This window comes from Jiangella sp. DSM 45060 (assembly GCF_900105175.1).
Lineage (GTDB): Bacteria > Actinomycetota > Actinomycetes > Jiangellales > Jiangellaceae > Jiangella.
Window position 1 is genome coordinate 6973836 of record NZ_LT629771.1, and the last position, 57671, is coordinate 7031506.

The window sequence follows — 57671 nt, forward strand, 5'->3', positions numbered from 1 at the left end:
TCGGCGAGGAACTCCTGGCGCCGTTCCGGGCGGACCCGGATCTCGCCGGACACGCCGATGGACGGCAGTTCCGGCGCGGCCGGGCTACCTGCGAGGCCGGCGATGGTGGCGACGTCGTCCTGCACGTCCTCCATGAGGTCGAGCAGGTAGCCGAGGCTGAGCGCGTCGCGGCTGCGGCGCGGCCCGAGCCGGCCGACCAGCCGCGGCGACAACCAGTACGACCGCGCCGTCGCCTGGTACACGCCCTCGTTGATGCCGCGTACCCGGCGCTCGCTGACGCGCGTGGCCAGGCCGGCGTCGACCAGGCGCTTCACGTGGTAGTAGACCCACTGCGGCGTCTGGCCGAGCGCCTTCGCGACCTCGGTGCACGAGTGCGGCTCGGCGAGCTGACGCAGCACTTCCACGCGCTGCGGCTTCATCAGCGCTTCGGCTCTGTCGACCTCGTCGAGGTACAGCACATCCTTCATGTGAAGAGATTCTTGTATGTAAAGCAGATTTTTGTCAATGGACTTTTCTGGCTAGGCTGACGGCATGGACGATCCGCTCGCAGGGGTGCTCACCCTCACCGGCATCGGCGCGGCGGCCGCGCAGGCGCGCAGCTCCGTCGACGCCCTGCTCCGGCATCCCGTCATGCGCCGCGACGCCGGACGGGTGGCGGCGCTGTCGGCGCTGCACGGTGCCCAGGCGTCGGCCGCGCTCGACGGCGGCGATCCCGACGCCGTCGACGATCCGGTGCTGCAGGGTGCGCTGCGGGTCACGGCCGAGGTGCCCGAGCTCGCGCAGGTGTGGGGACGGTCGCCGCGGCAGGCGCTGGCGCGGCTGCACATGCTGGCGGCGCGCGATCTCGTCACCGACGCGTCGCAGCTGGGCCGGCCGCGCGCGAGCGTCGACGCGGCACGGCTGGACCAGCTGCTGCGGCTCGCCACGGCGCCGACGGAGGCGCCCGGCGTCGTGGTGGCGGCGCTGGTGCACGGCGAGCTGCTCGCGCTGCGTCCGTTCGGTGTCGCGGACGGCGTGGTCGCGCGCGCCGCCGAACGCGTCGTCCTGGTCTCACTGGGCGTCGACACCAAGGCCGTCAGCGTGCCCGAGGCCGGGCATCGCGCGCTGGAGCGGGCGTACGAGCCGGTGGCCCAGGCCTACGCGAGCGGCGCGCCCGACGGCGTCGGCGCCTGGATCCGTCAGTGTGCCGACGCCTATGCGCGGGGCGCCGAGGTGGGGCTCACGCTGGCCGAACGGGTGCGGACTGCGGTGTCCGAAACGGGCTGAGCTGGGTGGTGGCGGCGGTGGCGCGGCCTTGGCGACGTCGGGCCGGGCGGGGCAGCGCCGGACTCGGGGCGGCGTCAGGCTGGCGGGGCGGCGTCAGGCGTTCCGGGCCGGCTTCGGCCCGGGCGGGGCGGCGTCACGCACATGCGAGCGGCGCCCCGCGTGAGGTAGGGCGCCGCCGCTGACACGGCTGAGACGGGTTACCAGTGCGTGCATCTCGTCCGTCGCCCCGGCATACCCGGGAACGACTGCCCGTACATGGGTGGATCGCCGCGTGGGTTCCCTCCGCCGTGCTATGGACCTTGCGGTCCGTACTTTGTTTCTAGGACATCACGGGGGCGGAGCGAAAGGGCAACGAGTAGATCTTTACGTTTCGCAGACCCTGACGGCCAGGCGAACGAGCTCGATCAGGGTCGGATTCCCCAGTGGCTGCGAGACGCGGGTGTCCATGGTGTCGTTGTGGATGTTGACGGCGACGGTCGCCTCCGCGAACTGGGCGGCGCGGTCGCAGTCGGTCACCGTCCACGCGGTTTCGACCTGCACCGTCTCTCCGGCGCCGATGTCGATCGGCAGCGGATCGGTGGTCATCGTGAAGCCGGGGGTCGTGGTCTCCATCGCCGTGACGGTGAGCGGCTCCTCGCTGCTGTTGGACACCGGCAGGACGATGTGCGCGCCGCTCGCGTCGGCCGAGACGGTCCGGGTCTCGCCGACCAGGACGCCGGTGCCGCCGGCCGTTTCGCAGCCGCCCTGCCAGGCCCAGATCAGCTGGTCGTCGCCGGGCTGCCCGGTCACGACGACCGTCTGCTCGCCGGAGGCGGTGCGGACGCGGACCTGCAGCGTTCCGGGCGGACGGGTGCCGCAGTCGGCCTCGACGATCGCGCCGACGCGGACCCACTCGCCCGGCGCCGCGGTGACGGACCCGGCGTCGGGGTCGTCCAGCGACCTGAATCCCTCGACGTCGACGGAGAGGATCTCCAGCTCACGCGGGCCGGTGTTGATCAGGTTGACGTACAGACGCTGCGAGTTCGACGACAGCGGCGAGCCGTACTCGGTGTCCACAGAGCCGCGGACGAGGTCGACCTCGGCGTACTCGGCGGCGTCGTTGCGCGCGTTGTTCGCCACGATGCCCACGACGGCGCCGACGATCAGCGCCGCGCCGAGCCCGCCCCACAGCTTCCACCGCGGCGTCGGGCGGTCCGTTTCCGTGGCGTCGTCGACGGACGTCGGACCGACGGTGCCCAGCTCAAGTGGCACGTCGCGCTCGTCGTCGGTCTCCATGGATCGATTGTGGCCCGCTACCTGCTCGTCGGGACATCACACGGCGGTCACGGTTCGTTCCGTTTGCGAGGTCTGCTCATCGAGGCCATGATCGGAAACCATGGTGAACCGGGGGAACCGGCTCAGATACGTCATGTGGTTCGTACTGGCCGGCGTCGTAGTGCTGCTCGCTGCCCTGATCGTGGCGATCGCCATGGACGTCGAGATCTCCACAGCCGCGTCGGCGACGATCCTCGCGGTCTGTGGAGTCGTCTCCGCGGCGCTCGTGGTCGGGTCGCGGGCACTGGCCCAGCAGCCGGTGGTCGGTACGGACCAGACGGTCGACTCCGCGCAGGTCAACGACCCGTCCGCCGGCAACATCTCCAACTGGATGTTCCTTGCCGACTCCTACGTGGAGCGGCAGGAGTTCGACTCCGCGGAACGGTTCTACCGCCGTGCCGCCGACGCCGGCCACGGTCCCGCCATGGCCCGGCTCAGCGAGGTCCTCTACGAACTCGGCCGCGACGACGAGGCGGCGTACTACCGCGAGAAGGGCCGCGAAGTCGGCGGGTGAGGGGTGGGTGCGGCGAACTTGCGGCCGTGGTGCACGTCCGTTCCCTGGTGCGTCCGTTGCCTGGAGGTCCGGCACGCTGAGGACCCGGTCGGGACGCCGCGGCCACGGAGGACGGTCGCACGGCTGTCGTCTCGCTCGAGGGGCAGCAAGCTCCCAGCCGATCCCGTCAATCCAGAGGTCTCAGGAGCGGCGCCGCCGGACGGCGTACCAGGCCAGCCCCGCGGCCGCCGCCCCCGCACTGATCGCCGCCGCCGCGATGGCCGGCTTCGGCGCGTCGCGGATCGACGCCCGCTGGCGCAGCGCGACCGGCTTCGAGAACACCAGCACCGGCCAGCCGTTGTCGGCGGCGGACCGGCGCAGCGCGCGGTCGGGGTTGACGGCGTACGGGTGGCCGACCGCCTCCAGCATCGGCAGATCGGTCGCTGAGTCCGTGTACGCGTAGCTGCGGCCGAGGTCGTAGCCCTTGTCCTTGGCCAGCTCGCGGATCGCCTCGGCCTTGTTGTCGCCGTACGCGTAGTAGTCGATCTCGCCGGTGTACTTGCCGTCGTCGCCCACGACCATGCGGGTCGCGATGACGCGGTCGGCCCCCAGCATGTCGCCGATCGGCTCGACCACCTCCGCGCCGCTCGACGACACCACGACGACCTCGCGGCCGGCCAGGTGGTGCTCCTCGATCAGCGTGACCGCCTCGTCGTACACGATCGGGTCGACGATCGTGTGCAGCGTCTCCGCCACGATGTCCTTCACCACCTGTACGTCCCAGCCGGTGACCAGGCCCGAGAGGTACTCGCGCATGCGCTCCATCTGGTCGTGGTCGGCGCCACCCACCAGATAGACGAACTGGGCGTACGCGCTGCGCAGCACAGCTCGACGGTTGATCAGACCGCCCTGGTAGAAGCTCTTGGAGAAGGCCAGCGTGCTCGACTTCGCGATGATCGTCTTATCGAGGTCGAAGAACGCCGCGGTCGCAGGGCGGTCGTCGTTGTCCACGAGTAACGAGGATATCCAGGAGTGCCCGGGGCCGCTGCCCAGGCGGCTCCGTGGCGGGCGCCGGATTAAAAGTCGTCGCGTTGGTTTGGCCCCAGCCGCCGTTGGGGACGATGCGTTCTGGCGGCACCCCCCCGCCGCCTTTTGACCCGGCCCGCCCCCCTGGCCGGGTCCGCACGGCTCCTGCCTCCCACCCGGCAGGGGCCGTGTCTTTTTGTCCGGTACCGGTTCATCGGTGGTGCTGGGCGACGGGGGACCGTTTCCGGTTCGCTGCGATACTCGGCTGGCGGCTGGGTTGGGCGCTGCGGGGTCGGGCTCCGCGGGGTCGGGCTCCGCGGGGTCGGGCTCCGCGGGATCGGGCTCCGCGGGATCGGGCTCCGCGGTGGCCGCGACGGGTGCCGCCGGCGAGCCGCGGCCGGGCCGAGCGTCGATCCGAGGGGTCGGCCCGTGCGTCCGCCCGCATCGCTCCGCAGCTGTCGAGCCGTTCCGTCGACCGCCCGAGTGCCGCACCGTTGGCCGCTGCCCGCTGCCCACCGTTGACCGCTGTTCACCGGGGACCGCTGACGGCCGCCGACCGCTTGAGCGCCGCACCGTTGGCCGCTGCCCGCTGCCCACCGTTGACCGCTGTTCACCGCGGACCCGCTGACGGCCGCCGACCGCCGAGCGTCGACCGTCCGAGCGCCGCACCGCCAACCGTCCGAGCGCCGCACCGCCGACCGCCGCGAGCATCACACGCTCCCGATCGGCGACGGGGCTCCCAGCAGGCAGTTGTCCACAGCCCCAACGGATTCGCCGAGTTGTCCACAATCCGCGAATCGGCGCGCGAACGAAACGTCCGCAGCGGCAAGGGTGGAGGGGAGTCCCGCACCCATCCCCGGAGGTCCCCGTGTCCCGCACCGCCACCCGCCCCAACCGCCGCCCAGCCGGGCCGATCGACGTGCCGCCGCCACCACGGCCGTTGGTCATCACCCACAACGACGCCGTCCTCGACGATCTGCTCCGCATCGCGGCCGCCGCGTCCGTCGAGCTCGAGGTCGTCGATCGCCTCGAATCGGCGCGATCACGCTGGTCCCACGTGCCGCTGGTGGTCGTCGGCGACGATGAGGCCGAGGCGGTCACCGCGATGTCGCTGCCGCGTCGGCCGGGCGTCATCCTGGTCGGCGATCACGATGACGACGCCGGTATCTGGCGTCGCGGCGTCGCCATCGGGGCGGAACAGGTGCTGTTCTTCCCGGAGGGCGAGCCCTGGCTGGCGGGCCGGTTCGCCGATGCGGCCGAGGGCGGCGGCGGGGACGCGCTGGTGGTCGGCGTCATGGGCGGTCGCGGCGGCGCGGGTGCGTCCGTGCTGGCCACAGGTCTGGCGGCGACGGCGAGCCGGCAGGGGATGGCGGTCATCCTGGCCGACCTCGATCCGCTCGGCGGCGGCCTCGACCTCGTCCTCGGCGCCGAGGACGTCACCGGCCTGCGCTGGCCCGACCTCGCCGACAGCAAAGGCCGGCTGGGGGCGCGGGCGCTGCGATCGGAGTTGCCCGGCCGTCACGGGCTGGCCGTCCTGTCCTGGGATCGCGGCGACCTGCTGACGCTCGCACCCGACGCCGCCGACGTGGTCCTCGCCGCGGCCAGACGGGCCGTCGACCTGGTCGTGCTCGATCTGCCGCGATGGCCCGATCCAGCCGCCGAGTACGCCATCGGGCTGTGCGCCTCCGTGCTCCTGGTCGTGCCGGCCGAGGTGCGGGCGGTCGCGTCGGCCACTCGGGTCGCCGCGAGCCTCACCACGCTCGCCGCCGACGTGCGCGTGGTGACACGCGGCCCTTCGTCCTCCGGCCTGCGCGGGCCGGACGTCGCGATGGCGCTCGGACTGCCCTTCGCCCTGCATCTCCCGGCAGAGCCGCGGCTCGGCACGCAGCTCGATCGCGGCGAATCACCCGGTCTCGACAACAAGGGCCCGTTGGTCCAGGGGTGCGGCCGCCTGCTGGAATCGCTCCTCCGCGACCACCGGCTGGTCGGCACATGAAGTTCGACGAGACGCTGCTCGACCGCATCCGGGGCACGCTCGCGCAGAACGCCGAGGCGCCGACGCCCGCCCGGGTCGCCGCGCTGCTGCGCTCCGAGGGCGCCGTCCTCGGCGACGCCGCGGTGCTGGAGGTCACCGAGGCGTTGCGGGCCGAGATCATCGGCGCCGGTCCGCTCGATCCGCTGTTGCGCCGTCCCGGGGTGACGGACGTGCTGGTCAACGCGCCCGACGAGGTCTGGATCGACGACGGTGACGGCTTGCGGCGCGAGCCGGTGCGGTTCCGGGACGAGACCGCGGTGCGACGGCTCGCGGTGCGGCTCGCCGCCTCGGCCGGTCGCCGGCTCGACGACGCGGTTCCGTACGTCGACGCGCGGCTGGCCGGCGGCGTTCGGTTGCACGCCGTCGTGCCGCCGGTCGCGCCGGACGGCACGGTCATCTCGCTGCGGGTCCCTTCCGGGCGTGCGCTGAGTCTCGGCGATCTCGTCGCCGCGGGCACGGTCCCCAGCGCGCTGGAGCCGTGGCTGACGGCGCTCGTGCGGGCTCGGCTGGCGTTCCTGATCACCGGGCGGACGGGCTGCGGCAAGACCACGGTGCTCGAGGCGTTGCTCGGCGTCTGCGATCCACGTGAGCGCATCGTGCTCGTCGAAGACGCCGGCGAACTGCGTCCCGATCACCCGCACGTGGTCCGGCTCGAGGCGCGTGCGGCCAACGTCGAAGGCGCCGGTCGCATCGGACTCGACGTGCTGGTCCGGCAGGCGTTGCGGATGCGGCCCGACCGGATCGTCGTCGGCGAGGTGAGGGGTGCCGAGGTCGTCGATCTGCTGGCTGCGCTGAACACGGGTCACGAGGGTGGCTGCGGGACACTGCACGCCAACTCGACGGCCGACGTGCCGGCGCGACTGGAGGCGCTCGGACTGGCGGCGGGGTTGGGGCGGGCGGCGGTGCACGCTCAGGCACGGGCGGCTCTCGATGCCGTGGTTCACCTCGTTCGGGACGCCGACGGCCGGCGCCGGGTGGTGCAGGTCGACGTGGTCGGCGGCGACGGTGCGGGCGGGGTGCGATCTGGCGGTGGCGGTGGCGGTGACTGCGGTGGGGGCGGCCCGGACGGTCGGGTGGGCGGTGGACTGGCGACGGCGGCGGCGTTCCGGGTCGACGGCGACGGCGTGGTGGCGCGCGGTCCGGGGTTCGGCGTGCTGGCCGATCTGCTCGCGCGGCTGGGGTGGGAACCGTGACGGGGCTGCTGGCGATCGTGCTGGGTGGGTTGGCGGCGGTGGTGTGGGCCGGGCGTCCGTCGTTGCTGGCGACGCGGCTCGGCCGGCCCGCGAGTCGTGCAGCGTTGCGGCGGCTGCCGCCACGAGTCCTGCTCATCGGCGGGTCGGTCGTGGCCGGAGCAGCCGGCCTCACGGTCGCGGGAACGCCCGGACTGGTGGCAGGCCTGCTCGCCGTCCCGCTCGGACGGGTCTGGCGGCGGCGCCGGCGACAACGGCTGGTCCGGCGACGCCGCGAGTCCGATGTCGCGGAAGGCTGCGTCGCGCTCGCGGGTGAGCTCGCGTCCGGCGTGCCGCCTGCCCAGGCACTGAGCGCGGTCGCCGACGAGTGGCCCGAGCTGTTCGGTCCTGCTGCGGGTCGAGCCGCGCTCGGCGGCGACCCCTCGGACGCCCTGCGAGCCACCGGCGCACTGCCGGGAGCCGGGGCGCTGCACGCGGTCGCTGCGGCCTGGGAGGTGTCGGAGCGCACGGGTGCCGCGCCGTCCACCGTGCTCGTCGCCGTGGCCGACTCGGTGCGAGCCGAGGCGACCGTCCGGCGCGAGTCCGATGCCCAGCTCGCGGCGGTCCGGGCGACGGCACGGCTGATGGCCTGCCTGCCGGTGGCGACATTGCTGCTGTTCTCGGCGGGCGACGGCGACGCGCTCGGCTTCCTGACCGGGACGCCGTACGGGCTCGCGTGCCTGGTGCTCGCCGTGCTGTTCGTCGCTGCCGGCCTGTTCTGGGTCGACCGGGTGTCGCGGCAGGCGAGGTCGTCGTGGGAGCCGTGACGAAGCCGCGCTCGGCCCACCTGCTGCCGCGAACCGAGCGTCGAGGTCCCCATGCGCCGGAGGAGAGGCCGGTGCGCTGGCGGTGACGTTGTTGTCCATGCTGTGCGCCGCCCTCGCAGCCGCTGTGGCGTTCGCGCCGCCGCCTGGCGTGGTCCGACTCCGTACCGTTCTGCGCCGCGAGCAGCGCTGGACCAGGTCGCGAGCCGATCCCACGGGACGTGCTCGGCCGCGGCGCCCGCGACCACGTGGCGGGGCGAAGAGCCATGGTCAGATCGATCGTTCCGAAGCTCTTCGCCCGGCAGCGGTCTCCAGTGCCAGTCGTGGACTTGCGGCCGCGACCGCCGGCCTCGCGACGTTCTTGCTGTTCGGCGATGTGGCCGGGTTCGTGCTCGGTGCCGGTGTCGTCGCCGCGGCCTGGTTCGGACTGGGCCGGCTCGAACCAGCAACCCGGAAGCGCGACCGAGAACGGATCGTCGCGATGCTGCCGCTCGCGGCGGACCTCATGACGGCGGCGCTGTCGGCTGGTTGCCCGCCGGCGGCCGCGGCCGAATCCGTCGGAGCGGCGATCGGCGGACCACTCGGCCGGGCGCTCATCGACGCCGCGGCGGCGGCCGGCGTCGGCGTCGAACCGGGCCGAGCCTGGTCCGGCCTCGCGGCCGAGCCGGCGGTCCGACCACTGGCGCGAGCCCTCACCGGGGCGATGACGCGTGGGACGTCACCGTCGCCCGTTCTGGAGCGCGTGGCCGCCGATGCGCGCGACGCCGCCCGATGGGCCGGAGAGGCCCGCGCCCGATCGCTGGGCGCCCGGGCCGCTGCGCCGCTGGGACTGTGCTTCCTGCCTGCGTTCGTGCTGGTCGGGGTCGTGCCGATCATCGCGACGTCGGGTCCGCTGCTGCTCTGATGCCGCACCGGTAGCCTCGACCCGAGGTGATGCGTCGTGCGGCTGGCGCCGGACACATGTAGGCAGCGGATGTCGGCGGCCCGGGTCGCCCATCTGGCCACGACCGGCGCCGACGGCCAGCCGCACCTGGTCCCCGTCACCTTCGCCCTGGTGACGTCGTCCGGCGCCGACCGCGTTGCGATCGCCGTCGACCAGAAGCCGAAGACCACCTTCGCGTTGCGGCGGCTGCGCAACATCGCCGAGAACCCGCTGGTGTCGGTCATGTGCGACCACTACGACGAGGACTGGACGCAGCTCTGGTGGGTCCGCGCCGACGGTCGGGCGATCGTTCTCGACGACGGCAACGGCCGCGACGGCGCTCTCGTCGCGCTGAGCCTGCGTTACGGCCAGTACCGTGCCGACCCGCCGCGCGGGCCGGTCATCCTGATCGAGATCACCGCCTGGTCCGGCTGGTCCTACGCCTGACAGCCTCGCGAAAGGGGCGACGCTGCTCGGCCTCGGTGCCGGACCCGACGCTGCCGGACGGATGCCGCCGCCGCGCCGTTGAAACGCCGCGCGGCCGCCGCCGCTGCGTCTCAGTTGTCCACAGGCCGATCCGATTCCGCTGGTTGTCCCCAAAACCGGATTCGCCGCTGGGATCCGCTCACCCGCCCGAAGAACCTGGTCGCAGGCCCACAGTTCGTGGGTTCCGCGCCGGCCGGTCGCCGGTTTCCAGGGAGGTTCACCATGTCCAAGTTCACCAGCAGGCTCGGTCGGTTGCGCAGCGAGCGCGGCATGACCACCGCCGAGTACGCCGTCGGGACGGTCGCGGCATGCGGCTTCGGCGGCGTCCTTTACAAGCTGCTGACGAGCGAGCCGGTTCAGGCTCTGCTGAACAACGTCATCGAGAAGGCGTTCGGGGTGATCGGCGGATGAGCCGCCGACGATCCACGGCCCGGGGCGATCCGCAGCGCGGCATGGTGACGGCCGAGATCGCAGCCGGATTCCCCGCCCTCGTGCTGGTGTTGCTCATGGCGATCTGGGCGATCACGACCGCCACCGGGCAACTGCGGTGTTCCGACGCGGCTCGTGAGGCGGCCCGGGCGGCAGCTCGTGGCGAGGACCTGGCGGTCGTGCGCGAGGTCGCGGCGGAGTCGGCGCCCTCGGGTGCGGACGTCGTCATCGACGAGGTCGACGGCCTGATCGAGGTGCGGGTCAGCGCACGCATGACCATGCCGGGTCCGCTGGGCGACACGCTGCCGACGACCACGATGTCGGGGAGCTCGGTGGCGTTGGCCGAGGCCGGATGATGCCGGTCCGACGCCGCTCCGGCGAGCGCGGTGCGGGGACGGTGCTGGTCCTTTCGGTGGTACTGACGATCTTGGTCGCGGTGCAGGCCGTGGCGGTCCTGGCGGCGGGTCAGTCGGCCCGTCACCGGGCCGCCGCAGCGGCGGACCTCGCTGCGCTGGCGGGAGCGAATCAGCTGGCGCTGGGCTCTGCCGATCCCTGTGCCGCCGCCGGCCGCATCGCCCACGCCAATGGCGCCACCCTGCGCGACTGCGTCATCGACGGCATGGAGGTCGAGGTCCAGGTGCGGGTGCCGACGACGTCCGTGTTGCCGTGGCTGCCGGATCAGGACCGACGCGCCCGTGCCGGTCCGCCGCGGCCCGGCTGACGTCCAGGCGACGGTGTCGCGGCGCCTGGATCGGCTCGCCGCGGTCGCCGAAACCGTGGCCGGTCCTGCCAGTGCGGTCAGGTCAGGGCTCGGCGCGGCTCGGACGTTGCCGGGTCGCGCCGAGGCAGGCCGCCACGACGAGTCCGATCGCGAGCCACTCCTGGACGTGCAGCACCTCGTTCAGCACGACGAGCCCGACCAGCGCGGCAGCCGCCGGTTCGAGGCTCATCAGGATCCCGAACACCGTCGCGGGCATGCGACGCAACGCTTCCAATTCGAAGGAGTACGGAATCACCGATGAGAGCAGAGCGATCCCAGCAGCCAGCAGCAGCACGTGCGTCTGCCAGAGGTCGGACCCGCCGGTCGTCAGGCCGATCGGCGCCACCGCGGCCGCGCCCACGACGCTGGCGACGGTCAGTCCGGACGAGCCCGGGAAGCGCTGACCGAGCTGCTTGCCGAGCAGGATGTACGACGCCCAGCCGGCGGCCGCCACCAGCGCGAACAGCACGCCCACCGGATCGATGTCGCCCGACCCGCCGCGGGCCAGCAGGACGACACCGGTGCCGGCCAGCAGCACCCAGAGCAGGTCGAGCCGGCGTCGTGACAGCGCGACCGCCACCCCGAGCGGTCCGATGAACTCGATGGTGACGGCGATGCCGAGCGGGATGCGCGAGAAGGACTCGTAGATCGCGATGTTCATCGCGGCCAGCGACAGCCCGAACGTGACCGCGAGCCCCAGGTCACCGCGCGATGCGCGGCGCAGCGCCGCACGGACCGCGCGCTGAGTGATCGCGACCAGCGCTATGGCCGAGAACGCCAGTCGCAGGAACACGACGGCGGTCGGCGGCAGCGTGTCGAACAGGCCCTTCGCGAGTCCGGCGCCGATCTGCAGCGAGAAGATCCCGCCGAGCACCAGCCCGGGCGCGGGAATCGACCCGAGTGGCGACGTCACGCGGTCAGCCTAGGCGCAGGGCGCCACCCGCCTCCGTCGCACGCCGGGGAGTCGTGCGGGGCCGCGATGCGCCTGGGCGGCGCGTCGAGGGGCGCGCTGGGCCGGGCGAGGGTGCGATGCGGGCTGCGGCTCCAGGGAACGTCGAGGGCGGGTACCGGTCGTGCCGGGCGTGGCGTGCGGTGCGGTGCCCGGGAGGCGTGCGGTGCGGGCTGGCGTGGGCCGGTTCGGGCGGGCGTGCTGGCTGGCTGGGCTGGCGTGGGCTGGATCGTGCGGGCGGGCGTGCTGGCTGGCTGGGCTGGCGTGGGCTGGATCGTGCGTGCGGGCGTGCGGTGTGGGCCGGGCTGGCGTGCGCGGGATCGTGCGTGCGGGCGTGCTGGGCTGGCCGGGCTGGCGTGGGCCCGGTTCGTGCGGGCGTGCGGTGTGGGCGGGATCGTGCGGGCGGACTGCCTGGGCTGGCCGGGCTCGGCGTCAGGAGTCGTCGCGGGTGGCCGGTGATCCGGAGTCGGCGCGGGCGGGCTGCTGGCGATCGCCGTCAGCGTCCTTGTCGCGGCCGTCGCCGTCGGCGTGCAGGTCGCCGCCGGTGGAGGTTGGGTGGTCGGCCGCGGGGGAGCCGTGGGGATCGTCGGCGCGGTCGGCACGTCGTTCGAGGTCGCGGATCCGTTTGCGCTGCTTCAGCTCCTTGCGCAGCCCGATCCGCAGCAACCACAAGGCGGCCAGCGTCGCCAGGCCGGTGATCAGGCCGGCGATGTAGAGACCAGAACCCGACGTCGTGACCCCGGAACCGAGCAGGTCAACCGAGAGTGACTCGCCGGCGCCGGCGAGCACACCGATGGTGAGCAACAGTGCGAGCAGGAGAACGATCAGTGCGACAGCGACCACGACGACACCCCTTCATCGATCCCCCGGGGTCCACCGTAGCGATCACCGGCCCGCCCGCGGGCGAATCCGACCCGGGTCAGTCGGTCCCGGAGAGCAGCATGTCCAGCAGCCGCACCGCACCGGCCTTGTCGAGCGGCGCGTTGCCATTACCGCACTTCGGCGACTGCACGCACGACGGGCAGCCGTCGCGGCAGGGACAGGCGGCGATCGTGTCGCGCGTCGCCGTCAGCCAGGACCGCGCCGCGTGGAAGCCGCGCTCCGCGAAGCCCGCGCCGCCGGGATGACCGTCGTGCACGAAGACCGTGAGCATGCCGGTGTCCGGATGCAGCAGAGTCGACAGCCCGCCGATGTCCCAGCGGTCGCAACTGGCCACGAGCGGCAGGATCCCGATCGACGCGTGCTCCGCGGCGTGCGCCGCGCCCGGCGCGTCGGCCATCGACACTCCGGCGGCGGCGATTGCGTCGTCGGGCAGCGTCCACCAGACCGACCGGGTGCGCAGACGGCGTTCGGGCAGGTCGAGCGGCACCTCGCCGAGCACCGCGCCGTTGCGCAGGGCTCGCTTGAGGTATCCGACGACCTGGCTGACCACCTCCACCGTGCCGAAGGTGAGGCGCGCCGCCCCCCACTTCTCCGACGCCGACTCCTCGAGCACCCGCAACGTGCTGACCTCGCGCGCCGTCGTCGTGTAGTCGGGCGCGCCGGGCAGCGCCATCGCGACACCGTCGTCGAGGTCCAGGCTCTCGATGACGTAGGTGTCGCCCTGGTGGACGTAGACGGCGCCCTCGTGGGCGGTCGAGTGCGCTCGGACGCCGTCGACGGTGCCGAGCACGCGGCCGGTGCCGGCCTCCACGAGGCTCACCAGTCCGCCGGAGCCACGCAGATCGGCCAGGTCGGTGGGGCGCTCGCGCTTGGTCCAGTGCCAGGTGGTCTCGTCCTTGACCCTCCGCCGCAGCAGCCGCCGGTGTTCCAGCGTCGCCAGGACGTCGTCGGTCGACGGGCCGAAGATGGCCGCGTCCTGGGAGGTCAGCGGACGCTCGGCCGCGGCGGCGCACAGGTGCGGCGCCAGGACGTACGGGTTGTCCGGGTCCAGCACGGTCTCCTCGACCGGCTGCTCGAAGATCGCCTCGGGGTGCTGGACGAGGTACGAGTCGAGCGGGTTGTCGCTGGCCACCAGGACGGCGAGGCTCTCCTGACCCGCGCGGCCGGCCCGGCCTGCCTGCTGCCACAGCGACGCCCGGGTGCCCGGCCAGCCCGCGATCAGGACGGCGTCCAGCCCGCTGACGTCGACGCCCAGCTCGAGGGCGGTCGTCGCGGCGAGGCCGACCAGCGATCCGTCGTTGAGCGCGGCCTCGAGGGACCGGCGCTCGTAGGCGAGGTATCCGGCCCGGTACGAGGCGACCCGGTTCGGCAGCGACGCGTCGACCTCGGTCAACGCCGACCGCGCCAGCCCGGCGACGGTCTCGGCGGCGCGGCGGGAGCGGACGAACGCGACGGTCCGCGCGTCGGCGATGACGAGATCGGTGAGCAGGTCCGCGGTCTCGGCCAGCACGCTCCGCCGCCGCGCGCTGCCGCCGTCGACGCCCCAGGAACCCGATCCTCTCTCCGGACCGGCGGGGTCGGGTGCGCCGTCGCCGGTGATGGTCGGGGAGCTGACGGCCGGACGGCCGGGGTCGGCGGCGCCGAGATGCGGGTCCCTGGCGACGGGGCCGGCGGCCGTCGTCGTGGCGGGCGGAGCGTCGACGGTGGCGGCGTCGGCGTCGCTGGGGCCGGCGTTCGGGCGGCTGGTGTCCGTGTCGCCGGAGGCGGTGGCCGCGTGGCCGGGGGTGGTGCTCGTGTCGCTGAGGGTGGTGGTCGTGTCGCTGGAGGTGGGGGCCGTATCGCCGGGGGCGGGGGCCGTATCGCCGGGGGCGGGGGCAGTGCCGGCGCTGCGAGCGTCCCGGGTGGCGCCGTCGCCCAGAAGGGGCGGTTCCCAGAGGAGGAACGTCTTCGCGCCGCTGGGCGAGCCGTCCTCGGTCACGGCCTCGATGGGCAGCATGCCGATGAGCAGTTTGGCGGTGCGGGCCGGGTTCGCCGTCGTCGCGGAGGCGAGGACGAACGTCGGCGTCGAGCCGTACATGGCGCAGACGCGCCGCAGCCGCCGTAGGACCTGCGCCACGTGAGAGCCGAAGACGCCGCGGTAGCCGTGGCACTCGTCGACCACGACGAACCGCAGCGACCGGAGGAATCCGGCCCAGCGGTGGTGCGCGGGCAGCATCGCGTGGTGCAGCATGTCCGGGTTCGTCAGCAGGTACGTCGCGTGCGTCCGGGCCACGTCGCGCAGCTCGATCGGGGTGTCGCCGTCGTAAGTGGTGGCCATGACACCGGGGACGCCGAGCTCGTCGAGCGAGCGCAGCTGGTCGGCGGCCAGTGCCTTGGTGGGCGAGATGTACAGCGTCGTGCCGCCGAGGCGCCGGCCGGTGCGGGCCGCCGTCAACGCCGGGAGCTGATAGGCCAGCGACTTGCCCGACGCGGTGCCGGTGGCGATGACGACGTGCCGTCGCGACCAGGCCAGCGCAGCGGCCTGTGCCTGATGGGCCCAGGGCGCTACGATGCCTGCGGTCATGAAGCGATCGCGCACGACGGGGTCCACCCAGAGCGGCCACGCGCCGGGCTTGGCGGCCCGGGCGGGTATCGATTCGATGTGCGTGACACGTCCGGTCCGGTGCGGACCGGTCAGCAGGACATCGAGCAGGTCGTTCGGGCGGGGCACCTCGTGAGTCTCGCATCATGGTTGAATGCGGATGAGCCCGGCACGCGGTGAGCGCTGTGTGTTGACCGATGGAGGCATGGAGGATCTGCGTGGACCTGTCGTTGTCGACCCGTACCGAGAGCGGCCGCAGCGTGGTCGCGGTCGGTGGTGAGATCGACGTCTACACGGCGCCGAGACTGCGCGACCAGCTGGTCGAGCTCGTCGACTCGGGTCACTACCACATCGTCGTCGACATGCGTGAGGTCGAGTTCCTCGACTCGACCGGGCTCGGCGTGCTCGTCGGAGGCCTCAAGCGGGTCGGCCAGCACGACGGTTCCCTCCGCCTCGTCTGCAACCAGGAGCGGATCCTGAAGATCTTCCGGATCACCGGCCTCACGAAGGTGTTCCCGATTCACGAGACGCTCGAGGAGGCCGTGGCCGCCACGGAGACGCCCTGAGAGGGCTCGCGAAGGCGGCACCGTGTGGGTACTTTCACACGGTGAGAACCATGTCGGTAGGTGGACCGACGTGAACTTTGGGTCGGGGGCGCTCTACACTCCGCAGGTCGGACGGATCCTGCCCATCTTGCGGTCCGTCGACACGAACGAGCCGATTCCTGTCAGCGGTCGGTCCAGCGGGCCGGCCGCGGACAGCTGTTTCAACGCCCTGCCCGAGGGCGACGTCAAGGAGGACGAATGACCGGGCTCAACCTCTCCTATGTGGTTGTCGTCGCGTTGATCGCGGTGGCAGCCCTGGCGATGGCGGCGCTGTTTCGCCGAGAAGTTCTCAGTGCGAATGAGGGCACCGAGAACATGAAGACGATCGCGCGCGCCGTGCAGGAGGGCGCCGCGGCCTACCTCAACCGGCAGTTCCGGACGCTCGGCATCTTCGTGGTGCTGGTCTTCGGCCTGCTCTTCCTGCTCCCCGGCGATGCCGGCGTCCGGTTCGGCCGGTCGCTGTTCTTCCTGGTCGGTGCGGCGTTCTCCGCCGCCATCGGCTACCTGGGCATGTGGCTGGCCACGCGCGCGAACGTCCGCGTCGCCGCCGCCGCACGTGACGAGGGCCGCGACCCGGCGATGAAGGTCGCGTTCCGCACGGGCGGTGTGGTCGGCATGGCCACCGTCGGTCTGGGCCTGCTGGGCGCTGCCGTCGTCGTCCTCACCTATCAGGAGGACGCGCCGACGGTGCTCGAGGGCTTCGGCTTCGGCGCCGCACTGCTCGCGATGTTCATGCGTGTCGGCGGCGGCATCTTCACCAAGGCCGCCGACGTCGGCGCCGACCTCGTCGGCAAGGTCGAGCAGGGCATCCCCGAGGACGACCCGCGCAACGCCGCGACCATCGCCGACAACGTGGGCGACAACGTCGGCGACTGCGCCGGCATGGCGGCCGACCTGTTCGAGTCCTACGCCGTCACGCTGGTGGCCGCGCTGATCCTGGGCCAGGTCGCCTTCGGCCAGGAGGGCCTGGTCTTCCCGCTGATCGTCCCGGCGCTCGGTGCGCTGACCGCCGTCCTCGGCATCTACCTGACCCGGCCGCGGCCCGGCGAGAACGGCCTGACCACGATCAACCGGGCGTTCTACATCTCCGCGGTGGTATCGGCGGTGCTGTGTGCCATCGCGGCGTTCGCCTACCTGCCCGACAGCTTCGCTCAGCTCGACGGCGGCCTCGGCGACCACGACGGCGACCCGCGGGTCCTCGCGACCGCCGCGGTGTTCCTCGGCATCGTGCTGGCCGGCGTCATCCTGTGGCTGACCGGCTACTTCACCGGCACCGACAAGAAGCCGACCGAGGACGTCGCCAAGACGTCGCTGACCGGCCCGGCGACGGTCATCTTGTCGGGCATCGCGCTCGGCCTGGAGTCGGCGGTCTACACCGCCCTGGTCATCGGCGGCGCGGTCTACGGCGCGTTCCTGCTGGGCGACGGCTCGGTCGAGCTGTCGCTGTTCCTCATCGCCCTGGCCGGCACCGGCCTGCTGACCACCGTCGGCGTCATCGTCGCGATGGACACCTTCGGCCCGGTCAGCGACAACGCCCAGGGCATCGCGGAGATGTCCGGCGACGTCGACGGCGAGGGCGCACAGATCCTCACCGAGCTGGACGCGGTCGGCAACACCACCAAGGCCATCACCAAGGGCATCGCCATCGCCACGGCGGTGCTGGCGGCGACGGCGCTGTTCGGCTCCTACATGGACGCCATCTCGCGTGAGCTGGCCAACGTCGGTGGCGACATCGCCGGCGAGACCTCGTTCCTCCTCGAGATCGTGTCGCCGAACGTCCTGGTCGGCGTGGTCATCGGCGCCGCGGTCGTGTTCATGTTCTCGGGCCTGGCCATCAACGCGGTCGGCCGGGCGGCCGGCGCGGTCGTGTTCGAGGTGCGCCGCCAGTTCCGCGACGACCCGGGCATCATGGCCGGCACGTCGACCCCGGCCTACGGCCGCGTCGTCGACATCGTCACGAAGGACTCGCTGCGCGAGCTGGCGACGCCGGGCCTGATGGCGGCGCTGGCGCCGATCGCGGTCGGTTTCGGTCTCGGTGTCGGCCCGCTGGCCGGCTACCTGGCCGGCGCCATCGCGACCGGTGTGCTCATGGCCGTGTTCCTGGCCAACTCCGGTGGCGCCTGGGACAACTCGAAGAAGCTGGTCGAGGACGGCAACCACGGCGGCAAGGGCTCCGACGCCCACGACGCGACGGTCATCGGCGACACCGTCGGCGACCCGTTCAAGGACACCGCCGGTCCGGCCATCAACCCGCTGATCAAGGTGATGAACCTGGTCTCCGTGCTGATCGCCCCGGCCATCGTCTCGATGTCGGTGGGCGCGGACGCCAACGACGGTCTGCGCTACACGATCGCCATCGTGGCGGTCGCGATCATCGTGGGGGCCGTCTGGTTCTCGAAGCGGCGCTCGGCCATCATCGGTGAGGACGAGCCGGCCCGGGAGGGCGCGGCGGTCTGACCCGCTGATCCACGGCACGGCGGCCGCTCCCACTGGGGGCGGCCGCCGTTCTGTTTTTTCTTTGACGGCATCGGCTACGGCTGGGTGCCTGGTTGCGGCCGCACGCCCGGAGGGACCGTCGCCGGGAACCGGCCTGCGGCGACCGTCAGCGGAGCGCGGCCACGGAGATCACGGCGCCGGGATGACGCGCGTCGTCCACGTGGGCGGCAGGTACGCCGGACGACCGCAGCTCGCCCGCCAGCGCCGCCGCGTCCGCCGTCGGCGCGAAGGCGTGCACCCCGACCGGCGCGCCGCCGAGCTCGTACCGAGGTGCCAGCCGCGCGGCCAGCAGCGAACGGCGTTCGTCGTAGACGCGGCGTGCGTGGCGGAGGTGGCGGTCCAGCCCGCCGGACTCGATCAGCGCCGCCACGGTCAGCTGCAGCACGACCGAGACGCCGAGGTCGGAGTCCTCGCGCTGCTCCCGCAGCCGGTCGGCCACCGTCGGCGGCGCGACGATCCAGCCGAGCCGCAGCCCCGGCGCCAGCAGCTTCGACAGCGACCCGGTGAACACCACCAGGTCAGGCGCCAGCGCCTGCACCGCCGCCGGCACGACGCCGGGGGCGGCGAGGTGCGAGTCGTAGTCGTCCTCGACCAGCCAGCGGCCGGCCGCGCGGCAGCCGTCGACCAGTGAGCGTCGCCGGGGCGCGGACAGCTGCACGCCGGTCGGGTACTGGTGGCTCGGCGTGATCATCACCGCCCCGACGCGCGAGCCGGAGTCGGAACCGGCGCCGCCGCCCGACCCGTCCAGCAGCGCCGGATCCAGGCCGTCCGCGTCGATCGGCACCTCGACGACCTCGACCGGGCGGCGCACCAGGTGATGCATGGTGCCGGGCGAGCACGGCCGCTCGACCGCCCACGTCGCGACGCCGAGCACCGTCGTCAGCATCCACATCGCGTGCGAGACGCCGTCGGTGACGTGGATCTGGTCGGGCTCGGCGGACACGCCGCGGGTCCGGGCCAGCCAGTCGGCCAGGGCCGCCCGCAGCCGCGGATGACCGGCCGGATCCGGGTACCCGAGGTCCCGGTCGGACAGCCGGGCCAGCGCCTCGCGCGTCGCCGCGGCCCAGGCGCGGTGTGGGAACAGCGCTGCATCGGGCACGCCCGGCGACGGCGGCGGGGCGGCCGAGCTGGGCGGCGCCAGCGCCGGTGCGCCGGGACCCGGTCCGCCCGTGACGACCGGCCGCCGCCGCGGCGCCGAGCGGATGAACCCCTCGTCCTGCAGTTGCGCGTAGACGGCGTCGGTCGTGCCGCGGGCGAGGCCGACGGCCTGGGCGAGGTCGCGGGCTCCGGGCAGCGCCGTGCCCGGCGGCAGCCGTCCGCCGAGGATCGCGTCGATCAGCCGTCCGCGCAGCCAGGCGGCCTTCCCACCCGGCGGCGGCGGACCCCAGGGAGCGACCAGTTCGGCCGCGGCGTCGGACATCACTGGCCTAGTGGACCACGTCGCGTCTGGCCCTGTCCATGGGCCAGTTGCTCGGCGACGATCGGTCCATGACCCGATTCACGTCGCCCGCCGTCGCCGGGGCGCTGGCCTGCACCGTCGGCATGACCGTCGTGGGCGCCTCGATCGCGTTCGGCCCGCTGCTCGCGGACTATCCGGTGCTGGCCGGGCAGGCCTGGCGGTATCTGCTGGCCGGGCTCGTGCTGCTCGCCGTCATGCGGCTGCGCCGGGTGCGGTTCCCGCGGGTGCGTCCGGGCCAGCTCGGCCGGCTCGTGCTGCTGGCGGGTACCGGGCTCGCGGCGTTCAACTGGCTGCTGATCGAGGGCGCGCAGCGCTCCGACCCCGCGTTCATGGCGGCCGTGGTCGGCGCGACGCCGCTGGTGCTCGCGCTGGCCGGGCCGTTGCTCGACGGAGGCCGGGTGCGCGCGCGGACGGTCGCGGGCAGCACGGTCGTCGTCGCCGGCATCCTGATCGTGCAGGGCGCGACGGTCGCCCCGCTCGGCGCGGTGCCGTATGCCGTCGGCTTCCTGCTCTGCGAGGCGGCGTTCACACTGCTCGCCGTCCCGCTGCTGAAGGAGTTCAGCCCGCTGCAGGTGTCGGGCGCGGTGTGCCTGGTCGCGGTCCCGCTGCTGGCCGGGCTCGCGGTGCTGGAGCCGGGCGCCGACCTCGTCGTCCCGACGGTGTCCGAGGCGGCGACGCTCACGTTCCTGGCGGTCTGCACGACGGCGATCGCGTTCCTGCTCTGGTACGGCGGCGTGATCCGCCTCGGCGCCGACCGGGCCGGCCTGTTCGCCGGCGTCATGCCGATCGCCGGGATGGTCGTCGGCGTCGTCGCCGGGACGTCGGTCTGGACCCCGGTCGGGCTGGCCGGCTCGCTGCTCTGCGGCGCCGGCATCGCTCTCGGCCTGCGCCGTTCGCCCGCCCGTCGCCGCGAGCCCGTCGTCGGCGAGACCGTCGGGGACGCGATCGGGGACGCGGTCGCCGAGCCCGTCTGAGTGCGCCGTTCGCGACGGGCGTAGGGCCGGCTGCGGCCGCTACGGCGTGCGGCGTCCGAGAATCGACGGATGACGCAGTGGCTGGACGATCTCGGTGTGGTGACCCTGCCCAGCGGCGCGACGGTGCGCGGACGGCCGCTCGGCGCGGAGGCGAGTCCGGCGGACTTCGCGCTGGTGCTGACCGACGGGACGATGCCGGCGTGGCCGCATCGGCGCGTCCGCTGGCCGGACTTCTGGATCCCGCTCGACCGCGCCGACGCCCTCGACGCGCTGCACGAGGCGTACCGGCGGGCGGCCGGCGGCGAGCGGGTGGAGGTCGCGTGCCGCGGCGGTCGCGGGCGGACGGGGACGGCGCTGGCGGCGCTCGCGATCCTGGACGGCGTTCCGGCGGGCGAGGCGGTCGGCTGGATCCGTTCGCACTACCACCCGAACGCGGTCGAGACGCCCTGGCAGCGCCGCTGGCTGCGCGGCGTGCGCTGACGAGCGGCGTCGGCCGGCGTCGCGGTCAGTCGGTCGCCAGGTACGCCGTCCGCAACGCCTGCCGCGCCCGCGAGGCGAGGCTGGAGACCGCGTTCGGTGTCAGCGAGAGGCCGGGTGCGAGCTCGGCCGGCGAGTACCGGTCGACCTCGACGAGCCACAGAATGCTGCGCCACCGCGGCGGCAGCGACGCCCACGCGGCCGTGACCCGCTCCGTCTGCGCCGCCGGCAGCACGACCTCGGTGTGGCGCTCCCACATGTCCGGGTCGTCGTTGGCGACGGTGCGGCTCTCGGTCTTGCAGTACCGGTACGCCAGGTGCTTCACCGTCGCCAGGACGTAGCCGGCGAAGGAGTCGCGCGGGCCGCGGCCGGACCGGACCGCCCTCAACACGAGATAGAACGTCTCCTGGACGAGGTCGTCGGCGGCGTGTGAGTCGCGCACGATGTTGTGTGCGGCACGCCGGGCCATCGGGGACACCCTGCGGTAGAGAGTTCCGAACGCGGCATCGTCCCCCTGGTACACACGGTCGAGCAACATGGTCGACTCTTCATGATCCCACCCCTTGATCATGGTGAAACATTCGCCGGACCCGGGCCGATACGGCGTCGGGGATGTCCGCATTCGTGTGTTCGGTAAACACGTACGTGGTCCGGAAATTGCCGGAAATAGACGGTTCAAAACCATGGAAACCGGCCCAATGTGGACAAGCGAACCCCATGACTGTGAGGCAGATCACGTTTATCATTCGTGCTGTGGTGTCGACGTGGCGGCTCTTCAGGGGTGAAGCCGCCAGTTGGAGGGGGCGAACGATCCATGGCAGAACGCAGGCGCAAGTACCGGGCCACGCACGCCCAGTTCGGGGCTGGTCCGAGATACCTGACCGTGATGAGCCGCAGCGCCGGAGCGCATCGCGCCCGCGCGCACCGGCCCGGGCTGCGCCAGCGGTTCAGAATCAGATTCGTGGCCCGATCCTGGTGACCGCCCGTTGAGCTCGGCGCCTTTCCCGGCAATGGCCCGTCCGCCCGGAGCCGGGGAAGGCGCCGCGGGGCCCGCGCACGGCGACCCGGCGACGTTGGGGGACGCCGGGAGTCGACGGACGCCGGCCTGGCCGGGCCGAGGCCAGGCCGGCCCGTCCCGCGGCCGCGTCCGTGGCGCCGTGCCCCGCGGTCGTGGCCAGCGGCCCGCGGTCAGCGTCGCGGGAGGATGACGGGCGTGCCGGTGCGGGGATGCGCGATCACCTCGACGTCGTGCTCGTAGACATCGGTGAGCAGCGCGCCGCCGAGCACGTCGCGCGGCGGTCCCGTCGCGACGAGGCGGCCGCCGGCGAGGACGGCGACGCGGTCGGCGTGCGCGGCGGCGAGGTTGAGGTCGTGCAGCACGACGACGACGGCGACCCCGGCGGCGGCGCGGGTCCGGGCGACGCCGAGGACGAGCTCCTGGTGGCGCAGGTCGAGGGCGGCGGTCGGCTCGTCCAGCAGCAGCACGCCGGTGCGCTGCGCGAGCACCCGGGCCAGCGCGACCCGTGCCTGCTCGCCGCCGGACAGCGACGTGAACCGGCGCCCGGCGAACGGCGCGACGTCGGCCTCGGCGAGCGCCGAGCGGACCGCGTCGTCGTCGCCGTCCTCGAGCGGCGTTCCGGCCCACGGCGCCCGGCCCATCTCGACCACCTCGGCGACGGTGAACGGAAACGACAGCCGTACCTGCTGGAGGAGCACGGCGCGGCGCATGGCGGCCTCGGTCGCCGTCCACGCCGTCAGCGGTGCGCCGTCGAGTGTGACCGCCCCCGCCGACACCGCGATGTCGCCGGTGAGGGCGGACAGCAGCGTCGACTTGCCGGCGCCGTTGGGCCCGACCAGCGCCAGCACCTCGCCCGCGCGGACCTCCACGCTGACGTCGTCCAGCACCCGCGCCCCGCCGAGCGTGACGGAGACGCCCGCGGCCGCGGTGGCGACCGACCCGGCGACGGGGGTCGCGGGCAGCCGGTGGCCGCGGCGGACGCCGGCCCAGCGCCGTCGCTCGCCGGCCGCGAGGCGGGTCATGCCCAGCCGCCCTGGCTGGTGCGGGTCCGGCGCAGCAACCAGAAGAACAGCGGGCCGCCGACCAGCGCCGTCAGCATGCCGAGCGGGAGGTCCGCGTACCGGATGGCCGTCCGGGCGACCAGGTCGGCCGACACCAGCAGCAACGCACCACCGAGCGCGCTCGCCGGCAGCAGCACCCGGTGCCCGGGCCCGGCGATCATCCGGATCAGGTGCGGCACGACCAGCCCGACGAAGCCGATGACGCCGGCGAACGCGACTCCGGAGCCAACCAGCATGGCGACCGCGGCGATGGCGACGAGGCGCAGCCGCTCGACGTGGACGCCGAGGTGGCGGGCGGAGCGTTCGCCGAGCGCGAGCATGTCCAGCGACCGCGCCATCGCGAGCGCCAGCGTCAGCCCCACGACCATGAACGGCAGCACGGCGACGACGGCCTGCCAGCGGGCGCCGTTGAGGCTGCCGAGCTGCCAGAACACGATCTGCTCCCGCGCCTCCGGCGACGCGATGAACGTCGCGAACGCGACGATGGCGAACGCGACCGCGGTGACGGCGACGCCGGTGAGCACGAGCGTGACGACCTCCGTCCGTCCGCCCGACCGCGACAACGCGTAGACGAGCAGCGTCGTGACCAGCCCGGTCGCGAACGCCGCCACCGCGACCGTCCACTCGCCGAGGAAGTTCGCGCCGGTGACGAACACGAGGCTGGCGCCGACCGCCGCGCCGGGCGAGACCCCGACGATGGCGGGCTCGGCCAGCGGGTTGCCGAACACGCCCTGCATCAGCGCGCCCGCGGTCGCCAGCGCGGCGCCCACCAGCAGCGCCAGCACGACGCGCGGGAACCGGACCAGCCAGAGCGTGTTCTCACCCTGCACGTGCTGCGGCCGCGGCCCGGCGTCGAGCGGGAGGTCCGCCGTCACCCCGATCTGGCGCAGCAACCACTCCAGGTTCGCGTCCAGCCGGTGCAGGATCGATCCGACGACCTCGGCCGGCGGGATCTGCAGCTGGCCCCGTCCGGCCGACACGATCGTCACGACGACCAGCGCGACGGACAGCGCGGCGATCAGCAGCCCGCCCCGGCCGCGCCGCCACCGGCCCACCCGCGCGACACCGGCGTCGCGCCCGGCCGGCGCCGAGACCGTCGCCGTCATGGCTGGTAGACGGCGTGAGCGAGCGCCTCGATGGTGCGCCCGGAGCGTGGGCCGAAGCTGAGCAGCACGGAGTCGGCCATGTCGACGACGCGGAGCTTCTCGCCGGCCGGCGTCTGCGCGACGCCCGGGAGCCGGAGCATGCCGTCGACGCCGCCGATGGATTCCAGGCCCTTGGTCATCATGATGATGACGTCGGGGGCGGCCTCGATCAGCGCCTCGGACGTGATCTGCGTGAACGGCCGGTCCAGCCCGATGTCGGTGCCGACGTCGACGGCTCCGATGGCGCGGATCATCGCGTCGGCGCCGGACCCCGGCCCGGCCAGCAGCTGCACCATGCCGCCGCGGGTGTAGAGGAACGCGATGCGCAGCGGGTCGGCGCCGGCCGGGGCGAGCGCGAGCGCGTCGGCGATCTCGCCGGACGTCCGCTCGACCAGCCGCTCGCCCTCGTCGGGGACGCCGAGCGCGCCGGCGACGGCGCGGATCTGGCTCGGGATGCGGTCGAGGTCGCGGGCGTCGTCGAAGAAGATCACCGGGATGCCGGCGTCGCGCAACTGCTGCTGCACCTCGGGCGGGCCGACGCTGGCGTCGGTCAGGACGACGGTGGGGTCGAGGTCGAGGATCGCCTCGGCGTTGAGGTCGTGCCCGCCGGGCGTGACCAGCGGCAGGGCGGCGGCCTGCGGGAACCCGGTGGACGCGTCGCGGCCGACGACGTGGTCGCCGAGGCCCAGGCTGAACACGATCTCGGCGAGCGTGCCGTAGAGGTCGACGGCGAGGATGCGGCTGGCGTCGTCGACGACCACCGTCTCGCCGTCGCACGACTCGACGGTGACGGGGAGCGCGGGGGCGGGGTCGTCGGCGACCGGCGTGACGGTCTGGTCGACCACTGCGGTGGACGGGCCGAGGATGGCCCGCGGGTCGCCGTCCCGGTCGCTGTCGTCTTCGTCCTCGGCCGTGGGGTCGTCGGCGTCGGTCGGGCGGGGCGGTAGCGGCTCACCGTCCGCGTCGACCGTCACGCCGAACCCGGGTACCGGTTCCTGACAAGCGTTGACGGGATCGGCTGCGGGGTCCGCCGGGGTGCTCTGCGACGCGGACCGTGCGCCCGTCCCTCCATCCGCCGCGTCGTCCGCCGGAGCGACGCACGCCGCCGCTCCCATGAGCAGGCCGACCGCCACGACGACGGCCGGCGCACGCCCCCATGCCCGCACGTCAGCCGGTCCGCGCCACCTTCGCCGTACGTCGGCCGGCCGTATGTGCCCCCGCTCGTGGGCCGCCTGCTCCCACAGCTGCCCGTCAGCCGGTCGCAGGCGGCGGCGATCGTCAGCCAGCCGTGGGCGCCGTCGCTCGTCGGCCGGCCGCCCCACTCGCTGCTCGTCGGCCGGCCGTGGGCGCCGTCGCTCGTCGGCCAGCGGCCCCACTCGCTGCTCGTCGGCCGGCCGTGGGCGCCGTCGCTCGTCGGCCGGCCGCCCCACTCGCTGCTCGTCAGCCGACCGCCCCCACCGCCGCACGTCAGCCGGCCGCGGGCGTCGCCGGGTGCACCGCGCCGAGCTCGGCGAAGATCTCGGTGTTCAGCCCGTACGCCAGGACCACCTCGTCGATGACCCGCTCCCGCTCGTCGGGGTTCCACGGCGCCGCGTCGAGCCGAGCGCGGTAGGCGTCCTTGAACGGCCGCGGCTTCGGGATCTGCGCGAAGTGGTAGAACAGCACGCCCTCGCCGCCGAGCTGGAAGCCGTACGTTCGCGACACGATGGTCCCGACGGCCAGCCCGCCGGAGAGGTCGCCGAGGTAGCGCGTGTAGTGATGCGCGACGAACCCGCCGGGCCACTGTGCCGTCTCGCGGATGCGGTCGGCGTAGCGGCGCGTCGCCGGCAGGGGCTCGAGGTCGTCGACGGCGTCGGCACTGCCGAGCAGGAACGCGAGGTCGCGTCGCAGCGACGGCACCCGGGTGAGCTCGTCGGTGACGAACGGCCCGGCGATCGGGTCGTCGCGCATGGCGGCGGCGACCGATTCCAGCGCCTCGTAGACGAACAGGTGCTGCGTGACCAACGCCGCATAACCGGAGCGGCTGATGCGGCCCTCCATCAGCGCGTTGATGAACTCCGCGCCGTTGGCGACGTCGTGCAGGGGCCAGCTGCGCTCGCGCAGGGCCTGGGAGAACGTTCGGGGCTCGGCCTCGGCCGGCGTTCGGGTGGTCGGCACGGATGCTCCTCCGGGTCGGCACTGCGGATGAGACAAGTATTGCATCTTAGGTTTGCCTACCCCAATGTAGGTATGCCTTACCTATACCGATATCGTGCCTCATCAATCCGCAGAACCCGACATCAGGTTGAAGGGTGGGACATGTCGAACGTTTCCCGACGGCGCTCACGTCGCCGTCGACTCGCGACGGCACTGGGGGTGGTCCTGGCGACGGGCGGCTCGTTGAGCCTCGCCGGGACCGCGGCGGCCGCATCCGCCACGGGCCCGGAAGGCCAGACGATCACCGTTTCCAAGGTCGACGGACTCGACCCGGCCGGTGAGACGATCACCGTCCACGGCGAGGGCTACGACCTCACCAAGGGCATCTACGTCGTGGTGTGTGTCAACAACGGCGCAGGTCAGCAGCCCACTCCGTGCCTCGGCGGCGCCGACATGGAAGGCGGCGGCGGTGCCTCGGCGTGGATCTCGTCGAACCCGCCGTCCTACGGCGAGGGCCTGGCGACGCCGTTCGAGGAGGTCGGCGGCAAGGGCTCGTTCGACGTCCAACTGAGCGTCGCCGCGGGTGACGAGTTCACCGATTGCCTCGACCCGGCCCAGGCGCCCAACGGCTGCGTCGTCGGCACCCGCGCCGACCACACCCGCACGGCCGACCGCAGCGCCGACGTGCTGCTGCCGATCACCTTCGCCAGCGCGGGCAGCGGCGCCGATGGCGGTGGCGCGTCCGGGACCGACGCCGACACGCCGTCGCCGTCGTCGACCACGACGGCCGCCGCGGGCGCCGGGGCCGGCGGCGCGTCCGACCTGGCCCAGACGGGTGCCTCGATCATGCCGGCCGCGCTGGCCGGACTGGCCCTGCTCGGCGGTGGAGCGGCCGCAGTCGCCGTTCGCCGTCGTCGTACCGAGGAGACGAACCGACCGTGAGGACCACATCGTTCAGACCGGTCGTGGCGACGCTGCTCGCCGCCGCGCTCGGGACCGGCACGCTGGTCGCCGGCACCGCACCCGCAGCCCTTGCGGCGCCCGCCCCCACGGCTGAGACCGCAACGGCGGCCGACGTCGCCAGCGGCAGCCTCGACTGGGGCGTCAAGGCGTCGTTCCGGAACTACATCACCGGCCCGATCGCGCACGGCTCCATCGAGGTGCGCGACCCCGCCACGCCCAACGAGGACGGCACGTTCCGGTTCGCCGACGCGACCGGCACCGCGGACCCCGGCACCGACCCCGGCGCCGGCACGGCCGACCTGTCCTTCGCCGGCGAGGTCTACTTCGCCGGTCACGACATGGGCGCCGGCCCGCTGCTCGAGCTGACCGTGACCGACCCGCGGGTGGCCGTGACGTCCGCGACCGAGGGCCTGCTGGTGGCCGACGTGGTCAGCAAGTCGCTGGACTCCGGTGAGCTGGTCACCTACGACGACGTCGAACTGGCGGACCTCGACCTCACCGACCACCCGCTGACGTTCGACGGCGACACGGTGTCGGCGACGGGCGTTCCGGCGACGTTGACCGCGGCCGGCGTGCCGGCGTTCGCGAACTTCTACACCGCCGGCACCGCCCTCGACCCCGTCACCTTCACCGCCACCCTGGAAGCAACGGCGCCGGGCTGGGAGCCGTCGATCGAGGTGTTCGCGGCCGACGGGACCACCCCGGTAGCGGATGCCGACCTCACCTACGGCGACACCGTCGTCGTGCGCGGCAGCGGGTTCGACCCCGAGGGCAACGTCGCGCCCGAAGGCAACCGCCCGCCGATCCCGGCCGGCGTTCCCGCCGGCGCGTACGTCGTCTTCGGCAAGTTCGCCGACCAGTGGCGCCCCTCGACCGGCGCGCCGTCGGCCAGCCGCGTCGTGGGCGCCCAGCAGTGGGCGCTGGCGCAGAGCGCGCTCGACCAGGTGCCGGCGCAGTACCAGGACGCGATCCGCGCACAGTGGGTCGAGCTCGCGGCCGACGGCACGTTCACCGCCGAGCTGACGCTGGCCAAGCCGACCGACCGCAGCACCGGCGAGCCGGTCGAGTGGCCGGAGACCGGCACGCTCGGCGTCTACACCTACGCCGCCGGCGGCACGACCAACGCCGATCAGGAGCTGGGCGTCCCGCTGACCGTCGCCGAGGAGCCCGACCCGGACCCCGAGCCGGTCGTGGTGACCGACGCCACCTTCGAGTGGGGCATCAACCTGGTCTCGCAGTACGGTTCGCCGGCCGGTGGCTGCAGCTTCTTCGTCGCCGGTATCGCCGACGGCACCGAGGCCAGCTACAAGACGCAGGACGGTGATGTCTACCTGCTCAAGCGGCTGGCCGACGGCCGCGCCACCCAGGTGACCGCCGAGAACCGCTGCCTCCCGCTCGTCGACGACAAGATCAACCAGCGTGCGCTGTTCACCGGCGGCGCCGGCGAACTGGACGCGACCGGCGCCGGCAGCATCGCCTGGACCGGCGCGTTCACGATCTACTCCTACGGCGGCATGGTGCCGTGGTACGTCAAGGACCCGGTGCTGACGATCGACGGCGCGGGCAACGGCGCCATCACCGCGGAGGTCGGCGGCTTCGCGTCGTCGATGGAGGACCCGACGGTCAAGGAACCGCTCGACCCCGAGCAGGACGTGACCATCCTGGAGCTGTCGGGCGTCGCGATCGAGGACGGTGTCGTCTCCGGCACGCCGGTCTATCGCGGCGTCGACTACTTCCCGCTGAACGACCCGACGGACCCGGAATCGGGCCGGCGTGAGACGTCGGCGATCCCGGACGAGGCGAAGGCGGCCAACCCGGACTGGGGCTCGTGGCCGACCCCGATCGTCGACTTCCACTACCGCACCGGGCTGTCGTCGTACTGGCACAGCAGCGGGCTGAGCGCCGACCCGAACAAGCCGCCGCTGCCGGTGCTGCTCGACCTCGACGGCGGCGTGCCGGAGTTCGTCGACGTCGCCCCGATCACGATCAGCGGGCAGCCGCAGTGGGCGCAGGCCGTCACCGGCGAGGACGCCACGTTCAGCGTCGCCGCCGAGAGCGACGACGCCCTGACCTACCAGTGGCAGCGGCGCGCCCCGGGCGTGGCCGACTGGGTGGACGTCGACGGCGGCACCGGCGCGACGCTGACGCTGCCGGCCGTGACGCCGGCCGACACCGGCACCTACGTCCGCGTGGTCGTCACCAACAGCACGACGTCGGCCACCTCGGAGGCGGCCGGGGTGCAGGTCCAGGACGCGGCGGCGCCGGAGGTGTGGTCGTCGCCTGCCGACGTCACCACGTTCGCGGGCTACCGGGCGCAGTTCGCCGCCGACATCGCCGGCTGGCCGCCGCCCGCGTACCAGTGGCAGACCAGCACCGACGGCGGCGCCACCTGGGGCGATCACGGCGAGGCGGGGAGCGCTAGCATCGTCGAGTTCACCGACGTGATCCCCGGTTTCGACGGTCTGTTGGTTCGCGCGGTCGGCAGCAACGGCCGCGGCGCCGACGTCGTCACCGAGGCCGCCGAGCTGACCGTGCTGCCGGCGCCGTCGGAGCCGACGCTGGTGTTCCCCGAGGGCGCCGAGTACGACCCCGCGGCGGAGCACCTGGTGGTCGAGGTTCTTGGTGGCGGCTACCCGGTGCCGACGAGCAACACGATCATGGCCGTCGTCGAGGCGGACGTCTGGGCCGGCCGTGGCGACACGTTCGACTACGAGAACGAGGCGGTCGCGTGGTCGCACCTGCACTCGATCAACTTCACCGACGGGTTCGTGAGGCCCGCCCTGTATCTGGGGACGGGGCTGATCGACGCGGCGAAGGACTACGTCTTCGTCACGTTCAGCGCCACAGCGGGTGACCGGAGCCACGACGCCGAGGTGGCGATCCCCTTCGCCTCGGGGGAACCCACCTGGGAGCCGTCGATCGAGGTGTTCGCCGCCGACGGCGTGACCCCGGTGGCCGACGCCGAGCTGAGCTACGGCGACACCGTTGTCGTGCGCGGCAGCGGGTTCGACCCCGAGGGCAACGTCGCGCCCGAGGGCAACCGTCCGCCGATCCCGGCCGGCGTTCCCGCCGGCGCGTACGTGGTGTTCGGCGCGTTCGCCGACCAGTGGCGGCCGTCCGAGGGCGCACCGTCGTCGGCGCGCACCGTGGGCGCCCAGAAGTGGGCGCTGGCGCAGGCCGCGCTGGACCAGGTACCGGCGCAGTATCAGGACGCGATCAAGGCGCAGTGGGTCGAGATCGCGGCCGACGGCACGTTCACCGCTGAGCTGACGCTGGCCAAGCCGACGGATCGCACGACCGGCGAGCCGGTCGAGTGGCCGGCGGACACCACGCCAGGCGTGTACACCTACGCGGCGGGCGGCACGACGAACGCGGACCAGGAACTGGCCGTGCCGCTCACCGTCGCCGACGACGAGCCGGCCGCGCCCGCGCTCACGCTGTCGGCGTCGACCGGCCTGGACAACGCCGGCACGAACGTCATCGGCGTGACCGGCAGCGGATTCGACCCGCAGACGGCGATCGAGGTGGTACAGGCGGTCCGGGTGGAGGGCGCGGATCCGTCGACGTGGCCGAAGGCGATCGGCTCGGCCCGCGTGATGACGACGGCCGATGGCGAGTTCCTCGCGCCGGTGTCGCTCACCGCCGTGACCTCGCGGTTCGTCCCGGATGGCAGCGGCGACATCTACGACTGCCAGGTCGTGGAGTGCGTCGTGCTCGCCTATGACTTCGGTGACCCGGCCGACCGGACCCAGGACACCTGGGCCCCGATCGCGTTCGACGACGCCGAGCGGCCCGCGCCGTCGGTGACGCTGGACGCTGCCGAGTTCCCGGCCGAGGGCGGTTCGACCTACGTGCACGGCACCGGCTTCGTCGCCGGTGACCACCTGCTGGTCGTGCAGACCAGCGCGCTGGGCACGGCGAGCGACCCGCGCGAGCTGCCGCGCAACCCGGCCGGCACCAGCCAGCTGGTTCCCGGCGAGGGCGACGGTGCGTGGAGCCTGAAGCTCGACGGCCTCGCGCCGACCTTCACGACGGACGACGGCGCGACGGTCGACTGCCGCGAGGTGGAGTGCGCCGTGGCGGTGTTCCCGAGCCGCCGCGCCGACCTCGACCAGAGCGTCTTCGTGCCGATCACGTTCGCCGACGAAGAGCCGCCGACGGGCGCCGGCACCCTCGACTGGGGCGTCAAGGCGTCGTTCCGGAACTACATCACCGGTCCGATCGCGCACGGGTCGATCGAGGTGCGCGACCCGGCGACGCGGAACGAGGACGGCACGTTCCGGTTCGCCGACGGCACCGGCACCGGGACCGCGGAGGAGGCCGAGCTGACGTTCGCCGGTGAGGTCTACTTCTCCGGTCACGACGCCGGGTCGGGCCCGCTGCTGGAGCTGACCGTCACCGACCCACGGGTCGTCGTCGCGTCCGCGACCGACGGCGTTCTGGTGGCCGACGTGGTGAGCAAGTCGCTGGAGTCCGGCGAGCTGGTGACCTACGACGACGTCGAGTTCGCGACGCTGGACTTCACCGACCACCCGATCACCGTGACCGACGGGGTCGCGACGGCGTCCGGAGTGCCGGCGGCGTTGACGGCGGCCGGCGCCGAGGCGTTCGCCGGGTTCTACGCCGCGGGCACCGAGCTGGACTCCGTCACGTTCAGCGTGACGCTGGAGGACGAGCCGCCGACTCCGACACCGACGGTCGTCGTGTCCGAGGTGACGGATCTCGACCCGTACGCCGACCAGATCACCGTCACCGGGTCGGGGTTCACCCCCGCCGACCTGGCCGGCGGCCTGCGCGTCGGTGTCGGCGTGGTGACGGGCGACGGCAGCGTGCCGGCGCTGGACCCCGTCGAGACCGTTACGTTCCAGCCGGTCAGCGGCCTGCTGTCGTTCGGCCGCGCGGCGCTCGGCGCGTTCGAGGTGACGCTGACGACCGGCACGGTCGAGCCGGGCACGACGCTGGCGGTGCACACGTCGCCGGTCGACCCTGCGGCCGACCCCGCGTACACGACGCAGACGCCCATCGCGTTCGCCGACGTCCGCACCCCGCAGCTCACCGTCACTCCGACGGAGGAGCTGTCGGTCGGGACCGAGGTGCGGATCGAGGGCACCGGGTTCGCGCCGAACCGCCGGATCTCGCTGGCGATCACCGCCAACGCCGAGCAGGACCCCGAGTACGGCTGGCCGACCGGCTGGCTGCAGCACGAGGTCGTGCAGGCCGATGCGTCGGGCGCGCTCTCGCGGACGCTGACGCTGGCCGGCACCGTGACCGGCAGCGGAGTGGACTGCGCCGAGACGGCGTGCTTCGTGGCGAGCTTCAGCTCGGCGCAGGCGTCCGACGCGACGCCGGTCGACTATCGCGCCGACCGCAGCCAGGACGTGGTGGTGCCGGTGACGTTCGCGACCGACCCCGGCCCCGAGCCGGAGCCGCCGGCCGTCACCGCCGACCCGGACCCCGTTGTGCAGGGCGAGGAGGTGACCTTCACCGGTACCGGGTTCGCGCCCGGCGCCTCGGTGACGGCCGTCGTCGACCGCGGCACGACGCCGCCGGGTGGCACCGGCACGCTGGACTGGGGTGTCAAGGCGTCGTTCCGGAGCTACATCACGGGGCCGATCGCGCACGGGTCCATCGAGGTGCGCGACCCGGCGACGGAGAACGACGACGGTACCTTCCGCTTCGGCGAGGGCACCGGCGACGCGACCGCGTTGGCGTTCGCCGGCGAGGTGTACTTCTCCGGTCACGACATGGGCGCCGGCCCGCTGCTCGAGCTGACCGTCACCGACCCACGGGTCACGGTGGCGTCGTCGACGCAGGGCATGCTGGTGGCCGACGTGGTGAGCAAGTCGCTGGACTCCGGTGAGCTGGTGACCTACGACGACGTCGAGCTGGCGACGCTGGACTTCACCGACCATCCGGTGACCGAGACCGGCGGTGTCGTGACGGCGTCGGACGTGCCGGCGGCGCTGACGGAGGCCGGCGTGGCGGCCTTCGCCGACTTCTACCCCGCGGGCACCGAGCTGGACCCGGTCACGTTCGCGGTGCCGGTGGACGAGGCCGCGCGTGTGGCCGACACCCACGCGGCCGCGGCCTCGGTGGAAGCGGGCAGCGGAACCGTTGGCGACGACGGCACGGTGCAGATCGGCTGGACCGTGCCGGAGGACCTCGTGGCCGGCGGGCACACCGTCGACCTCGTGGTCGCGGACGAGTCGCTGGCCAGCGCCGCCTTCACCGTCGAGGAAGCGGGCGAGGAGCCGCAGCCCGACCCGGACCCGGCGGTCAGCGTCGACCCGGAGACGGTGGCGCAGGGCGAGACGGTCACCTTCACCGGCACCGACTTCGGCCCCGAGGAGACGGTCGAGGCGACGATCCTGATCGACGCCGCGACCGAGGAGCTGACGTTCGAGAACGACAACGGCCAGGCGATCACCGTCAGGTCTGCCGACGGCACTCCTCTGGTGCAGCGCGACGGCAAGCTGCTGGTCGTCGACGGCGGCCAGCTGGACGTCACGGTGACCGGGCTGGAACCGACCAGCGAGGAGAACACGCCGGACGCTCCGGCCGGGTTCTACCTGCTGACGGCGGTCGACAACGGGCCGGGTGAGGTGGCGACGCCGGCCATCGGCGGTGCCGACACCAGTGGGGGGTCGGGCACCTCGAGGTGGATCACCAACTTCCCGTACGCGGGGAGCGAGGACGTCGTGGTGCCGATCGCCGGCGGCGTGGCCGAGACGTCGATCGCGCTGGTCGCGGCCGACGAGTACGCCGACTGCGACGCCGGCTGCGTGCTCTACCTGCGCACCGACCACCGGTCGGCGGCCAACCGCAGGTTCGACCTGCGGGTGCCGCTGGAGTTCGTCAGCGCCGACGCGCTGGGCGAAGCGGCGGAGGCCGAGCCCGTCACCGTCACGGGCACGACGTCGGAGGACGGCACGGTGCGCATCGACTGGACCGTCCCGGCCGACTCGCCGGTGGGCCCGGCCACCGTCACGCTGACCGGCGCGGACTCCGCGCTGACGGCGTCGGCGCCGTTCACCGTGACCGCCGCCCAGCCCGGTGACGACGGTGGTTCCGACGAAGGCGGCGACGATGACGGTGGCGACGCCGGCGGGGCGGCTGATGGCTCGGACGACGGCACCGACAACGGCGCCGACGGCGGCGCTGACAGCGGCGGCGACAGCGGTGACGGCGACCTGCCCGACACCGGCGCCGACCCGCTGGCGGTGCTGATCGCCGGGCTGATGCTGCTGGCCGGTGGCATCGCGGTCGTGCTCTACGGCCGCCGTCGCCGGGCCTGATCGTCGGATCGTGCACCTGGCCGTTCTCCTAAGAGGGCGGCCAGGTGCACGCCTGTCTTTCGTACGCATGTCGCCCTCCTCGGGACTCGAAGTTGATCTTGAGAAGAGGTTGGCATACTCTCGCTTCAAGATCAACTTTGAGCGGAGGGAGCGTGACGATGAGAGCCCAGCAGCAAGGCGGTCAGTGCGGCGGCCGCCAACAGGATCACGCCGCCGACGGTCAGCGCGGCGGTGTAGCCGTGCACCACGGCCGTGGCCGCCCCCGTCCCGGTGAAGGCGGCCGTCGCCGCGGCGGCCACCGTGTTCAGCAGCGCCGTTCCCAAGGCGGCGCCCACCTGCTGGGCGGCGTTGTACGCGGCCGACGCGGCGCCGACCTCGTGGCCGCGCATGCCCTCGGTGGCCATGCCTGCGGTCGGCGACAGCACGCAGCCGAGGCCGAGCCCCGTCAGCGCCATCGCCGGCAGCAGGTACAGCGCGAGCACGTGCGACGTGTCCGCGCGCAATTGGGTGAGCAGCAACGTCCCGGCGGCGGCCGCGAGCAGTCCGGGCACGATCAACGCCGCCGGCCTCACCCGCCCGTACAGCCGCCCGGCCAGCAGCACCGACCCGACCACCGCGGCCGCGGAGTTGACGATCAGCGTCAGGCCGGCCTGCGCCGGGGAGTAACCGAGCACCGTCTGCGTGTAGTAGCTCATGAACAGGTAGAAGCCGAACATCGCGACGAACAGCAGCGTCACGGCGACGCACGCGGCGGCCCGCACCCGGTGTCGCAGCACGTGCATCGGCAGCAGCGGGCGCGCGACTCTCGACTCCACCATGACGAACGCCGTCAGCAGCGCCAGCCCACCGGCCAGCAGCATCCACACCTGACCGGAGCCCCAGCCCAACGACTCGGCCCGGGCGAAGCCGTACACCAGTGCCGCGAATCCAGCCAGGCTGAGCAGTGCGCCGCCGACGTCCAGACAGCCACGGTCGCGGATCGCCTGGCCGGCCGGGACCAACGCCACGCCGAGCGCCGCGAGCAGCGCGATCGGCACGTTGACGTAGAGGCACCAACGCCAGCCGGCATACTCCGTCAGCAGTCCGCCGGCGATCAGCCCGACCGCCGACCCAGCCGCACCCACCGCCGCGAACACGCCGAACGCGCGGCCGCGGTCGCCTCCGGTGAACGTCGTGGCCAGCAGCGACAGCCCGGCCGGAGCGAGCAGTGCGGCGAACGCGCCCTGCAGGGCCCGCGCGCCGAACAACAGTTCTGGCGTGCCTGCGGCGCCGCCAAGCACCGACGCGGCGGCGAAGCCGAGCAGCCCGGTGATGAACGCGCGCCGATGCCCCAGCGCACCGCTCACTCGCCCGCCGATCAGCAACAGCCCGCCGAACGTCAGCGCGTAGGCCGTGATCACCCAGTGCCGGTCGCCGTCCGCCATCCCCAACGACTCCTGCGCCGACGGCAGCGCGATGTTCACGATCGTGCCGTCCAGCACGACCAGCAGCTGCGCCGCACTCACCACCGCCAGCGTCCACCAGTGCCGCCCGGTGACCTGCGTCTTCTCCGTGTCGAGACTCATGACTTCCATCGTGTCGTTGAAGCGAGCCCGGAGACTTTGCGTCGCTTGTCGCCCGGTGAGCAGCACGGATCGCCCGCCCGGCCCTCAACCGGCGGTTCACACCCGGAATCGATCCAGCGGGCGGCCGGTTGGATCGAGCATGGTGACCACCGCAGCACTGCTGGGAATCGCGGCCGTCGCGTTGGGCCTGGTGCTCACCCCGGGGCCGAACATGATCTACCTGGTGTCGCGGTCGGTGACCCAGGGACGCCGTGCGGGTCTCATCTCACTGACCGGCGTCGCGGCCGGGTTCCTCGTCTATCTGCTGGCCGCGGCGGTCGGCATCGCGGCGGTGTTCACGCTGGTTCCGGCGTTGTACACGGCGCTGAAGATCGCCGGCGCGGCGTACCTGCTGTGGCTGGCGTGGAAGGCCATCCGGCCCGGCGGCGACTCGGTGTTCGCGCCGAAGCCGCTGCCGGCCGACCGGCCCCGCCGGCTGTTCGCCATGGGCCTGGTGACGAACCTGCTCAACCCGAAGATCGCCATCCTCTACGTGTCGCTGCTGCCGCAGTTCGTCGACCCCGCGCGCGGCAGTGTGGCGACGCAGAGCGTGCTGCTCGGGCTGACGCAGATCGTCGTCGCGCTGACCGTCAACGCGCTGATCGTGCTGACCGCCGGTTCGCTGGCGTCGTTCCTCGGCTCGCGGCCGCTGTGGCTGCGGGCGCAGCGCTGGGTGATGGGGTCAGTGCTGGCCGGGCTCGCGGTGAAGATGCTCACCGACCGGTCGAGGCCCGTGGCCGCCGCGACCTAGCCCGCTTCGGTAGCGCAGCGCCAGCGGGATCGGCGGAGCGTGTGGCGTCAGGCCAGCCGCCGGTGAACACCGGCGAATCCGCGCGCCGCCTCCGCACGGCAGAACGCGGCCAGTGTCGGCAGCCCGGGTTGTGGTGGCTGCGCGCCACGCCAGGCCTGGCCTCCGGCGAAGGCCAGCAGCAGGTCCGTCACCACGTCCGGGGCGACGGGCTCGGCGGCCATCAACTCGTCGAACGCGGGCGTGTCCACCCAGTTCAGCGCCAGCATGAATGCGTCGCCCCAGGACGGGCCGAGGCACGACATGCCCCAGTCGACGATCGCCGCGGTGCCGTCCGGCCGTACGAGGAGGTTGTCCTCGCGGACATCCCAATGGCACAGCGCCTCGGCCGTGAGCCGCTCCGGCAGCGTCGCGACCCGCCGGTAGAGCTGGGCGATCTGGCCGGCCATCCACGGTGGCAGCACGTGGTCCGGTGCACCGGCGAGCTCGGCCCAACGCTCCCGCCAGCGCTCGGCCATCTCCGGCAGTCGCCGGTTGTCGCTCACCCCGGGCGGCGCCGGCGTCAGCTCGCGGGCCTGCCGACCGACCAGCTCGCGGACGACGGTCGCGTCGGCGCCGTGGGGGTCGGCGAGATCGGGCGGGCGGCCGTCGACGTCCTCCAGCAGCAGTGCGACCCAGTCGCCGTCGTCGTAGCCCGCCAGCAGCGCCGGTCGGTACCGCGCCGGCGGGAGGGCACGCAGCACGTCGATCTCGCGGCGGAACAGCACCGGCGTGTCCGGCTGCAGCGACGCGCCGACGGCCTTGATGAACGCCGTCCGCCCGCCGGCCGCGGACAGCCGGGTCGTGCACCCCGGCGACATGCCGCCGACCTGTTCGTTCGTCGTCACGACGGGAGCACCGAGGGACGTCTCGACCCACTCGCGCACCGCCGCGGGAACCTCCTCATACCGGACTCGGACGCCAACGGCTCGTGCCATCGCGACAGAATATTCGCCGTGACGACTTTGACTCCCGGCCCGTCCGACGACGACGTCGCCCGCGTGCGCGACGCGCTGGCGGCGGCCGGGTACACCGTCGACGGCGTCCGCGACCTGCTCGGTCCGCGGGCGGCAGCGGCGCTGGACCGCAACGAGACCACTCCGGGCCGGCTCGCCGTCGCCGGGTCGGACGAACCGGTGGCGCTGCTGGCACGTCTCTGGTCGCTGCAGGCGCCGGTCGAGCGGCGGTTGCTCGAGCGGGTGCTGCCCGTCGAGCCGCTGCTGGCCGGCGGCATCCTCGAGGCCAGCGCCGACGGCGACACCGTCCGGGCCGCGGTCGACATCCGGCCGTACGCCGACGACGCCGGCGACTGGTGGGTGGTCGCCGACCTCACGCCGGGCATGGACGGTCAACGGGCGCCGATCCCCGACGACCACGTCCTCGGCCTCAACGCCGCGTCCAGCACGCTCGCGCAGCTCACCGTGCGCCGGCCGGTCTCGCGCGCGCTCGACCTCGGCACCGGCTGCGGCGTGCAGTCGCTGCACCTCGCCCGGCACAGCGAACGGGTCGTCGCGACCGACGTGAACCCGCGGGCGCTGGCGCTGGCCGCACTCACCGTCCGTCTCAACGGCCTGGACGTCGACCTGCGCCGCGGCAGCCTGTTCGAGCCGGTCGACGGCGAGACGTTCGACCTGATCGCGACCAACCCGCCGTTCGTCGTCTCGCCCGGCGGCACGCACGTCTACCGCGACGGCGGCCTGCCCGGCGACGAGATCTCCCGTCGCGTCGTCGTCGACGGCGCCCGCCATCTGGCTGACGGCGGGCTGCTGCAGTCGCTGGCGAACTGGACGCACGTGCGCGGGGTCGACTGGCGTGACCGGCTCGGCGAGTGGGTCGCCGCCACTGGCTGCGACGCGTGGGTCATCCAGCGCGAGGTCGAGGACCCCGCCGAGTACGTCGAGCTCTGGCTGCGCGACTCCGGCGAGATCGGCGACACCGGATACGCGCAGCGCTACGCCGACTGGCTGCGGTGGTTCGACGAGCAGTCCGTCGAGGGCATCGGGTTCGGCTGGATCGCGCTGCGCCGCACCGGTGCCGCCGACCCGTCCGTCCGCATCGAGGAGTGGCCGCACGCCGTCGAACAGCCGCTCGGCCCAACGGTCGGCGCGTGGTTCGACCGCGTGACCGACCTCCGCATCGACGACGACGCGTTGCTGGCCGCTCGCTTGACCCAGGCCGACGGGGTCGTGCAGGAGCAGGTCGGCCGGCCCGGCGACGAGGATCCCGAGCACATCGTGCTGCGGCAGCGGCGTGGCCTGCTGCGCGCCGTCACCGCCAGAACCGCCGAGGCCGGGTTCGTCGGCGCCTGCGACGGGACGCTGCCGGCCGGGACCATCGTGGACGCGCTGGCGACGGTGCTGTCGGTCGACGCGGCGGAGCTCCGGGCCGATCTGCTGCCGCGGGTGCGGGCATTCGTGCAGGACGGGTTCCTGGAGGTCGCGAAGTCCTCGAGCCTCTGACCGCCGCCGGACGTGACCCGAAAGCCGCGGCCCGTGGCCCGTCGCGGGCGTCAGGAAAGCCGCGGCCGGTGGCTCGTCGTGGGCGCGGGCGGGTCTCGGGCGCTGGGCTGGTGGCGGTTGCGGTAGGGCCAGCCCTCCTCGTGGGAGCGCGGTGCCGTCGGTTGGGCAGGCAGCGGTCAGGCGGACCAGACCGCGGTCGCCCCGACGACGAGGTAGACGAGGCCGCCGAGGGTCACGCCGAGGGCTGCGACCAGTGGCACGGCGCGGGTGAGGAAGGAGAGCCGGGACGAGCGATGCGCCGAATCGGTCAGGAGCGAGCTGCCCTTGATCACCAGCAGGCCGACCGCGGTCAGCGTCCCGGCCAGCCCGATCGCGAAGCAGAGCACCAGGATCAGCGCGTACGCCGTCCGGCCGGTGAGAATGCCGCTGACCAGGATCAAGAACGCCGACGGCGACGGCAGCAGGCCGCCGGACAGGCCGAGCGCGACCAGACCCCGGCGCGACCACGGCGCCACGCCGGGCGGCGGCCCGTGCCCATGACCGTGCCCGTGCCCGTGCCCGTGATCGTGCCCGTGGCCATGCCCATGCCCATGAGCGAGCACGCGCTCGTGGCCCTGCCCATGACCGTCGCCGTGGTCATTCCCGGCCGCGGCGCCGTGCCCGTGACGGGCAGCGGCCAGCTCTCGCGCCGACCGCACGCTGCGCACGTACCGTCGCAGCAGCCCCACCCCCACGGCGACGACGATGAGGGCGGAGATGACCTGCAGCCACGACGTCAGCAGCCGCGTGTCGGTGCCGCCGGACGCGGTCAGGCCGACCCAGCCAAGGGCCAGTACGAGCACCGAGAACGTGTGCATCCCCGCGACGATCGCGCCGAGCAGCAGCGCGTCGCGGTAGCGTCCGTGCGCGCCGATCAGGTACGCCGCGGCGATGGTCTTGCCGTGTCCGGGCGCGACGGCGTGTGCGCAGCCCACCACGAGCGCCACGACCAGCCCGGCCCACCAGACGCCGGGGTTGTCGAAGAGCGAGATCAGCCGGTTGTCGAGCTCGTAGAGCCAGTTCACCGGGCGGCCCCGACCAGGTCAGGGGTCGCCGCGCGCTGGGTGGTGCCGCGACGCCACCAGAGCAGGATCCCGGCGAGCGCCGCCAGGATGAGCGCGCCGGCCGTCATCAGGGCGACGCGCGCCGTGCCGAGGCCGGTCGCCGTCGCGTCGAAGCTCCACTGCTGCGTGGCGGTCGTGTTCGTGAACAGCGCCTGTGCCGGCTCCGACGCGTCGTCCGACGTGACGACCGTGCGGTAGTTCTCGTTGAGGTCGGTGAGCGTCGTGACCGTCAGCTGCACCGTGTCGACCGGCCGCGGGCACGTGTAGACCATGCTGGCGCCGAGCGTCAGCAGCTCCTCCAGCTGGGTCACCTGCCCCTCGCACGGCCGCCCGTCCTGCTCGACGACGAAGTGCGAGAGCAGGTAGCTGGGCAGGTTGTCCGAGCGGGCCAGCAGGTCGGCGCCGGTCAGCTGCTCGCCGGTGCCGCCGGTCTGGTCGGTCTGGCCGGTGAACGCCCCGAGGAACTCGCCCAGGTTCACCCAGTCGTCCTCGGCCGCGGTCCACGTGACCGCCACCTCCGCGCCGTCCACGTCCAGCCGTGCCGACAACGGCGGGCCGAACGGATGCGCGGCGGCCGGCGTGGCGGCTCCGATCGCGGCGACGGCAACGGCGGCCGCGAGCGCGGCGACCAACCGGCGATGGTGGACGTGCGGCACCGGCCCTCCTTCGGCGTACGGGACTCCGCACAGCCAACCGTGGCCGGGCGCGCACCAGCCGCCGTCGGGCCGTCGGGCGCGTGAATCCCGGGTGAACATCCCGTTGGTCCCGGCATGTCCGGCTTTCAGGGTTGCGTGACGAGCGATCGCACGGGCCGGTACGGGGCGACGGGAAGGGGTGGCGGGCTGGCGTGGGGCGGGCGTCGTGAGGGTGACGAGGTGGGTGACGGCCGGCGTGGGGCCGGTGCGGGGCGACGGGGAAGGTGGCGGGCTGGCGTGGGGCTGGTGCCGTGATCCGACGACGCGGATGGAGGCGGTGCTGCGGGCTGGCGCCGCGGAGGGTGGCGGGCGGAGGGCCGTAGTCGGGCTGGCGTGGGGGCCGGTGCTGTGGGGCGTCGCGTAGGGGCGTGACGGTGTGGGCGTGGGGTGGTGCTGCGGGTTGGCGCCGCGGAGGGTGGCGGGCGGAGGGCCGTAGTCGGGCTGGTGTGGGGTCGGTGTCGCGGGGCGTCTCGTTGGGGCGACGAATGCGGACGTGGGGTGGTGCTGCGGGCCGGCGCCGCGGAGGGTGGCGCGCCGAAGGCCGCAGTCGGGCCGGCTCGGCGGCCGCAGTCGGGCGGCGTAGTCGGGCTCGTGGCCGCGGTCAGGCCGCCGCGGTCAGGCGGGCTCGGCGGCGGCAGCGGCTTCGGCCAGTTGGGCGTCGCTGCGGAGAACGCAGAACTCGTTGCCCTCGGGGTCGGCCATCGTCACCCAGCCGGTGCCGGGGCCGTACTTGCCGCGAAGGTCGGCCACCTCGGTGGCGCCGATGGAGCGCAGCCGCTCGACCTCCTCGTCCTGGGTGCGGTCGGTCGGCCGCAGGTCGAAGTGCAGCCGGTTCTTGACCGTCTTCCCCTCGGGGACCTCGATGAACAGCACCATGTGACTGCCGTCGGGCGTCTGGATCATGCACTCGTCGTGGCCGGGCTCGTTGGGGTCGTCGGGGAGGTCGATGTAGCCGAGGACCTGACGCCACCACTCGGACAGCTCGTAGGCGTTGGCGCAGTCGATGCTCGTGTGCGAGATGCGGGACGTCATGGGGTCACCCTGCCGCACGAGGGTGACCCCGGACGACCGAATTACGGGAGGTCCGTGAACGCCGAGCGCAGCGACGGCCAGGCCGACGCGCGGCAGTAGACCGGAACCTCGTCGAGCGGCACCGGCCGCGTCACCGTCCGCCCGCCCTCGAAGGCGGCACCGGTCCAGACGTCCACCCACGAGCCCGCCGGCAGGTACACGTCCCACTCCGAGGCGCCCGGCGAGAGCACCGGCGCCACCAGCAGGGAATCGCCCAGCAGGAACTGCCGGTCCACGACCGACCAGGCGTCGGCATCGGCCGGGAAGTCGAAGAACAGGCCCCGCATCAGTGGCGAACCACCCGCGACAGCGGAAGCAGCCGACGACGAGAGGTACGGCACCAGCCGCTCGCGCAGGTGCGCGAACCGGCGGAACACCGGCAGCACGCGCTCGTCACCGGTCTGCGAGGCGACGTTCCAGGGGGTGCGGTCGCGCGCCGGCAGCCGGTGGTGGTTGAACTCCGAGTGGTACTGCATGATCGGCATGAACGCCGACGCCGCCGCGGCGCGCAGGTAGAGCTCGGCGTCAGGCACGTCGCCGGAGAAGCCGGCGAGGTCCCAGCCCCAGTAGACGATCCCGCACGCGCCCGCCGTCACGCCCGCGACCACCGCCGAACGGAAGCCGGCCCACGTCGAGTCCTCGTCGCCGGCCCAGAACGCTCCGTGCGCTTGCGACCCGGTGAAGCCGGCCCGGCTGAACGTCACCGGCGCCTTGCCGGCCGAGCGCAGCAGGTCACCATAGGCTCGCGCATACTCGACCGGGAACCGGTTGTTCCCCGCGAGCCCACGGCCGGAGCCGTGCACGAGATCCCGGCCCCAGGCGTGCTCGCCGCCGTCGGTCTTGAAGCCGTCGATGCCGAGCTCCTCGACGAGGTACCGGCGCTTCGACGTCCACCACTCGCGCGCCTTCTCAGACGCGAGGTCCGGCATCAGCGCGAGCGGGAACCACCAGCCGCGGTTGCGGTACGGCCGCCCGTCGGCCTCGGTGACGACGAACCCGCCGGCCACCGCCGCGCGGACGTCGGCGGCCTGCTGGCCCCGGGGGTGCGGCCGCATCTTCAACAGCGGGATCTGCCACAGCAGGACGCGAACGTCCCGCGAGTGCAGCTCCTCCACCATCCCGCGCGGGTCCGGCCAGGCGCCGTCGGCGGGGAAGGTGAAGTCGGCCAGCCGGTGCGGGGCGCCGTCCTCGTTGACCTCGTACCGAGCGTCGCGGAACGCGGTGAACGTCGACTCGTCGCTCCACGCCTCGATGACCAGCGCGCCGACCGGGATGTCGTGCTGACGGTGCGCGTCCAGCTCCGCCATCACCCGGGCCTGCGTGTTCCACTCGTTGCCGCTGGCCCAGAGCCGGAACACCCAGTCAGGCAGTTCCTCGGGCCGCCCGGCCTCGGCGAGGAATCCGCGCAGCACCCCGGCCGGCGTCCCGGAGAAGACCCCGACGGACAGCGCGTCGGAACCGTCGAGGTCGGCCTCGACGACCAGCCGGTCCGGTGTCGTCGCGCCGACGTCGTACCAGGTGCGCTGGGCCGTCCGGACGTGGAACCCCCACGAAGCAGAAGCGCCGACCACCAGCGCGAACGGCATCGGCAGGTACGTCCGCCCGTGCGCGCCCTGCGCCTTGTACTGCTCGAACACGACGGCGTCGAGGGTGCGGCCGCGCTGGTCGACGGCGTCGTACCGCTCGCCGAACCCGACCACGCGCTCGTCCGGCGCCAGCCGCAGGGCGAACCGGACCCGCCGCGGCCCCTCCGGGACGGTCAGCCACTCGACGCTGCCCGGCACCAGCCGGTCGCCCTCGACGTCGAGGGAGAACGACGAGGACGACGACCACGCGCCCGCCGCCACCGGGAACCACCGCGTCCGCCGCACCGCACCCGACGACAGCGTCGCCACGAACCGGTACCGATACGTCGTCCCGGCTGCCAGCGGCGGCGTCGTCACCGACCAGAACGACCGGTCCGCCAGCGACCGCGCCTGCGCGGCGGCCAGGTGCCCACCGTCGGCGGAGTCAGCGGCTGAGGCAGAAACGGACGGCGCCAGCAGCGGCCACGTCTCCACACCGGACGGGCCGGACCACTCGCACACCACCGACGCGACTGACGCCGACGCCCGGACCCGCAGCTCGCACGTCTCGCCGTCGACCGGCAGCGCCGGCACCCGCTGGTCGCCGGTGACGGCGTACGGGTGCTCGGAGCCGAACGGACGGTGCCGGATCATCGCGCCCTCCCCACCAGGCCGAGCTCCGCGGCCAGCGTCAGGTACATGCCGTGCGACCACAGCAGCGGCGTCGCGACGGTGCCCCAGCGGTCGATCCACTCCTGCTCGCGCTCCGGCGCCAGCAGGTGTTGCCCGACCTGCTCCGGCAGCTCGCCCGACGGCGTGGCCTGCGCCGCGATCCACCGCAGCGACGCCAGCGCCTCGTCACGGCGCCCGGCGGCCGCGTGGTTCCAGCCGAGGAACGCCGTGAGCAGCGGCCACTGCCCGCCGCCGTAGAACGTGTCGGCGGCGTAGCGGTGCACACCGCCGTCGACGCACAGCGCGTCCTCGACCGCGGCCACCGTCGCGCGCCCGAGGTCACCGCCGGCCAGCCCGAACGGGACGACGCACGCCAGCAGGCTCGCGTCGACATCGCGAGCGCCGAGCCACTTCGTCAGGTGGCCGTCCACGACGCCGGACGACAGCACCAGCGCGTCGATGGCGCCGACGGCCTCGGCCGCGGTCGCCCGCTCGGTGCCCGAGAGCGCGGCCACCAGCGAAGGGTGCGACGCGGCCGCCGCCAGCCCGGCCCGGATCGCGCCCAGCGTGGACACGTGCCGGTGGTCGACGTGCTCCTCCCACCAGTCGTAGCAGGGCCGGGCCCAGAACGTCGTCAGGTACCGGACAGCGGTCGCCACCCCGGCGTCGACGCCGTCGACCGGACCGTGACGGTCCGTGTGCGCCGCCAGCGCCCACAGCCAGGTGCCGTAGCCGTCGAGCTGGAAGTCCCACCACGGGTCGTTCCCGACGCCGCCGTCGATCGTGTACCGGGTCGGCAGCAGGTCGGCGACCGGGATGTGCTCGCCCGACCGCGACCGCGCGACCAGCGCGTCGACTTGGTCGGCCCGTTTGGCCAGCACGTCGGCGCACCAGCGGTGGAACGCCGCCGGGCCGTCGGCGTCGCCGTAGCGGCTGGCGCCCTCGGCGATGAACGCGCCGTCGCGGAACCAGCTGTAGCCGCGGTACGCGCTGAACGTCGGGCTGGCCGGGTACGCGCCGGACGGGGCCTGGTGGGTCGCGATGACCCGGTGGCTGGCCTCGGCCAACGCGAGCAGGTCGTCCGTCACAGCAGCTCGTCCACCCTCGCGGCGGCGTCGGCGACGGCCTGCTCGACGGACTTGCGGCCGGCCGCGGCGTTGCCCAGCTCCTCGGTGACGGCGTCCTGCATCTCCTGCTGGCGAACGATCACCGGCGGCAGCACGGTCGCGTCCAACGCGTCGAAGACGGCCTGGCGGTTCGCCGGCGGGGTCTGCTCGAGGTACGGCGCCAGCTTGTCCTGGTCGGCGATCGGCGGCAGCTCCCAGCCCGCGTTCAGCCGGGTCTCGACGGTGGTGTCCGACGAGGTCAGGAACTCCAGCCAGGCCTGCGCCTCCTCGGGGTGCTCGCTGTTCGCGCTGACGACGACGCCGTTGGTGAACATCGCGCTGGCCTGGTTCGTGTCGCCGGGCTCGACGACGACGTCCCACTCGAACGGGACGTCGGCCAGCGGGCCGAACATCCAGATGCCGCTGTGCCACATGGCCAGCTTGCCCTCGCGGAACAGCGTCGAGTCGAAGTCGGGCGTGCCGGCGCCCTCGGCCTCGGTCGGCATGACGGTGCCGGACTTCTCGGCCAGCCAGGTCGCCGCGGCGATGCCCTCGGGGCTGTTGAACGCCGTCGCGCTGCCGTCGTCGGTGAGGAACTGGCCACCGGCCTGCGCCAGCGCCTTGTAGAACTCGTGGAAGGTGGCCGGCTGGTAGTCGCCCCAGACGCCGGCCGCGGTGTCCGTCAGCGCCTGTGCCGCGGCCCGCTCGTCCTCCCACGTCCAGTCCGCCGTCGGCTCCGGCACACCGGCCGCCGCGAACAGGTCCTTGTTGTAGAAGAGGACGACGTCGCTGAACGACTCGGGCAGGCCGACCTGGGCGCCGTCGTGCTGGAACGCCTCGAGCAGCGACGGCGTGTAGGCGTCGCCCTCGACGTCGAGCTCGGCGAGCGCGCCGCTCTCGGCGTAGGTCACGAAGTTCTCGTAGTTCAGCTCGAACGCGTCGGCCTCGGTGCCGCCGGCGACCGCCGTCTGCAGCTTGGTGAAGTAGTCGGCGAACGGCGTCGTCTCGACCTGGACGTCGATGTCCGGGTTCTCCTCCTCGAACGCGGCGACGATGGCCTCGAGGTTCTGCTCGTTGCCGCCGTTGGACGAGAACTCCTGGTACCGGACGACGACCTGGCCGTCCTCGCCGCCGTCGGAGCGGGTGGCCGAGCCCTGCGAGCAGGCCGACAGCGCCAGCAGCGCGGCCGCCGCGGCCACCGCGCCGAGCCGGATCGGGTGAGTCATGGGGAACTCCATTCACTTGAGCCCGGAGCGGGCCACGCCTTGGATGACGTACTTCTGCGCCGCGAGGTAGAGCACGGCGATCGGGATGATGCTGATGACGGAGCCGGCCATCACCACGTCCCACTCGGTGGTGAACTGGCCGTGCAGGGTGGACAGGCCGAGCGGCAGCGTCATCAGCTCCGGCGAGCGGATGACGACCAGCGGCCACAGGAAGCTGTTCCAGCTGGACATGAACGCGAGGACGGCGAACGTGGCCAGCGCCGGGCGGATCAGCGGCCAGACGACGGAGACGAAGATGCGCAGGTGCCCGGCGCCGTCGATCGTCGCCGCCTCGTCCAGCTCGATCGGGACCTGCGCGACCGCCTGACGCAGCAGGAACACGCCGAACGCCGACGCGATGGACGGCGCCAGCAGGGCGGCGTAGGTGTCGACGAGGTTCAGCTCGCGCATCTCGATGAACAGCGGGACGACGAGCACCTGCATCGGCACCATGAGCGTCGCGAGGTACACGAGGAACAGCGCGTTGCGGCCGGGGAAGTCCAGCCGGGCGAACGCGTAGGCGGCCATCGCGCTGGTGATGAGCTGCAGCAACGTCGACGCGACGGCGATCCACAGGCTGTTCGCCAGGATCCGCCAGAACGGCATCGCGTCCAGCAGGGTCCGGTACGCGTCCAGGCCCGGCTCGTCCGGGACGAGGTCCGGCGTGCCCAGCCCGGCCCCCGGCGTGATGGACGTGATCACCGTCCACGCGAACGGGAACAGCATGACGAGCGCGCCGACGGCGACGCCCGCGTACAGCAACGCCCTACGCATACGTCACCCACCTGCGCTGGCCGCGGACCTGGACGACCGTGACGATCAGCACCACCACGAACAGCAGCCACGACAGCGCCGACGCGTCGCCGGCCCGCCCGTACCGGAAGGTGAGGTCGTAGATCTGCTGGACGACGACCTCGGTCGAGCCGGCCGGTCCGCCGCCGGTCATCACGTACACCTGGTCGAACACCTGGAAGCCGTTGATCAGCGAGATGACCACCACGAAGAAGGTCGACGGCGACAGCAGCGGCAGCGTCACGTGGCGGAACCGCTGCCACGCGCTGGTGCCGTCGACCCGGGCCGCGTCGTACAGCTCCCCGGGGATCGCCTGCAGCCCGGCCAGCAGGATGATCATGACGAAGCCGAGGTCCTTCCACGCCGACGCCAGGATCACCGACGGCATCGCCCACGTGGGGTCGGTCCACCAGCCGGGGCCGTCGATGCCGACCAGACCAAGCAGGTGGTTGACCAGCCCGTTCGACGGGCTCAGCAGCCAGCGCCAGAGCAGCGCCACGACCACCCAGCTGGTGACGACCGGCAGGAAGTACGCCGCCCGGAACACGTTGCGGCCTCGGAGCGCGGTGTTGAGCGCGAGGGCGGCCCCGAGGCCGAGGAGGTAGACCAGCGGCAGGTAGCCGGCGATGTAGCCGAGCGTGTGCCCGAACGCCGCCCACGTGTCGCCGTCGGCGAGCAGCTCGCGGAAGTTGGCCAGCCCGACGAACTCCATCGGCGTGATGAGGTTCCAGTCGTGCAGCGCCACCCACAGCGAGCTGACCATCGGGACCAGCGTGAACATCGTCAGCGGGATCAGGCTCGGGGCCAGGAACAGCGCGACGATGCCGGCATAGCGCAGCCGGTTGCCGCCGTAGCGCAGCGCGTTGCGGCGACGCGGCCGCTTCCGCGTGGGCGTGACGGCGGGCCGGCTGGTCGTCGTCGTGGTCACGGCAGGTCTCCGGCCAGCGCGCCGCCGAGCCGGGCTCGGACCAGTTCGCCCTGACCGCCGGTCGCGCCGGCCGCGTCGTACGGGGTGGCGAGCACCAGCGCGGCCGCGCCCAGAGCCCACGAGGTGTCGTCCCAGGACTCGACGACGACGGGCACGCCCCGGCGCGACGGCATGAGGTGGGCGCGCAGGCTCGGCTCGAAACCCGGCCGCCAGTGCTCCCACGCGCGGGTGCCCTCGCCGAGCACGATCACGACCTCGGGGTCCATGACGTTGATCAGGCCGGCGACGCCACGGCCGAACAGCTCGCCGGCCGCCGCGAAGATCGTCGCGTCGGGGGCGTCGAGACCGGCCTCGGCCGCGGCACGCTGCAGGCCGTCCTGGCCCACCGACGCCTCCAGGCAGCCGGTGTTGCCGCACGAGCAGCGCGGGCCGTCGGGCTGGACCGGGAAATGGCCGAACTCGCCGGCGCCGCCGCCCGCGCCGCGGTACACGCTGCCGTCGACGACCAGCCCGGCGCCGACGCCGCGGCCGATCGTCACGACGAGGAAGTTCCGGTGCTCGCGGCCGCGGCCGTACAGCCGCTCCGCGACGGCCAGCGCGTTGACGTCGTTCTCGACGAGGACGGGGACGGGCAGCGCCGCGCGCAGCCGGGCGCCGAGGCCGAGCCGCCGCCAGCCCAGCGTCGGCGCGTCGACGGCGCCCGCCTCCTGGTCGTCGACCGAGCCGGGGACGCCGATGCCGATGCCCAGGATCGGCGCGTCGTCATCCGAGGGCGCCTCGACCAGCGGCCGGAGCAGGTCGACCAGCCGGTCCGGCGCGTCGGCCGCCATCGCGTCGAACGGCCACTCCCACGACTGCCGTACCCGGCCGTCGAGCTCGACGTCCACGACGGCGACATGGTTGGCGGCGACCTTGGCGCCCAGCGCCCGCCCTGCCGAGCCGACCAGCCCCAGCAGCACGGCGGGACGTCCGCCGCGGGACGGCCGGTGCTCGACCTCCGCGACCAGGCCGCGGGCCACCAGGTCCTTGACGACCTGGGTGACGGTGGCCGGGCTGACGCCCAGCGTGCGGGCGATGTCGGTCCTGCTCAGCGGGCCGGACGTGCCCAGCGCGGCCAGCACGGCCGAGCGGGTGAGGTCGCCGCGGGGAACGGGCATCGGCACTTCCTTCGGGACTAAAGTTAGTCATAAAGAAACACCCGCGACATCGCCCTGTCAAGTGGGCCGCATCACCGACAAGCTCACGGTCCTTGACAAGAGTATTTGTCGGTACGACACTGGAGGAGTTCCGAGACAGTGCACGAGTGCCGCGTCGCGGCAGAAGCGGAGAACCCGATGAGCACCAAGACCGTCGCCGAGAAGCTGCTGGTCAAGCCCGGCACGTCGGTGTGGGTGTCGCACTCGGACCGGCACGACCTGCTCGACCCGCTGCCCGCCGGCGTCACCGTCGTCGACGGCCCGGCCGAGGCCGGAGTGGCGGTCGTCTTCGCTGACGACGCGGCGTCGGCGCGCAGCGTGCTCACGGCGCACCGCGACACCGTGACGGCGCCGCCGGTGGTCTGGATCGCCTACCCGAAGGGCGGGCGGTCGGACATCAACCGCGACACGCTCTGGCCGATCGCCGTCGAGTTCGGGCTGCGGCCGAACGGGCAGGTCGCCATCGACGACGTGTGGTCGGCTTTGCGGTTCCGGGCGTCGAAGCCCGGCGAGGCGCCGTTCACCGGCGGCGCGAAGAAGTAGCGCGCCGCCGGTGCGCTGTCAGCGGCGGCGCAGCGAGGCCGAGAAGGAGTCGGCCGACGTGGACGCGGCGCCGCCGCGGCCACGTCCGCCCCGCCCGCGACCGCGCCGGTTCGCCGTCGTGGCGCCCTGCGTGCCGGCGGTGGAGGTGGTGGCGCTCGGCTCGGCCGCCGCACCGTCGCGACCACGACCCGAGCCGCCCCGGCGGCGTCGCGGCCGTCCCCGTCCAGCCTGCCCGCCGGCCTGTCCATGTGCCGGCTGGTCCGCCGCGGACGGTGCCGGCTTCGGGGGAGTGACCAGCGGGGCCGCCGGCCCGGTGAGCTCCGCGATGGCCGGGTGCCCCGGGCCGACCCGGGTGATCGTCGGCGTGATGCCGGCCTGGCGGGTCAGCGTGCGCACGTCGCCGGTCTGGTCGTGCGTCATGACCGTGACGACGGTGCCGCCGGCCCCGGCGCGGGCCGTGCGGCCGGAGCGGTGCAGGTACGCCTTGTGCTCGGCCGGCGGGTCGACGTGGACCACCAGGCCGATGTCGTCGACGTGGATGCCGCGGGCGGCGATGTCGGTGGCGACCAGCACGCGCGTCGTCCCCTCGGAGAACGCGGCGAGGTTGCGCTGCCGTGCGCCCTGGCTGAGGTTGCCGTGCAGGTCGACGGCGGGGATGCCGGCCGCCGAGAGCACCTTGGCCAGCTTCTTGGCGCCGTGCTTGGTGCGGGCGAACAGCAGCGTGCGCCCCTGCCCCGACGCCAGCTCCCGCACCACCACGCCCTTGTCGGCCGCCTCGACCGCCAGGACGTGGTGGTCCATGGTCGAGACGTGCGCGACGGCCGGCGCCGTCGAGTGCAGGACCGGGTTGGTGAGGTAGCGGCGCACGAGCGTGTCGACGCCGTTGTCGAGCGTCGCCGAGAACAGCAGCCGCTGGCCGCCGCGCGGCGTGGCGTCGAGCAGTCGCCGGACCGCCGGGAGGAAGCCGAGGTCGGCCATGTGGTCGGCCTCGTCCAGGACGGTGATCTCGACGGCGCCGAGGTCGCAGTGGCCCTGCGCGATGAGATCCTCGAGCCGGCCGGGGCAGGCGATGAGGACGTCGACGCCGTTCCTGAGCGACTTGACCTGCGGGCCCTGCCCCACTCCGCCGAACACGGTGGCGATGCGCAGGCCGGTGGCCGTGGCCAGCGGCGCCATCGTCGCGGCCACCTGGTTGGCCAGCTCGCGGGTCGGCACGAGGACGAGTGCGCGCGGCCGCCGGGCCTGGCGGCCGGTGCGCGAGGCGACCAGCCGGGTGACCGTCGGGACCGAGAAGGCGATGGTCTTGCCCGACCCCGTCTGGCCGCGGCCGAGCACGTCATGGCCGGCCAGGGTGTCGGGCAGCGTGGCCGCCTGGATCGGGAACGGGGTGGTGACGCCGTTGGCGGCGAGAGCCGTGACGATCGCCGCGGGAACGCCGAGCTCGGCGAACGACCGGTCGTCGACGGCCGGCGGCGCGGCCGCGACCGTGGTGTCGGGGGCGAACTGGGGATGGGCGGCGGCCGCCACGGCAGGGCGGCGGTTCCGGTTGCGGGGGCGGCGACGAGCGCCGTCGCCCCGCGAGGTGCGGGTGTCGGTGGGCACGGACGTCCTTCCAGGACGTAGAGGGAGTGGCCGGTCACGATGGGGACGCCCGCTCATCTGGAAGGGGGAACCTGCGCCGGCATCGGCGCTACGCACTCGACCTCGGGGACGTGTCATGTCGTCCCGTCGGTGCCTAGTGTGCCTTATCGGGTGCCCGGCCACCAACCGGGTTCTGCTGCGATCGGAGGAACGCGATGAGTCTCCCGCCCTATCCGCCCAGCCGCTACGACGGTGCGAACGGCGAGGTGGACGTGCGATTGCGCCGCGCCGACGAGCCGCCGGAGGTGACGTACGCGTCCGGTGTGACGGTCGACTACCTGGCCACCGGCGCCTCCACCGGCGGCGACTTCGGGCTCTACCGGTGGACCTTCGGCCCCGGCCAGTCCGGGCCCGGGCCGCACTTCCACCGCACCATCACCGAGTCGTTCTACGTGCTCACCGGCGCGGTCAGCCTCTACGACGGCACCGGCTGGGTGGAGGCCGGCCCGGGCGACTTCCTGCACGTGCCGCCTGGCGGCGTGCACGGCTTCAAGAACGTCCTCGGCGACCCGGCGTCGATGCTGCTGATGTTCACGCCGGGCGCGCCGCGCGAGGACTACTTCGAGACGCTGGCCGCGGTGTCGAAGGGGCTGGAGCTGAGCGACCAGGAGCGCGCCGCGTTCTACCTCCGCCACGACAACCACTGGGTCGGCTAGGGGGTGTCTCCCGGGTCTCGGCCGTAGCGAGCGGCGTCCAGGTGGATGCCTCGCAAGGCCGAGGAAGGAGACATAGCGGTGCCTATGGCGACTGACGAGAACGCAGCGAGGCGCCGCCTGGACGCCGCGCAGTAGGCCACGGACCCGGGAGACACCCCCTCAGGTCCTGTACTGCGCCGTGAGGGGGCACTCGAACGGGTCGCGCGCCTTCAGCCCGACGTCGTTGAGGTACTGGACGACGATCTTGTAGGAGCCGATCAGCGACGTCTCGGTGTAGGCCACGCCGTGGCGCTCGCAGAACTCGCGCACGATCGGCTGCACGCGGCGCAGGTTGGGGCGGGGCATGCTCGGGAACAGGTGGTGCTCGACCTGGTAGTTGAGGCCGCCCATGGCGAGGTCGACGACGGGGCCGCCCTTGATGTTGCGCGACATGAGCACCTGCCGGCGCAGGAAGTCGATCTTCATCGAGGCGGGGACGATCGGCATGCCCTTGTGGTTCGGTGCGAACGCGCCGCCGAGGAGCACGCCGAACAACCCCATCTGGACGCAGAAGAACGCGATGGCCTTGCCCGGCGGCAGCACGATGAACAGCGCCGCCAGGTAGCCGCCGAGGCGGACGGTGACGAACAGGATCTCGACCCAGCGGTGCTCGAGGCGCTCGCGGCGGGCGATGTTCTGGATGCTGTGCACGTGCAGCGCGAGGCCCTCGAGCAGCAGCAACGGGAAGAAGAACCAGCCCTGGCGGTTCGCGAACCAGCGCCCGACCGGCCCGCGCTGCGCCAGCGCCGCCGGTGAGAACGCGAGGACACCCGGCGCGATGTCGGGGTCGGCGCCCTCCTTGTTCGGGTTCAGGTGGTGGCGGGTGTGCTTGCGCATCCACCAGCTGTAGCTGAGCCCGGTGAACAGGCCCGAGATGACGCGTCCGGTCCACTCGTTCCAGCGGTGCGACGCGAAGATCTGCCGGTGCGAGCCCTCGTGCCCGATGAAGCCGAACTGGGCCAGCACGACGGCGAGCGCGGCGGCCAGCAGCAGCTGGTACCAGGAGTCGCCGAGCAGGGCGAAGCCGACCCAGATGGCGGCGAACGCCGCAACGGTGCCGAGCATGAGCGTCCAGTAGTAGGCGTAGCGGCGCTTCAGCAGCCCCGCCGCCTGGACGAGTTTGGACAGCTCGGCGTACGTGCTGACATGCCGGTCGCGGGCGGTTCCGCGCGCAGCCGGAGTCTCCATGGCCGTGGTCATCAAAGGGGCACCCTTCTGGTGATCGCGGCCGTGCCCGGCCGAGGCGTCACAGCTGTGACGTCGCTGCTGCGAGAACGGATCCGTCGAGATCGAGGTTCCGTCGCAACCCGAAATGTACCCGGTGCCGATCGCCCGAAACGCCGCATGGGGTACGCAGCGGGCGCGACGGGCTCAGGGCGCGGCGGGGAAGGTGAGGGTGACGATGGCGCCGTCACCAGGACGTCCGTCGATCGCGAGGGTGCCGTCGTGGGCGTGCACGATCTCGTCCACCAGAGCCAGCCCGAGTCCGAGCCGCGGGTGGTGGCCGTTGCCGCCGGAGCCGCGGCGGAACCGCTGTGTGAGCTGGGCGGCCAGCTCGGGGTCGAGGCCGTCGCCGTCGTCGATGACGCTGATGCGGACGGTGCCGCCGGACCCGGACAGACCGAGCGTGATGGTGCCGCCGCGGGCGACGTGGTCCATCGAGTTGTCGACGAGGGCGGCGACGGCCCGGCGCAGCGCGCTCGGCACGCCGGTGACGACGTGCGACTCGGCGGGGTCGCTGTCGACGACGAGGTCGACGCCGGCGTCGTCGGCGGTGGCGGAGAACGAGTCCTTGACCTCCGTCGCGACCCGGGCGAGGTCGACCGGCTGCCGCGACTCGGGACGGAACTGCATCTCCGCCGACAGCAGCAGGTCGTTGACGATGTCGTTGAGCACGCGGGCGTCGTCGACCAGTTGGTCGATCTCCTGCCGCTGGTCGTCGTCGCCGACGGGACGGCGTTGCAGCAGCTGGGCGCGGGTGTGCAGGATAGCCAGCGGGGTGCGCAGCTCGTGGCTGGCCTCGGCGACGAAGCGGCGCTGCGACGTCAGCGCGTCACCGAGCGGGCGGACGGCGCGCCGCGCCACCAGCCAGCCCAGCCCGGCCGCGGCCAGCACACCGACGGCGCCGACCAGGATCGACAGCCGGGCCAGCCGCTCGGTCTCCTCCTGCTGTTCGGTGAAGTTGGTCGCCGCGGCGACGCGGTCGCCGCCGGTCTCCTCGACGTGGGCGAGGAACGGGGTGTCGCACACCTCGAACCGGTGCGTGCCGGCGCCCCGCGCGTCGACGGCCGCTCGGACCTCGTCCTCGGGGCAGCCCTCGGGCGCGCCGTCGACGATCGTCTCGCCCGGCGCCGACTCCGCGAGCTTCGCCTCCAGCTTGTGGTCGGTGGCGGAGATCCGCTCCTGCCCGCTGATCGAGTAGACCAGGGCGACGAGCACGCCGATGACCAGCGCGACCGCGACGGCCGTCTGGGCCGCGACGACCAGTGACGCCCGGCGCAGCAGCCGCCGGTCGGCCGGTGCGGACGGCGGGCGGTGCTCGGCGCCGCCTCGGCGCGGGCTCACGCCGACCCCATGCGGTAGCCGAGGCCGTGGACGGTGCGGATGACGTCCCGCCCGAGTTTGCGGCGCAAGTAGTAGACGTAGGTGTCGACGGCGCCGGGGCTGTCGGCGTCCTGGAACACCAGCCGGCGCAGCTCGTCGCGGGTGAACACCTGCGCCGGATGGGCGGCGAACAGCTGCAGCAGCTCGTTCTCGCGGCCGGACAGCTCGATCGGACCGGACCCGCCGCCGAGCACCCGCCGCGCGGTGACGTCGAGGTAGCGCTCGCCGAGCTCCAGTCGCGTCGACGAGTCGGTGTGCCGGCGCAGCAGCGCGCGCAGCCGGGCCAGCAGCTCGTCGATCTCGAACGGCTTGACGACGTAGTCCTCGGCGCCGGCGTCGAGGCCCTCGACGCGGTCCTCGGTGGTGCCGCGCGCGGTCAGCACCAGGATCGGCGTCGTGACGCCCTGCGCGCGCAGCTTGCGGACGAGGTCGACGCCCTCGATGGCGGGCAGCCCGCGGTCGATGACCATGACGGCGTACTGACTGGTCAGCGCGCGGTGCAGGCCGGCCTGGCCGTCGTGGGCGACGTCGACCGCGTAGCCCTCGCCGGTGAACAGCCGGTCCAGCAGCGCCGCCAGTTTGGCGTCGTCCTCGACCAGCAACAACGCCCGGTCCTGGTCGCCTGTCATGCCTCGATGCTCGCACGGGTGCTCTGAGGTTCCTCTGAGATTCCCGCCGAACGATGGATGTCGTGGCCGGGTGCCCGGCTCGGCCGCGGAAGGGCTGACGATGAGCGGTGACGACCAGATCGAGATCCGGCCGGCGGGCGAGGACGACCTGCACGCGACCGCCGCGCTGCACGTGACGGAGTTGCCGCACGGCCTGTTCCCGCGGTTCGGCGACGGCTTCGTCCGGCGCTGGCACCGCGCCCACCTGGTCTCGCCGTACGGCGTCGTGCTGGTCGCGGTGCGCGGTGGCGAGGTCGTGGGGTTCGCGCTCGGCAGCACCGACCGGCCGGCCAACGTCGCCTGGATCATCGGCCACCGCCGCCGTGAGCTGGCGCTGGCCGGGCTGCGGGCGCTGCTCACCCGGCCGGTGCTGGCCGCCGGGTTCGTCCGGTCGCGCGGGCTGCGGTACGCGCAGCGGCTGCTCGGACGGGGTGCGGCGCCGGCCCGGGTGGCCGGGGCGGGACCCGTTCCGGAGGCGGGCTTCGGCGCGATCGCCGTGCTCGAGGCGATCGTCGTCGCGCGGGAGCACCGGGGCCGGTCCATCGGCACGGGCCTGACCGACGCCTTCCTCTCGATCGTCGCGGCGGCCGGCGTCGAGCGCGTCGAGCTGGTGACGAAGGCGGGCGCCCGCGGCGCGGCCGGGTTCTACGAGCGGTCCGGCTGGCGGCGCGTCGGCGACCACGTCGACCGCGACGGCGACGGGGTGCACACGTATCGGATCGACCCGCGGTTCGTGCGGGCTCGATGACCGGTCGCAGCGTCGGGCGCCGCGGCTTCCTCGTCGCGGCGGCCGGTGTCGTCGCCGCGGCCTGCGGGGTCGACGAGCCGTCGCCGTCGCCGCCGCGTGCCGGGCGGTCGCTGCCGCGGCCGGTCCGCAAACAGCCGGAGGGACCGGCCGTGCCCGCCCTGCCGGCGTCCGTCCCCTGGCAGCCGGGCGCCGCGGAGATCTCGCCGGAGGTCAAGGTGGCGGCGGCGCGGGTGCTGGAGGCGCTGGGCACCGTGCCCGGAGGCGTCGCCGTCGTCCCCGCGGCCGACCGGCTGACCGCCGCGGGCGCCGACCCCGCGCTCGCCGCGACCGCGGGCCCGCTGCTGCCGCCCGCCGCGCCCGCCGTCGCACGGATCGTCTACCCGCAGTACGGCGGGCTGGAGAGCAGCACCGCGAGCATCATGGCGGTCGTCCGGCAGACCTGGGCCGACGGCACGACGCTGCGGGAGCGGGTGGTGACGGCGGAGGTCCGGCTGCGGCGCTCCGGCGGCGCGTGGACGGTGGCCGAGCTGCGCCCCGTCGCGCCGGCACCGGAGGCGGCCGCCGCGCTGACCGGACCGGCCGCCGAGCTGGCCGCCGGTGGCCGGGTCCAGCTGCCGGAGGCCGCGGTCGCCGACCTCGCCGCCGGTGTCGTCGACGCACGGGTGGTCGCGGCGCTGCTGGAGCTGGCCGGGACGTACCGGCTGGCGGTCTCGGTGTTCCGGGCCGGCCACCCGGAGAACGTCTTCGGCACCGGCCGCACCAGC

49 protein-coding genes (2 of these 49 cut by a window edge) are annotated in these 57671 nt (G+C 73.3%); 22 read left to right on the forward strand and 27 right to left on the reverse strand.

Annotated elements, in window-relative coordinates; all coding sequences use genetic code 11:
* Window positions 1–467, reverse strand: partial view of a helix-turn-helix domain-containing protein gene (locus BLU82_RS31560; protein WP_069110032.1) — the 5' portion only. The gene continues 112 nt to the left of window position 1, outside the view; only the first 467 of its 579 coding nucleotides appear in the window; the start codon lies at window positions 465–467; its stop codon lies beyond the left edge, outside the window.
* 64 nt (window positions 468–531) lie between these two features.
* Here BLU82_RS31560 and BLU82_RS31565 point away from each other — a divergent pair, with 64 nt between their 5' ends.
* Window positions 532–1266, forward strand: a complete 735-nt coding sequence (locus BLU82_RS31565) for a hypothetical protein (RefSeq protein WP_092624776.1) — start codon at window positions 532–534, stop codon at window positions 1264–1266.
* Window positions 1267–1629: 363 nt separating this feature from the next.
* Here the strand turns inward: BLU82_RS31565 and BLU82_RS31570 are convergent, their stop codons facing one another.
* The gene (locus tag BLU82_RS31570) at window positions 1630–2541 is read right to left on the reverse strand and encodes a hypothetical protein (RefSeq protein ID WP_092624777.1); all 912 of its coding nucleotides are present in this window, start codon (window positions 2539–2541) and stop codon (window positions 1630–1632) included.
* Window positions 2542–2641: 100 nt separating this feature from the next.
* Here BLU82_RS31570 and BLU82_RS31575 point away from each other — a divergent pair, with 100 nt between their 5' ends.
* Window positions 2642–3094: a hypothetical protein gene (locus tag BLU82_RS31575; protein ID WP_092624778.1), complete on the forward strand. Its 453-nt coding sequence runs from the start codon at window positions 2642–2644 to the stop codon at window positions 3092–3094.
* Between the two features lie 180 nt (window positions 3095–3274).
* Here BLU82_RS31575 and BLU82_RS35865 read toward each other — a convergent pair whose 3' ends face one another.
* Window positions 3275–4084, reverse strand: coding sequence for an HAD family phosphatase (locus BLU82_RS35865; RefSeq protein WP_231947630.1), 810 nt, complete (start codon window positions 4082–4084; stop codon window positions 3275–3277).
* 883 nt (window positions 4085–4967) lie between these two features.
* Here BLU82_RS35865 and ssd point away from each other — a divergent pair.
* From ssd to BLU82_RS31620, 8 genes are all read left to right on the forward strand, one after another.
* Entirely contained in the window at window positions 4968–6095 is a 1128-nt protein-coding gene (gene ssd, locus BLU82_RS31585) for a septum site-determining protein Ssd (protein WP_197682598.1), read from the forward strand.
* Window positions 6092–7327, forward strand: coding sequence for a TadA family conjugal transfer-associated ATPase (locus BLU82_RS31590; RefSeq protein ID WP_092624779.1), 1236 nt, complete (start codon window positions 6092–6094; stop codon window positions 7325–7327). The genes ssd and BLU82_RS31590 overlap by 4 nt, the downstream gene beginning before the upstream one ends.
* The gene (locus tag BLU82_RS31595) at window positions 7324–8130 is read left to right on the forward strand and encodes a type II secretion system F family protein (RefSeq protein ID WP_157741389.1); all 807 of its coding nucleotides are present in this window, start codon (window positions 7324–7326) and stop codon (window positions 8128–8130) included. The genes BLU82_RS31590 and BLU82_RS31595 overlap by 4 nt, the downstream gene beginning before the upstream one ends.
* Window positions 8131–8227: 97 nt before the next feature.
* Window positions 8228–9031 carry a type II secretion system F family protein gene (locus BLU82_RS31600; RefSeq protein WP_092624781.1) on the forward strand — a complete coding sequence of 268 codons (804 nt, stop codon included), beginning with the start codon at window positions 8228–8230 and terminating at the stop codon, window positions 9029–9031.
* Between the two features lie 36 nt (window positions 9032–9067).
* A complete protein-coding gene (locus tag BLU82_RS31605) occupies window positions 9068–9496 on the forward strand; it encodes a TIGR03668 family PPOX class F420-dependent oxidoreductase (RefSeq protein ID WP_092624782.1) in 429 nt (142 codons plus the stop codon).
* Between the two features lie 261 nt (window positions 9497–9757).
* Window positions 9758–9946, forward strand: coding sequence for a DUF4244 domain-containing protein (locus BLU82_RS31610; RefSeq protein ID WP_053207825.1), 189 nt, complete (start codon window positions 9758–9760; stop codon window positions 9944–9946).
* Window positions 9943–10320, forward strand: a complete 378-nt coding sequence (locus tag BLU82_RS31615) for a TadE family type IV pilus minor pilin (RefSeq protein WP_157741390.1) — start codon at window positions 9943–9945, stop codon at window positions 10318–10320. The genes BLU82_RS31610 and BLU82_RS31615 overlap by 4 nt, the downstream gene beginning before the upstream one ends.
* Window positions 10317–10685, forward strand: a complete 369-nt coding sequence (locus tag BLU82_RS31620) for an Rv3654c family TadE-like protein (RefSeq protein ID WP_231947631.1) — start codon at window positions 10317–10319, stop codon at window positions 10683–10685. The genes BLU82_RS31615 and BLU82_RS31620 overlap by 4 nt, the downstream gene beginning before the upstream one ends.
* A gap of 82 nt (window positions 10686–10767) precedes the next feature.
* Here BLU82_RS31620 and BLU82_RS31625 read toward each other — a convergent pair whose 3' ends face one another.
* From BLU82_RS31625 to BLU82_RS31635, 3 genes are all read right to left on the reverse strand, one after another.
* A complete protein-coding gene (locus BLU82_RS31625; RefSeq protein WP_092624784.1) occupies window positions 10768–11637 on the reverse strand; it encodes a DMT family transporter in 870 nt (289 codons plus the stop codon).
* 468 nt (window positions 11638–12105) lie between these two features.
* Window positions 12106–12516, reverse strand: coding sequence for a hypothetical protein (locus BLU82_RS31630; protein WP_092624785.1), 411 nt, complete (start codon window positions 12514–12516; stop codon window positions 12106–12108).
* 76 nt (window positions 12517–12592) lie between these two features.
* Window positions 12593–15265, reverse strand: a complete 2673-nt coding sequence (locus BLU82_RS31635) for a DEAD/DEAH box helicase (protein ID WP_172885745.1) — start codon at window positions 15263–15265, stop codon at window positions 12593–12595.
* Window positions 15266–15354: 89 nt separating this feature from the next.
* On the opposite strand from BLU82_RS31635, the gene BLU82_RS31640 reads away from it, so the two are divergent.
* Together BLU82_RS31640 and BLU82_RS31645 are read left to right on the forward strand one after the other, a co-directional pair.
* Complete coding sequence (locus BLU82_RS31640) at window positions 15355–15702, forward strand: STAS domain-containing protein (RefSeq protein ID WP_053207831.1); 348 nt, start codon at window positions 15355–15357, stop codon at window positions 15700–15702.
* A 237-nt stretch (window positions 15703–15939) separates the two neighbouring features.
* Window positions 15940–18198, forward strand: a complete 2259-nt coding sequence (locus BLU82_RS31645) for a sodium-translocating pyrophosphatase (protein WP_092624786.1) — start codon at window positions 15940–15942, stop codon at window positions 18196–18198.
* Between the two features lie 145 nt (window positions 18199–18343).
* On the opposite strand, the gene BLU82_RS31650 is transcribed toward BLU82_RS31645, so the two are convergent.
* Window positions 18344–19657: a PLP-dependent aminotransferase family protein gene (locus tag BLU82_RS31650; RefSeq protein WP_092624787.1), complete on the reverse strand. Its 1314-nt coding sequence runs from the start codon at window positions 19655–19657 to the stop codon at window positions 18344–18346.
* 68 nt (window positions 19658–19725) lie between these two features.
* Between BLU82_RS31650 and BLU82_RS31655 the strand changes: the two genes are divergently transcribed.
* Window positions 19726–20670, forward strand: coding sequence for a DMT family transporter (locus BLU82_RS31655; RefSeq protein ID WP_172885746.1), 945 nt, complete (start codon window positions 19726–19728; stop codon window positions 20668–20670).
* A 69-nt stretch (window positions 20671–20739) separates the two neighbouring features.
* On the forward strand, window positions 20740–21150 hold the full coding sequence (locus BLU82_RS31660; RefSeq protein ID WP_092624789.1) for a protein-tyrosine phosphatase family protein: 411 nt from the start codon (window positions 20740–20742) through the stop codon (window positions 21148–21150).
* A 25-nt stretch (window positions 21151–21175) separates the two neighbouring features.
* Here the strand turns inward: BLU82_RS31660 and BLU82_RS31665 are convergent, their stop codons facing one another.
* The 5 genes from BLU82_RS31665 to BLU82_RS31685 all read right to left on the reverse strand — a co-directional run bounded on the left by BLU82_RS31665 (window position 21176) and on the right by BLU82_RS31685 (window position 26528).
* A complete protein-coding gene (locus BLU82_RS31665) occupies window positions 21176–21832 on the reverse strand; it encodes a sigma-70 family RNA polymerase sigma factor (protein WP_092624790.1) in 657 nt (218 codons plus the stop codon).
* A gap of 503 nt (window positions 21833–22335) precedes the next feature.
* Window positions 22336–23187 carry a heme ABC transporter ATP-binding protein gene (locus BLU82_RS31670; protein ID WP_092624791.1) on the reverse strand — a complete coding sequence of 284 codons (852 nt, stop codon included), beginning with the start codon at window positions 23185–23187 and terminating at the stop codon, window positions 22336–22338.
* A complete protein-coding gene (locus BLU82_RS31675) occupies window positions 23184–24332 on the reverse strand; it encodes an iron ABC transporter permease (RefSeq protein ID WP_092624792.1) in 1149 nt (382 codons plus the stop codon). The genes BLU82_RS31670 and BLU82_RS31675 overlap by 4 nt, the downstream gene beginning before the upstream one ends.
* Entirely contained in the window at window positions 24329–25345 is a 1017-nt protein-coding gene (locus BLU82_RS31680) for a hemin ABC transporter substrate-binding protein (protein WP_197682600.1), read from the reverse strand. The genes BLU82_RS31675 and BLU82_RS31680 overlap by 4 nt, the downstream gene beginning before the upstream one ends.
* 493 nt (window positions 25346–25838) lie before the next feature.
* Window positions 25839–26528, reverse strand: a complete 690-nt coding sequence (locus BLU82_RS31685; protein ID WP_197682601.1) for a heme oxygenase (biliverdin-producing) — start codon at window positions 26526–26528, stop codon at window positions 25839–25841.
* A gap of 198 nt (window positions 26529–26726) precedes the next feature.
* Here BLU82_RS31685 and BLU82_RS31690 point away from each other — a divergent pair, with 198 nt between their 5' ends.
* The gene (locus BLU82_RS31690; protein WP_157741392.1) at window positions 26727–27449 is read left to right on the forward strand and encodes an LPXTG cell wall anchor domain-containing protein; all 723 of its coding nucleotides are present in this window, start codon (window positions 26727–26729) and stop codon (window positions 27447–27449) included.
* Window positions 27446–34765 carry an HtaA domain-containing protein gene (locus tag BLU82_RS31695; RefSeq protein WP_092624794.1) on the forward strand — a complete coding sequence of 2440 codons (7320 nt, stop codon included), beginning with the start codon at window positions 27446–27448 and terminating at the stop codon, window positions 34763–34765. The genes BLU82_RS31690 and BLU82_RS31695 overlap by 4 nt, the downstream gene beginning before the upstream one ends.
* A 131-nt stretch (window positions 34766–34896) precedes the next feature.
* Here BLU82_RS31695 and BLU82_RS31700 read toward each other — a convergent pair whose 3' ends face one another.
* Window positions 34897–36330, reverse strand: a complete 1434-nt coding sequence (locus BLU82_RS31700; RefSeq protein WP_092626642.1) for an MFS transporter — start codon at window positions 36328–36330, stop codon at window positions 34897–34899.
* Between the two features lie 139 nt (window positions 36331–36469).
* Between BLU82_RS31700 and BLU82_RS31705 the strand changes: the two genes are divergently transcribed.
* Window positions 36470–37120: a LysE family translocator gene (locus BLU82_RS31705; protein WP_092624795.1), complete on the forward strand. Its 651-nt coding sequence runs from the start codon at window positions 36470–36472 to the stop codon at window positions 37118–37120.
* A gap of 47 nt (window positions 37121–37167) precedes the next feature.
* On the opposite strand, the gene BLU82_RS31710 is transcribed toward BLU82_RS31705, so the two are convergent.
* On the reverse strand, window positions 37168–38094 hold the full coding sequence (locus BLU82_RS31710) for a phosphotransferase family protein (RefSeq protein ID WP_092624796.1): 927 nt from the start codon (window positions 38092–38094) through the stop codon (window positions 37168–37170).
* A gap of 18 nt (window positions 38095–38112) precedes the next feature.
* Between BLU82_RS31710 and BLU82_RS31715 the strand changes: the two genes are divergently transcribed.
* A complete protein-coding gene (locus tag BLU82_RS31715) occupies window positions 38113–39615 on the forward strand; it encodes a methyltransferase (RefSeq protein WP_231947632.1) in 1503 nt (500 codons plus the stop codon).
* 176 nt (window positions 39616–39791) lie between these two features.
* Here the strand turns inward: BLU82_RS31715 and BLU82_RS31720 are convergent, their stop codons facing one another.
* From BLU82_RS31720 to BLU82_RS31765, 9 genes are all read right to left on the reverse strand, one after another.
* On the reverse strand, window positions 39792–40679 hold the full coding sequence (locus BLU82_RS31720; protein ID WP_092624798.1) for a nickel/cobalt transporter: 888 nt from the start codon (window positions 40677–40679) through the stop codon (window positions 39792–39794).
* The gene (locus tag BLU82_RS31725; RefSeq protein WP_092624799.1) at window positions 40676–41374 is read right to left on the reverse strand and encodes a hypothetical protein; all 699 of its coding nucleotides are present in this window, start codon (window positions 41372–41374) and stop codon (window positions 40676–40678) included. Before BLU82_RS31725 ends, BLU82_RS31720 begins: the two co-directional genes overlap by 4 nt.
* Before the next feature lie 654 nt (window positions 41375–42028).
* The gene (locus BLU82_RS31735; RefSeq protein WP_092624801.1) at window positions 42029–42445 is read right to left on the reverse strand and encodes a VOC family protein; all 417 of its coding nucleotides are present in this window, start codon (window positions 42443–42445) and stop codon (window positions 42029–42031) included.
* 41 nt (window positions 42446–42486) lie between these two features.
* Window positions 42487–44703: a TIM-barrel domain-containing protein gene (locus tag BLU82_RS31740; protein WP_092624802.1), complete on the reverse strand. Its 2217-nt coding sequence runs from the start codon at window positions 44701–44703 to the stop codon at window positions 42487–42489.
* The gene (locus BLU82_RS31745; protein WP_092624803.1) at window positions 44700–45809 is read right to left on the reverse strand and encodes a glycoside hydrolase family 15 protein; all 1110 of its coding nucleotides are present in this window, start codon (window positions 45807–45809) and stop codon (window positions 44700–44702) included. Before BLU82_RS31745 ends, BLU82_RS31740 begins: the two co-directional genes overlap by 4 nt.
* A complete protein-coding gene (locus tag BLU82_RS31750; protein ID WP_092626647.1) occupies window positions 45806–47053 on the reverse strand; it encodes a sugar ABC transporter substrate-binding protein in 1248 nt (415 codons plus the stop codon). Before BLU82_RS31750 ends, BLU82_RS31745 begins: the two co-directional genes overlap by 4 nt.
* Before the next feature lie 12 nt (window positions 47054–47065).
* Entirely contained in the window at window positions 47066–47866 is an 801-nt protein-coding gene (locus BLU82_RS31755) for a carbohydrate ABC transporter permease (RefSeq protein ID WP_092624804.1), read from the reverse strand.
* Window positions 47859–48743 (reverse strand): carbohydrate ABC transporter permease, encoded by an 885-nt coding sequence (locus BLU82_RS31760; protein ID WP_370246344.1) that lies wholly within the window; start codon window positions 48741–48743, stop codon window positions 47859–47861. Before BLU82_RS31760 ends, BLU82_RS31755 begins: the two co-directional genes overlap by 8 nt.
* A gap of 65 nt (window positions 48744–48808) precedes the next feature.
* A complete protein-coding gene (locus BLU82_RS31765) occupies window positions 48809–49969 on the reverse strand; it encodes an ROK family transcriptional regulator (protein WP_092624805.1) in 1161 nt (386 codons plus the stop codon).
* A 177-nt stretch (window positions 49970–50146) separates the two neighbouring features.
* Between BLU82_RS31765 and BLU82_RS31770 the strand changes: the two genes are divergently transcribed.
* Window positions 50147–50551, forward strand: a complete 405-nt coding sequence (locus tag BLU82_RS31770; protein ID WP_092624806.1) for a hypothetical protein — start codon at window positions 50147–50149, stop codon at window positions 50549–50551.
* 18 nt (window positions 50552–50569) lie between these two features.
* Here BLU82_RS31770 and BLU82_RS31775 read toward each other — a convergent pair whose 3' ends face one another.
* On the reverse strand, window positions 50570–52210 hold the full coding sequence (locus tag BLU82_RS31775; protein ID WP_092624807.1) for a DEAD/DEAH box helicase: 1641 nt from the start codon (window positions 52208–52210) through the stop codon (window positions 50570–50572).
* Between the two features lie 137 nt (window positions 52211–52347).
* On the opposite strand from BLU82_RS31775, the gene BLU82_RS31780 reads away from it, so the two are divergent.
* On the forward strand, window positions 52348–52848 hold the full coding sequence (locus BLU82_RS31780; protein ID WP_092624808.1) for a cupin domain-containing protein: 501 nt from the start codon (window positions 52348–52350) through the stop codon (window positions 52846–52848).
* Between the two features lie 159 nt (window positions 52849–53007).
* On the opposite strand, the gene BLU82_RS31785 is transcribed toward BLU82_RS31780, so the two are convergent.
* From BLU82_RS31785 to BLU82_RS31795, 3 genes are all read right to left on the reverse strand, one after another.
* A complete protein-coding gene (locus BLU82_RS31785; protein ID WP_092624809.1) occupies window positions 53008–54087 on the reverse strand; it encodes an acyl-CoA desaturase in 1080 nt (359 codons plus the stop codon).
* 171 nt (window positions 54088–54258) lie between these two features.
* Window positions 54259–55452, reverse strand: a complete 1194-nt coding sequence (locus tag BLU82_RS31790; protein ID WP_092624810.1) for a HAMP domain-containing sensor histidine kinase — start codon at window positions 55450–55452, stop codon at window positions 54259–54261.
* Window positions 55449–56120, reverse strand: a complete 672-nt coding sequence (locus BLU82_RS31795; protein WP_092624811.1) for a response regulator transcription factor — start codon at window positions 56118–56120, stop codon at window positions 55449–55451. The genes BLU82_RS31790 and BLU82_RS31795 overlap by 4 nt, the downstream gene beginning before the upstream one ends.
* A gap of 100 nt (window positions 56121–56220) precedes the next feature.
* Between BLU82_RS31795 and BLU82_RS31800 the strand changes: the two genes are divergently transcribed.
* Together BLU82_RS31800 and BLU82_RS31805 are read left to right on the forward strand one after the other, a co-directional pair.
* Window positions 56221–56907: a GNAT family N-acetyltransferase gene (locus BLU82_RS31800; protein WP_092626653.1), complete on the forward strand. Its 687-nt coding sequence runs from the start codon at window positions 56221–56223 to the stop codon at window positions 56905–56907.
* A protein-coding gene (locus tag BLU82_RS31805) for a hypothetical protein (protein WP_092624812.1) crosses the window boundary here: on the forward strand, window positions 56904–57671 show its 5' portion. Its footprint extends 219 nt past the window's final position; only the first 768 of its 987 coding nucleotides appear in the window; it begins with the start codon at window positions 56904–56906; the stop codon falls past the right edge of the window. Before BLU82_RS31800 ends, BLU82_RS31805 begins: the two co-directional genes overlap by 4 nt.

What these genes read in the sequence shown, in the direction of transcription:
- BLU82_RS31615 (WP_157741390.1), top strand. Translation starts at nt 9,943, where the DNA reads ATGAGCCGCCGACGATCCACGGCCCGGGGCGATCCGCAGCGCGGCATG.
- BLU82_RS31600 (WP_092624781.1), top strand. Translation starts at nt 8,228, where the DNA reads ATGCTGTGCGCCGCCCTCGCAGCCGCTGTGGCGTTCGCGCCGCCGCCT.
- BLU82_RS31655 (WP_172885746.1), top strand. Translation starts at nt 19,726, where the DNA reads ATGACCCGATTCACGTCGCCCGCCGTCGCCGGGGCGCTGGCCTGCACC.
- BLU82_RS31775 (WP_092624807.1), bottom strand. Translation starts at nt 52,210, where the DNA reads ATGAGCGGGCGTCCCCATCGTGACCGGCCACTCCCTCTACGTCCTGGA.
- BLU82_RS31570 (WP_092624777.1), bottom strand. Translation starts at nt 2,541, where the DNA reads ATGGAGACCGACGACGAGCGCGACGTGCCACTTGAGCTGGGCACCGTC.
- BLU82_RS31575 (WP_092624778.1), top strand. Translation starts at nt 2,642, where the DNA reads ATGGTGAACCGGGGGAACCGGCTCAGATACGTCATGTGGTTCGTACTG.
- BLU82_RS31675 (WP_092624792.1), bottom strand. Translation starts at nt 24,332, where the DNA reads ATGACGGCGACGGTCTCGGCGCCGGCCGGGCGCGACGCCGGTGTCGCG.
- BLU82_RS31650 (WP_092624787.1), bottom strand. Translation starts at nt 19,657, where the DNA reads ATGTCCGACGCCGCGGCCGAACTGGTCGCTCCCTGGGGTCCGCCGCCG.
- BLU82_RS31780 (WP_092624808.1), top strand. Translation starts at nt 52,348, where the DNA reads ATGAGTCTCCCGCCCTATCCGCCCAGCCGCTACGACGGTGCGAACGGC.
- BLU82_RS31765 (WP_092624805.1), bottom strand. Translation starts at nt 49,969, where the DNA reads ATGCCCGTTCCCCGCGGCGACCTCACCCGCTCGGCCGTGCTGGCCGCG.
- BLU82_RS31610 (WP_053207825.1), top strand. Translation starts at nt 9,758, where the DNA reads ATGTCCAAGTTCACCAGCAGGCTCGGTCGGTTGCGCAGCGAGCGCGGC.
- BLU82_RS31670 (WP_092624791.1), bottom strand. Translation starts at nt 23,187, where the DNA reads ATGACCCGCCTCGCGGCCGGCGAGCGACGGCGCTGGGCCGGCGTCCGC.
- BLU82_RS31645 (WP_092624786.1), top strand. Translation starts at nt 15,940, where the DNA reads ATGACCGGGCTCAACCTCTCCTATGTGGTTGTCGTCGCGTTGATCGCG.
- BLU82_RS31800 (WP_092626653.1), top strand. Translation starts at nt 56,221, where the DNA reads ATGAGCGGTGACGACCAGATCGAGATCCGGCCGGCGGGCGAGGACGAC.
- BLU82_RS31660 (WP_092624789.1), top strand. Translation starts at nt 20,740, where the DNA reads ATGACGCAGTGGCTGGACGATCTCGGTGTGGTGACCCTGCCCAGCGGC.
- BLU82_RS31705 (WP_092624795.1), top strand. Translation starts at nt 36,470, where the DNA reads ATGGTGACCACCGCAGCACTGCTGGGAATCGCGGCCGTCGCGTTGGGC.
- BLU82_RS31770 (WP_092624806.1), top strand. Translation starts at nt 50,147, where the DNA reads ATGAGCACCAAGACCGTCGCCGAGAAGCTGCTGGTCAAGCCCGGCACG.
- BLU82_RS31740 (WP_092624802.1), bottom strand. Translation starts at nt 44,703, where the DNA reads ATGATCCGGCACCGTCCGTTCGGCTCCGAGCACCCGTACGCCGTCACC.
- BLU82_RS31795 (WP_092624811.1), bottom strand. Translation starts at nt 56,120, where the DNA reads ATGACAGGCGACCAGGACCGGGCGTTGTTGCTGGTCGAGGACGACGCC.
- BLU82_RS31750 (WP_092626647.1), bottom strand. Translation starts at nt 47,053, where the DNA reads ATGACTCACCCGATCCGGCTCGGCGCGGTGGCCGCGGCGGCCGCGCTG.
- BLU82_RS31700 (WP_092626642.1), bottom strand. Translation starts at nt 36,330, where the DNA reads ATGAGTCTCGACACGGAGAAGACGCAGGTCACCGGGCGGCACTGGTGG.
- BLU82_RS31735 (WP_092624801.1), bottom strand. Translation starts at nt 42,445, where the DNA reads ATGACGTCCCGCATCTCGCACACGAGCATCGACTGCGCCAACGCCTAC.
- BLU82_RS31710 (WP_092624796.1), bottom strand. Translation starts at nt 38,094, where the DNA reads ATGGCACGAGCCGTTGGCGTCCGAGTCCGGTATGAGGAGGTTCCCGCG.
- BLU82_RS31565 (WP_092624776.1), top strand. Translation starts at nt 532, where the DNA reads ATGGACGATCCGCTCGCAGGGGTGCTCACCCTCACCGGCATCGGCGCG.
- BLU82_RS31785 (WP_092624809.1), bottom strand. Translation starts at nt 54,087, where the DNA reads ATGACCACGGCCATGGAGACTCCGGCTGCGCGCGGAACCGCCCGCGAC.
- BLU82_RS31755 (WP_092624804.1), bottom strand. Translation starts at nt 47,866, where the DNA reads ATGCGTAGGGCGTTGCTGTACGCGGGCGTCGCCGTCGGCGCGCTCGTC.
- BLU82_RS31665 (WP_092624790.1), bottom strand. Translation starts at nt 21,832, where the DNA reads ATGGTTTTGAACCGTCTATTTCCGGCAATTTCCGGACCACGTACGTGT.
- BLU82_RS31620 (WP_231947631.1), top strand. Translation starts at nt 10,317, where the DNA reads ATGATGCCGGTCCGACGCCGCTCCGGCGAGCGCGGTGCGGGGACGGTG.
- BLU82_RS31590 (WP_092624779.1), top strand. Translation starts at nt 6,092, where the DNA reads ATGAAGTTCGACGAGACGCTGCTCGACCGCATCCGGGGCACGCTCGCG.